The organism is Ruminococcus flavefaciens 007c (genome assembly GCF_000571935.1).
GTDB lineage: Bacteria > Bacillota > Clostridia > Oscillospirales > Ruminococcaceae > Ruminococcus > Ruminococcus flavefaciens_F.
This window is the reverse complement of sequence record NZ_ATAX01000016.1, coordinates 173014-230684: the sequence shown is the minus strand read 5'-3', so window position 1 is coordinate 230684 and position 57671 is coordinate 173014. Positions and strand designations below refer to the sequence as shown.

At 46.2% G+C, this 57671-nt stretch carries 45 protein-coding genes (2 of these 45 only partly in view); 22 read left to right on the top strand and 23 right to left on the bottom strand.

Annotation, left to right across the window (positions count from 1 at the left end; all coding sequences use genetic code 11):
• Positions 1–63, top strand: partial view of a TetR/AcrR family transcriptional regulator gene (locus tag RF007C_RS05375; protein WP_019678214.1) — the final stretch only. The gene continues 489 nt to the left of window position 1, outside the view; 63 of the gene's 552 nt are visible here — the last part of the coding sequence; the start codon falls outside the window, past its left edge; it ends in the stop codon at positions 61–63.
• Between the two features lie 53 nt (positions 64–116).
• On the opposite strand, the gene RF007C_RS05370 is transcribed toward RF007C_RS05375, so the two are convergent.
• The 8 genes from RF007C_RS05370 to RF007C_RS05335 form a co-directional block, all read right to left on the bottom strand.
• A complete protein-coding gene (locus RF007C_RS05370) occupies positions 117–2120 on the bottom strand; it encodes a hypothetical protein (protein WP_037297889.1) in 2004 nt (667 codons plus the stop codon).
• A gap of 52 nt (positions 2121–2172) precedes the next feature.
• Entirely contained in the window at positions 2173–2652 is a 480-nt protein-coding gene (locus RF007C_RS05365; RefSeq protein ID WP_019678212.1) for a GtrA family protein, read from the bottom strand.
• Positions 2652–4211: an NAD(P)/FAD-dependent oxidoreductase gene (locus RF007C_RS05360; protein ID WP_037297887.1), complete on the bottom strand. Its 1560-nt coding sequence runs from the start codon at positions 4209–4211 to the stop codon at positions 2652–2654. The genes RF007C_RS05365 and RF007C_RS05360 overlap by 1 nt, the downstream gene beginning before the upstream one ends.
• A gap of 465 nt (positions 4212–4676) precedes the next feature.
• Positions 4677–4865, bottom strand: coding sequence for a hypothetical protein (locus RF007C_RS05355; protein ID WP_037297885.1), 189 nt, complete (start codon positions 4863–4865; stop codon positions 4677–4679).
• Positions 4866–4874: 9 nt separating this feature from the next.
• Positions 4875–5123 carry a hypothetical protein gene (locus tag RF007C_RS05350; protein ID WP_037297882.1) on the bottom strand — a complete coding sequence of 83 codons (249 nt, stop codon included), beginning with the start codon at positions 5121–5123 and terminating at the stop codon, positions 4875–4877.
• A 145-nt stretch (positions 5124–5268) separates the two neighbouring features.
• The gene (gene thiC / locus RF007C_RS05345) at positions 5269–6582 is read right to left on the bottom strand and encodes a phosphomethylpyrimidine synthase ThiC (RefSeq protein ID WP_037297879.1); all 1314 of its coding nucleotides are present in this window, start codon (positions 6580–6582) and stop codon (positions 5269–5271) included.
• Positions 6583–6628: 46 nt separating this feature from the next.
• Positions 6629–7435 carry a bifunctional hydroxymethylpyrimidine kinase/phosphomethylpyrimidine kinase gene (thiD, locus tag RF007C_RS05340; protein WP_037297877.1) on the bottom strand — a complete coding sequence of 269 codons (807 nt, stop codon included), beginning with the start codon at positions 7433–7435 and terminating at the stop codon, positions 6629–6631.
• Between the two features lie 306 nt (positions 7436–7741).
• Positions 7742–8149: a DUF3592 domain-containing protein gene (locus tag RF007C_RS05335; protein ID WP_037297874.1), complete on the bottom strand. Its 408-nt coding sequence runs from the start codon at positions 8147–8149 to the stop codon at positions 7742–7744.
• Between the two features lie 332 nt (positions 8150–8481).
• Between RF007C_RS05335 and RF007C_RS05330 the strand changes: the two genes are divergently transcribed.
• The 3 genes from RF007C_RS05330 (at position 8482) to RF007C_RS05320 (ending at position 10602) form a co-directional block, all read left to right on the top strand.
• A complete protein-coding gene (locus RF007C_RS05330; protein WP_019678206.1) occupies positions 8482–8883 on the top strand; it encodes a DUF3592 domain-containing protein in 402 nt (133 codons plus the stop codon).
• A 91-nt stretch (positions 8884–8974) separates the two neighbouring features.
• Positions 8975–9751 carry a flavin reductase gene (locus tag RF007C_RS05325; protein ID WP_037297871.1) on the top strand — a complete coding sequence of 259 codons (777 nt, stop codon included), beginning with the start codon at positions 8975–8977 and terminating at the stop codon, positions 9749–9751.
• A 65-nt stretch (positions 9752–9816) separates the two neighbouring features.
• Complete coding sequence (locus RF007C_RS05320; protein WP_019678204.1) at positions 9817–10602, top strand: TraX family protein; 786 nt, start codon at positions 9817–9819, stop codon at positions 10600–10602.
• A 71-nt stretch (positions 10603–10673) separates the two neighbouring features.
• On the opposite strand, the gene RF007C_RS05315 is transcribed toward RF007C_RS05320, so the two are convergent.
• A complete protein-coding gene (locus RF007C_RS05315) occupies positions 10674–13283 on the bottom strand; it encodes a discoidin domain-containing protein (protein WP_037297869.1) in 2610 nt (869 codons plus the stop codon).
• Between the two features lie 238 nt (positions 13284–13521).
• Here RF007C_RS05315 and RF007C_RS05310 point away from each other — a divergent pair, with 238 nt between their 5' ends.
• The 3 genes from RF007C_RS05310 (at position 13522) to RF007C_RS05300 (ending at position 17616) form a co-directional block, all read left to right on the top strand.
• The gene (locus RF007C_RS05310) at positions 13522–14226 is read left to right on the top strand and encodes an ABC transporter ATP-binding protein (protein WP_037297866.1); all 705 of its coding nucleotides are present in this window, start codon (positions 13522–13524) and stop codon (positions 14224–14226) included.
• A 4-nt stretch (positions 14227–14230) separates the two neighbouring features.
• Positions 14231–16966: an ABC transporter permease gene (locus tag RF007C_RS05305; RefSeq protein ID WP_037297864.1), complete on the top strand. Its 2736-nt coding sequence runs from the start codon at positions 14231–14233 to the stop codon at positions 16964–16966.
• Between the two features lie 188 nt (positions 16967–17154).
• Positions 17155–17616: a leucine-rich repeat domain-containing protein gene (locus RF007C_RS05300; protein ID WP_037297860.1), complete on the top strand. Its 462-nt coding sequence runs from the start codon at positions 17155–17157 to the stop codon at positions 17614–17616.
• A 108-nt stretch (positions 17617–17724) separates the two neighbouring features.
• On the opposite strand, the gene nadE is transcribed toward RF007C_RS05300, so the two are convergent.
• The 4 genes from nadE to RF007C_RS05280 form a co-directional block, all read right to left on the bottom strand.
• Complete coding sequence (gene nadE, locus RF007C_RS05295) at positions 17725–18474, bottom strand: NAD(+) synthase (protein WP_019678200.1); 750 nt, start codon at positions 18472–18474, stop codon at positions 17725–17727.
• Positions 18475–18524: 50 nt separating this feature from the next.
• Positions 18525–19130 (bottom strand): bifunctional phosphoserine phosphatase/homoserine phosphotransferase ThrH, encoded by a 606-nt coding sequence (gene thrH / locus RF007C_RS05290; RefSeq protein ID WP_019678199.1) that lies wholly within the window; start codon positions 19128–19130, stop codon positions 18525–18527.
• Positions 19131–19233: 103 nt separating this feature from the next.
• The gene (locus tag RF007C_RS05285; RefSeq protein ID WP_051456526.1) at positions 19234–20709 is read right to left on the bottom strand and encodes a penicillin-binding transpeptidase domain-containing protein; all 1476 of its coding nucleotides are present in this window, start codon (positions 20707–20709) and stop codon (positions 19234–19236) included.
• A 177-nt stretch (positions 20710–20886) separates the two neighbouring features.
• The gene (locus RF007C_RS05280) at positions 20887–22338 is read right to left on the bottom strand and encodes a penicillin-binding transpeptidase domain-containing protein (protein ID WP_037297856.1); all 1452 of its coding nucleotides are present in this window, start codon (positions 22336–22338) and stop codon (positions 20887–20889) included.
• A gap of 239 nt (positions 22339–22577) precedes the next feature.
• Here RF007C_RS05280 and RF007C_RS05275 point away from each other — a divergent pair, with 239 nt between their 5' ends.
• The 5 genes from RF007C_RS05275 (at position 22578) to RF007C_RS05255 (ending at position 25228) form a co-directional block, all read left to right on the top strand.
• Positions 22578–23051 carry a COG2426 family protein gene (locus tag RF007C_RS05275; protein WP_019678196.1) on the top strand — a complete coding sequence of 158 codons (474 nt, stop codon included), beginning with the start codon at positions 22578–22580 and terminating at the stop codon, positions 23049–23051.
• Positions 23051–24037 (top strand): hypothetical protein, encoded by a 987-nt coding sequence (locus tag RF007C_RS05270; protein ID WP_037297854.1) that lies wholly within the window; start codon positions 23051–23053, stop codon positions 24035–24037. Before RF007C_RS05275 ends, RF007C_RS05270 begins: the two co-directional genes overlap by 1 nt.
• 145 nt (positions 24038–24182) lie before the next feature.
• Entirely contained in the window at positions 24183–24437 is a 255-nt protein-coding gene (locus RF007C_RS17215; RefSeq protein ID WP_242836273.1) for a spore coat associated protein CotJA, read from the top strand.
• Positions 24434–24682, top strand: a complete 249-nt coding sequence (locus tag RF007C_RS05260; protein ID WP_019678193.1) for a spore coat protein CotJB — start codon at positions 24434–24436, stop codon at positions 24680–24682. Before RF007C_RS17215 ends, RF007C_RS05260 begins: the two co-directional genes overlap by 4 nt.
• Positions 24683–24685: 3 nt before the next feature.
• Entirely contained in the window at positions 24686–25228 is a 543-nt protein-coding gene (locus RF007C_RS05255) for a manganese catalase family protein (RefSeq protein WP_037297852.1), read from the top strand.
• A 245-nt stretch (positions 25229–25473) separates the two neighbouring features.
• Here the strand turns inward: RF007C_RS05255 and RF007C_RS16350 are convergent, their stop codons facing one another.
• Together RF007C_RS16350 and RF007C_RS16345 are read right to left on the bottom strand one after the other, a co-directional pair.
• Positions 25474–26427, bottom strand: a complete 954-nt coding sequence (locus RF007C_RS16350; protein WP_019678141.1) for a peptidoglycan amidohydrolase family protein — start codon at positions 26425–26427, stop codon at positions 25474–25476.
• A 40-nt stretch (positions 26428–26467) separates the two neighbouring features.
• Entirely contained in the window at positions 26468–27448 is a 981-nt protein-coding gene (locus RF007C_RS16345; protein ID WP_051456525.1) for a glucosaminidase domain-containing protein, read from the bottom strand.
• A gap of 234 nt (positions 27449–27682) precedes the next feature.
• On the opposite strand from RF007C_RS16345, the gene RF007C_RS05235 reads away from it, so the two are divergent.
• The 4 genes from RF007C_RS05235 to RF007C_RS05220 all read left to right on the top strand — a co-directional run bounded on the left by RF007C_RS05235 (position 27683) and on the right by RF007C_RS05220 (position 30938).
• Positions 27683–28348, top strand: coding sequence for a response regulator transcription factor (locus RF007C_RS05235; protein WP_037297849.1), 666 nt, complete (start codon positions 27683–27685; stop codon positions 28346–28348).
• Between the two features lie 81 nt (positions 28349–28429).
• Positions 28430–29344 carry an ABC transporter ATP-binding protein gene (locus RF007C_RS05230; protein ID WP_037297847.1) on the top strand — a complete coding sequence of 305 codons (915 nt, stop codon included), beginning with the start codon at positions 28430–28432 and terminating at the stop codon, positions 29342–29344.
• The gene (locus tag RF007C_RS05225; protein WP_037297844.1) at positions 29337–30047 is read left to right on the top strand and encodes an ABC transporter permease; all 711 of its coding nucleotides are present in this window, start codon (positions 29337–29339) and stop codon (positions 30045–30047) included. Before RF007C_RS05230 ends, RF007C_RS05225 begins: the two co-directional genes overlap by 8 nt.
• Before the next feature lie 18 nt (positions 30048–30065).
• Entirely contained in the window at positions 30066–30938 is an 873-nt protein-coding gene (locus RF007C_RS05220; RefSeq protein WP_037297842.1) for a sensor histidine kinase, read from the top strand.
• Positions 30939–31065: 127 nt separating this feature from the next.
• Here the strand turns inward: RF007C_RS05220 and RF007C_RS05215 are convergent, their stop codons facing one another.
• From RF007C_RS05215 to RF007C_RS05190, 6 genes are all read right to left on the bottom strand, one after another.
• Complete coding sequence (locus RF007C_RS05215) at positions 31066–33939, bottom strand: transglutaminase-like domain-containing protein (protein WP_037297839.1); 2874 nt, start codon at positions 33937–33939, stop codon at positions 31066–31068.
• 39 nt (positions 33940–33978) lie between these two features.
• The gene (locus tag RF007C_RS05210) at positions 33979–36333 is read right to left on the bottom strand and encodes a dockerin type I domain-containing protein (RefSeq protein ID WP_037297837.1); all 2355 of its coding nucleotides are present in this window, start codon (positions 36331–36333) and stop codon (positions 33979–33981) included.
• 493 nt (positions 36334–36826) lie between these two features.
• Positions 36827–37273, bottom strand: a complete 447-nt coding sequence (locus tag RF007C_RS05205; RefSeq protein WP_019678133.1) for a DUF3021 family protein — start codon at positions 37271–37273, stop codon at positions 36827–36829.
• Complete coding sequence (locus RF007C_RS05200; protein ID WP_019678132.1) at positions 37273–37722, bottom strand: LytTR family DNA-binding domain-containing protein; 450 nt, start codon at positions 37720–37722, stop codon at positions 37273–37275. The genes RF007C_RS05205 and RF007C_RS05200 overlap by 1 nt, the downstream gene beginning before the upstream one ends.
• Before the next feature lie 81 nt (positions 37723–37803).
• Entirely contained in the window at positions 37804–38580 is a 777-nt protein-coding gene (locus RF007C_RS05195) for an MBL fold metallo-hydrolase (RefSeq protein ID WP_037297834.1), read from the bottom strand.
• A gap of 98 nt (positions 38581–38678) precedes the next feature.
• Positions 38679–39416, bottom strand: coding sequence for a polyphenol oxidase family protein (locus RF007C_RS05190; protein ID WP_037297831.1), 738 nt, complete (start codon positions 39414–39416; stop codon positions 38679–38681).
• A 337-nt stretch (positions 39417–39753) separates the two neighbouring features.
• On the opposite strand from RF007C_RS05190, the gene RF007C_RS05185 reads away from it, so the two are divergent.
• Positions 39754–41241, top strand: a complete 1488-nt coding sequence (locus RF007C_RS05185; protein ID WP_037297829.1) for a nucleotide sugar dehydrogenase — start codon at positions 39754–39756, stop codon at positions 41239–41241.
• Between the two features lie 186 nt (positions 41242–41427).
• Here RF007C_RS05185 and RF007C_RS05180 read toward each other — a convergent pair whose 3' ends face one another.
• Positions 41428–42624, bottom strand: coding sequence for an EAL domain-containing protein (locus RF007C_RS05180; RefSeq protein ID WP_019678129.1), 1197 nt, complete (start codon positions 42622–42624; stop codon positions 41428–41430).
• Positions 42625–42667: 43 nt separating this feature from the next.
• Positions 42668–44197, bottom strand: coding sequence for a sensor domain-containing diguanylate cyclase (locus RF007C_RS16340; RefSeq protein WP_051456524.1), 1530 nt, complete (start codon positions 44195–44197; stop codon positions 42668–42670).
• A 190-nt stretch (positions 44198–44387) separates the two neighbouring features.
• On the opposite strand from RF007C_RS16340, the gene RF007C_RS05170 reads away from it, so the two are divergent.
• The 5 genes from RF007C_RS05170 to RF007C_RS05150 all read left to right on the top strand — a co-directional run.
• Positions 44388–44582, top strand: a complete 195-nt coding sequence (locus RF007C_RS05170; protein WP_037297826.1) for a hypothetical protein — start codon at positions 44388–44390, stop codon at positions 44580–44582.
• Positions 44583–44641: 59 nt separating this feature from the next.
• Entirely contained in the window at positions 44642–46126 is a 1485-nt protein-coding gene (locus RF007C_RS05165; protein WP_037297824.1) for a recombinase family protein, read from the top strand.
• An 809-nt stretch (positions 46127–46935) separates the two neighbouring features.
• Positions 46936–47160 carry a hypothetical protein gene (locus RF007C_RS17710; protein WP_019678125.1) on the top strand — a complete coding sequence of 75 codons (225 nt, stop codon included), beginning with the start codon at positions 46936–46938 and terminating at the stop codon, positions 47158–47160.
• Entirely contained in the window at positions 47153–47731 is a 579-nt protein-coding gene (gene lepB, locus RF007C_RS05155; RefSeq protein ID WP_037297821.1) for a signal peptidase I, read from the top strand. The genes RF007C_RS17710 and lepB overlap by 8 nt, the downstream gene beginning before the upstream one ends.
• 37 nt (positions 47732–47768) lie before the next feature.
• Positions 47769–57671: the 5' portion of a Cna B-type domain-containing protein gene (locus RF007C_RS05150; RefSeq protein ID WP_037297818.1), read on the top strand. Its footprint extends 492 nt past the window's final position; the window shows 9903 of its 10395 coding nt (coding positions 1–9903); its start codon is at positions 47769–47771; its stop codon lies beyond the right edge, outside the window.

Below are 57671 nucleotides of genomic sequence, written 5' to 3'. Positions count from 1 at the left end.
AAGTTCATTAAAAAGCTGATGTTCAGTCTGTACGGCGGATTGTATTTCAAGAATTATCAGTAAAAGAAAAAGCCTGAGGCAGCTGATTCAGGCTTTTTTATACAGTTTTACCGCGGTCAGACGATATTATGATCGTATACCAGCAGCTTATAGGTGATACCGTTTATACAGGTCTCGGCGATACGGAATGGAGGGTGCTGAATGTAGCTGTCCGAGACTGAGAATTCGTCGAATTCGTAAGATGAGAGCAGCAGGAAGTATTCCTTCTGAGTGGGATCGGTGACATACCATTTATCCGAGGACTGGTATCTGCGGTGCGTAACGCCTGTTGTATTGACGATAACATCGCTGACGCGTATATCACCGTCGGACAGGAGAGTAATGGAATTTGCGTTCCAGAAGGTGGCATATCCCTTTGTGACTTCCTGTTCTCTGAGGAAATCCAGCAGCTGGTACTGAACATTTGTCTTATAGCAGTCCTTTTTGACCTTGAGAGTTTCTTTGCAGTTCAGTAAGCCTGCGGCTATTATGGGGACAGCCAGGACAACAGCAAAGCGGGAAATGCTCTCCTTTTCCGAGACAGCCCATAATATAAAGGATATGCTGAGTATGAGAGATGTACCTATCATGGGGACTGTGCGCCAGTCAGCCATAGCGAGTATACCGCAGATGTAGCCCATAAGAACGACAGCGGTGACAGCCCAGTGCATCCATACCCATATACGCATCAGTCTGCCTTTGAGGTCGTTGCCGTATTTTTTATAGCAGCAGGTAGCGATTATGGGGAGAACAGCAGTCATGACTGCAGCAAGAATGTATATCAGATTTGGAATTCCCTTTTTTTCCGTGAACATAACATCGGGGAGATCCTTTACGCCGAGAAGTTTGATCCAGGCGAAGGGCAGCTTCTGGAAATGTTCAAGCCAGCTGTCCATAGCGGAGAACTCGGAATTGGCGTCCTGATAACTTGCCCTGAGCCCGCCCAGGAGCTTTGTGTTGATGAGATTGCCTGTAACGGCCATTATCATGAACATTACTGCACAGAAAGCAGACATGAAGGTCCTGCCGCTCAGGAGTTTGTTGTCGTGATTAATGAACTGTTCCGCGAAAACGGCACCTGCAAAGGGGATAACGAAGAGAGTGAAGCCTGTGATGCCGTCCATGCCCGTAAGCAGCATGAAACCGCAGATGCATATGAATACGAATACCTTATGGATAACAGTTCCCTCTGATCTTTTATCGTCAGGGAGCTGTTTTTTGCTGTTGCTGCGCAGCAGTCTCGCATACAGGAAAGCGCCGATCACCAGGAAGAGGATACCGAGGGAATAGTAAATGGTATGTCCCCAGAATATCTCACGCATTTTCTGAGAAGACAGAGTAACGGAGAGAAACAGCGCGGTACCTGTCAGACCTGCTGGCAGGCTGTCGGTGATCTCCCGCAGCATCAGCACCATGAACAGAGCCAGAAGGATAAAGAAGCCGAGCATACCATAGGTATGAGCCTTCATACCGAAGCCGAATATCTTTATCAGCGGTATCATGATGGTATTTGTACTTATGGGCAGGAAGCAGGCATAGGAGAAGTCCTTGTCATACAGATGACCGCTTTCCACAGAAGCCTCCGCCCACATGATAGTATCCGTGCAGTCGGCGTGGAATTCGCCTTTAGAGCCTGTAGTGATATAATATACAACCGAAACAGAAACTCCTATGAAGACAACAGCGGAGAGAACCAGGAGTATCAGTTTTTTCAGGATATCAAGCCGGTACTTGTCCTTTGGAGCCTCTGAGGCTTCTTCTGTGCTGTCCTCAAATGAGGAGATCTCCTCTGAGAAGTGGTTTTCCCCATCGGAATTGACGGCAGTTTCCTCTGCGGGTTCAGCCGTGGCTGCGTCAGCTTCTGTCAGCTCCCCCTCAGGAGCCTCGGTGAAGTCGAGTATCTCCTGAATTTCCTCAGCAGGAGCCTCGGTGAAGTCAAGAATCTCCTGAGCCTCCACGGCAGGAGCTTCAGTGAAGTCAAGAATCTCCTGAGCTTCCTCAGCTGCAGTTTCGGCAATACCTGCCGACTCATCTTCATGGGGGATATTTGGGGTATCGTTTTTCATTAGTTCATTGTCCATGAGCTATCCTCCGTAAACAGGTAAGGGGCGACCTTCGCCCCCTTACGAAATATTATTTTTCCTTTTTTGTATAGAGCAGGATCTTCCTTGCGAAGAAGTTCCACAGGAACGAGACCGCAGTTGAAACGACCTTGGCGATTATCTGGAAAAGGCTTGTGGTATCGCCCAGCCATAACTCGAAGAGCTTGGTAATGCCGATTGTTATGAGAAGTCCCACAACGCCGATAGCCGCAAAACTTATAAACTCAACAAGTTTGTTTTCAACCTTTGAATTCTTGAAGATCCAGCAGGTGCTTATAATGTAGTTTACAGCAAGACCTGCAATGAAAGAGAGGGAATTGGCGATCCAGCCGAACTCCTTCTGCTCGCCGAAAACGAACCTGAACAGTATGTATGACAGTGCGAAATCGACGACAAAGGCCAGTCCGCCGACGAAAAGGTAACGGAAAAACTGGATCAGGGTATTATCGGTATCGCCAACGAAGAGTTTTTTGAACTGCTTGTCGCGGATGATCTGCTTGATCTCTTCCATTACTTCTGCTTCTCCTCGTGGTATTCCTTTTCGGTATTGACGTTCCAGATGGCAGATTTATCTGAGCTTCCGCTCTTGATTGCCTTTACGGCCTCAAAGGAGGTTACCATAGAGTGGTCGATGTTATTGTATCTGTGCTGACCGTTACGTCCCACGCAGTAGAGATTGGGGATGGTATCGAGGTAAGCGATGAGCTTGTCCATTTCCTCGTAGGTGTCGAAGTAAGCGGGATAAGCCTTCTTTACCTTTTCCATATGGGTATCGATAACCTCGTCGGCGCTGTCGATGAGACCCAGCTTTACCATTTCCTTTACGCAGAAATCGGAGAACTGCTTTTCTGTCATGTTCCAGAACTTATCGCCCTCAGATACGAAGTATTCCAGACCTACCCATACGGTATGGCCGAGATCCTTTACCATGTAGGGAGACCAGTTGTTGTATATCTGGAAGCGTCCCATTTTGACACGCCTGTCCTGAACGTATACCCAGCAGTCGGGAACTATATTGCCCACTGTTTTCATGGTGGTCTTGTTCTTCAGCTTGAGCTTGGGAACGAGGACACCGAGAGTCATATAATCACGGTAGGGAAGACCTGCTGCGATACGTGCAGCCTCCTCGGGAACATCGTTCATACCTGCAACGAGATCCTTGACAGGCATTGAGGAGATAACACAGTCACCGTCAAGAGAGATTTCCTGACCGTCCTTGACGTAGGTAACACCTGTTATAACGTTATCGGAATTCTTACGGAGCTTCTTCACAGCGGCTTCCATGATGATATTTCCGCCCAGCTTCTTTACCTCGTCGGCAGTAACCTCCCAGAGCTGGCCGGGGCCGAGCTTGGGGTACTTGAATTCCTCGATAAGGGAGGTATTGACCTTGCGGTTCTTAACCTTGAAGAGCTTGCCGAAGAAGTCTTTGATGATACCTACGATAGAGAGTCCCTTTGTACGCTGAGCTCCCCATGAAGCGTCGATCTCGCTGGGGTGTCTGCCCCAGAGGTTCTCGGTGTAGTACTCGAAGAACATGGAGTACAGCTCCTTGCCGAAGCAGTTTATATAAAAGTTCTCCAGATTTGTCTCGGGGCGCTTGTGAAGAGCGGCGCCGATGTAGCTGAAGCCTACTTTTACAGTGGTAAGGAAGCCGAAATTCTTTATAGTCTCGGGCTTCAGTGATACAGGGTAGTCATAGAATTTATCATTGAAGAGTATACGCGAAACCCTGTGCCTTTTCAGCATTACGCGGTTTTCCTTCTGAGGATCGGGGCCGCCCTCTTCAACGTTCACGTGTCTCTTGAGGTACTTGTCATCTGAGGATGGAGCGCCCTGGACAGGGAGCATTTCGTTCCACCATTTATTTACCTCTGGTATTTTGGAGAAGAAGCGGTGGCCGCCCATATCCATACGGTTTCCCTTGTAGTTGACAGTTTTGGAGATACCGCCGATAGCATTTGTCTCTTCAAGGACAGTGACCTGATACTCATCGGAGCCGTCCCTGAGAAGCTCATAGGCAGCTGTAAGACCTGCGGGGCCTGCACCGATTATTATGACTTTTTTCATGTTTATATTCCTTTCTGCACAGCGCCGGGCGCCGTGTGTTATAGATATAATGTAAAAACAAAAGTACAAGTTACTGAAAACTCTTATGTTCGGACGCAGAAAAGCTGCATTAGTCCACGCCGACCATAAAGTATATTATAACACCTTTACACATTATAATCAAGAGAAAAAGAAACATTTTTCGTGAGAAGGATTTTTTACCGTGCGTTTTATACAATAAATCCATGCCTTGATTGTGCACTATAACAATTCTGGATTTTTTTATTTTGAAATTCAATGGTTTTCCGTTGAATTTTTGTGATTTTCGGTGTATAAGTGAAAGGGGTGATAAAGGCCGCGGAGAATATCCGCAGCCATTACAGACACATTGTTTTTCAGTGTATTTGCGCCAAAAAAAAGGACGGATTATCTCCGTCCCGCTGGATATTAAAATTTAATAACTATCATTTATCAGACAGCCGCAGCTCAGCAATAGTAATTGTATAAGCTTTCAAACATATAGTAGAACAGCACAGAACCGCCTGTAAGCAGCAGGATAAGGCCGATGGTGGAGAGTATCTTTCCCTGGGGATAGAGCACTTTCCGCGGATGCCTTGAATCAATGACGATCTCAGTCGTTTTTTTACATTCAGTTTCCTTGCCGTATTTTTCCACTCTTGCCTTTTAGACCTTGTCCTTATAGGTATAGGAACAGGTAAAGAGAGCCATGATCTGCCCTGTGGGCAGGGTGATCCTCTCGGCATATAGTATCTTTGCGCTTATCTTTTTTGCGAAGCAGAGATAAGTCAGGATACGATGTATTAAATAGACCACGGCAGCGATGACGCAAAGCACCGACAGGATAAAAAAGAATCCTATCATGGCCTGCTTGCCGGGATCAAGATCGCAGAACGCTTTCCGGCTCATAAGCATATAACATTTCCCCCTAATAAATGAATACACAAATGAATATACAATTGAATACATAATTGATTATATCATATAATCAGACTTCTGTCAATAAAAAAGGCGCACATATAGTGCGCCCGAATGGCTGTTTTCAGCCATGATTCATATATTACTTCTCAGAACAGAATTCGACCTTTTCGCCGTTGAGGATCATATTCGTAGTTCTTACAGCACACATTTTGCCGCACATTGAGCAGGTGTGTCTGTCAGCAGGGGGAGTGCTCTCGAAATAAGCTCTTGCCTTTTCGCTGTCAACTGCAATATCGAACATCTTGTCCCAGTCCACCTCATGACGGGCCTCAGCCATAGCGTTGTCCCTGTCTGTAGCGTGAGGAACGCCTTTTGCGATATCGGCAGCATGAGCGGCTATGCGGCTTGCGATGATACCTTCCTTAACGTCGTTTGTATCGGGAAGACGGAGATGCTCTGCGGGAGTAACATAGCACAGGAAGTCAGCACCGCTGGCAGCAGCGATAGCACCGCCGATAGCAGAGGTGATATGATCGTAGCCCGGGAATATATCCGTTACCAGAGGTCCGAGAACGTAGAAGGGAGCATTGTGGCAGATGCGCTTCTGAAGCTTCATATTTGCAGCGATCTCGTTCATGGCCATATGTCCGGGGCCTTCTACCATTACCTGAACGTCCTTTGCCCATGCTCTTTCGGTAAGGGCACCCAGCTCAATGAGCTCGGCGATCTGGCCGGCGTCGGTGGAATCGTCTATACAGCCGGGACGGAGAGCGTCTCCCAGTGAGATGGTACAGTCAAATTCACGGAGGATATCGAGCACCTCATCGTAGTATTCATAGAAGGGATTTTCATTTCCCGTCATCATCATCCATGCAAAGAGCAGAGAACCGCCGCGTGAAACGATGTTCATCTTTCGCTTGTCTCTGCGGAAGGCCTCAACTGCACGGCGGTTGATACCTGCGTGTATAGTCATGAAGTCAACGCCCTCCTCGGCATGAGCGCGGACAACTCTGAGGAAGTCCTGGGGAGTTATCTCAAGGAGGTCCTTTTCAAGATAGCCGATAGCGTCATACATAGGGACAGTACCTATCATAGCAGGTGATTTTTCGATGAGGGCCTGACGGAAGGTATTTGTCTTACCGTAGTTCGAGAGGTCCATAATAGCCTCAGCGCCGAATTTAAGCGCCATATCTACCTTTTCCATCTCAACGTCGTAGTTCTTTGCGTCACCTGAGATACCGAGGTTAACGTTTATCTTGGTACGCATTTTTGTACCGATACCCTCGGGAGATATGGACTTGTGATTGATATTGCAGGGGATACAAACCTCGCCCTTAGCAACCAGTGCGCGGAGCTCCTCTGCGTCGATATATTCCTTTTCAGCGACTATCTTCATTTCGGGAGTTATGATGCCCTTCTTAGCCGCTTCCATCTGTGTATAATAATTCTTCATGATAATTTCCTCCGATAAATATATTTTTTCCGAGCTTTGATGCTCATTATTCAGCTGTTTTTGAAAATTCGCCGGTCAGTGCGAAGGCATGAGCCATAGGGCCGCTGCCCTTTCCGAGATCAAGCATTTCCGCCAGAGCTCCTGATATGTATTCCTTGGCACGCTCCACGGACTTCTCAAGACCGAAGCCCTTAGCCAGATTTGAAGCGATAGCACTGGAAAGTGTGCAGCCTGTGCCGTGAGTATTGGGATTGTCTATGCGCTTGCCTCTGAACCATGTTATATTTCCGTTGTTCCAGAGCAGGTCGTTGGCGTCATTGAGACTGTGGCCGCCCTTGCAGAGCACTGCACAGCCGTATTTCCTGCCTATGGTCTCAGCGGCGGTGATCATGTCCTTGTCCGAGGTTATGCTCATATCCGCAAGTATCTCGGCTTCGGGGATATTCGGCGTTACCACGGAAGCGACGAGGAGAAGCTCCAATCTCAGAGTTTCCACAGCCTCCTCGGCAATAAGCCTTGAACCGCTGGTGGCTACCATTACGGGATCCACAACTATATTTTCTGCTTTGTACTGACGAAGCTTTTCCGCGATGATACGTATCAGCTTGTCGGAGGATACCATACCTGTCTTGACTGCGTCGGGACGTATATCCGTAAACACAGCGTCAAGCTGCATGGCAAGGAATTCAGGCGTTACCTCCATTATACCTGTTACGCCGGTCGTGTTCTGCGCAGTAAGTGCCGTTACAGCGCTCATCGCATAAACACCATTCATGGTCATTGTTTTAATGTCCGCCTGAATGCCGGCGCCTCCGCAGGAATCGCTCCCTGCGATTGTTAATGCTGTTTTCATCTGCTTTTCTCCTTTTTGTAAATTCGGGCATATGCCCCAGCATTAATTTTGTATAGCGAAACAAGGTGGTGCCCCCGATGTCCCGCTGCAAAGCGAAACTTGAAAACAAAAGGTGTGCCGCAAAGAGACACACCTACATTCCATAAGTATTTCCCTCCGTTGGCATTATCCAAATCAGGTATGGTCGGAGTTTACAACTCCCTCTCAGCCTGTTCACAAGCTCCCTTTTTTATTATTATACCACTACATGAATAAAAATGCAAGCCACTTTAAAAAAAGTATTTTTGATATGGTGATATACTTCAGTCAGCTGCTGTGATATGAAAAGAAAAGATTTATAGCAATAATTAAGATACTGAATAAGATACATAGTGTTCCGAATGCGATATATGATTTGGTTCTTATTTTTTTATTCAAGACCTCATCCGGAAATTCGGGGTTTATGTATATAGTTAAAGTATCACCTTTTTGATAGTTTATACTTGGATATTCTGTCATTTCTGAGGATATATATTCGTGTCCGTCGTAATAGTACCGAAATACAGGCTTATAGTATAAGGTAGTATAACCATCTAAATCAGTGTCTTCTCCGGTCATTATATCGATTATTTCAGCCTCAACCATGACAGTACAATTCTTTATTGACTTGAATAATGAGTAAAAAGTATAAGAGCCTAAAGCGAGTGGTAAAATGGCAATAAAGTATACGAACATTATTTGTTCTCCTTTCGTTTTTCAAATTATATCACGCTACGGTTAGTTTGTCAATGCAAGAGCATGATACCGTAAAATCTTGCGGATTTTTGCTGATTAAAGAATATTAATAAAATTATACTTGAATTCGCAGATGGATTTTGATAAAATCAGAGTATGGGAATGGTTTCAGTTATATTTATGTAAAAAACTGGTGTGTCTTTTATGGACAAGAAAGCAATGTACAAAATAAGCTGCGGTCTTTTCGTTGTGACGGATAACAAAGGAACATTGTTGACATCATCTTATAATAATGCTATAATCAGGTAATATCAATAGCGGAGGTTGTATTTATGTTACTATTTTTTTCAGTTCTTCTTATTATGCTGGGAGTATATATCTCATATACGTTAAACGGCAAGAAAAAAAGATGTACGGAAATGGTCAGTGCAAGGATTGCATTTGTCAATAGGATAAATACAGGAGAAGGCAATAACTCGATGTTGCCATTTTATTCTTACAGTTATAACGGACAGGATTATGTGGAGAGAACGGGCAATTTTATTCCCGTGGTTCCGCATTCCGAAGGAGAGACAGTCTATATTTACATCAATCCTTCGGATCCCAGAGAAATATATGATGAGGGAGCGCAGAAGTACTCCAGAAGAGGGATCATAATGATGCTGGTAGTCGGTGCCCTGACCGGGATAATCGCTGTTGTTAAGCTTTTCAGCAGTATTTCTGTCGATATTTAATAAAATGTGCTTGAATCGAGGCATGGCTTGATGGTATTATAATAATACGGAAATAAGCGCGGATACTGCGCATAAAACGGAGGTGTCTTTTATGGACAAAAAAGCAATGTACAAAATAAGCTATGGTCTTTTCGTTGTGACGGCGAACAGCAGAGGCAGAGACAACGGATGTATCACCAATACCCTTGCACAGGTGACTTCAACACCTAACAAGGTAAGTCTCACGGTGGCGAAGACCAATCTCACTCATGATATGATAATGGATACCGGAAGGTTTACTGCTTCCGTTATAAGCACCGATGCGGATTTTGCTCTCTTTAAGCACTTCGGCTTCCAGTCGGGACACAATGTGGACAAGTTTGCGGACTTTACCGACTGCAAGCGCGGCGAAAACGGCTGCATGATCGTTACAAAGGGTACGAATGCGTTTATCTCATGCTCTGTATGGCACAGTATAGACCTCGGCACACATACCATGTTCATAGGTGACGTTACGGATATGGAGGTGCTCAGCGATGCTCCTTCGGCTACATATGAATATTATCAGAGCGATATAAAGCCAAAGCCCGAGGCAGTGGGAACTGCTCCCGACGGGCAGACCATCTGGAGATGCGCTATCTGCGGCTATGAGTATGTGGGAGAGGAAGTCCCCGATGATTTTGTATGTCCCATATGCAAGCACGGCAAGGCTGATTTCGAGAAGGTCGGCGGTGCAAAGGAGGAGGCTGTTCCTGTTGGAAAGACCGAGGACGGCAGGACTGTCTGGAGATGTACGGTATGCGGTTATGAATATACCGGAGACGAGCTGCCCGCTGATTATACCTGCCCTATCTGCGGCGTGGGAGCGGATATGTTCGAGAAGAACTGAGTTTTTCCGCAAGACCGCGGAAACAGATATGACTTCATGTAATTAAATGAATAGGGAGAGACATAATGGAAGAAAACACGCTCCCGAAGTATAAAGTATTCAACAGGGACATGATGAAATGCCTTGCCATATTCATTATGTTCTGGGGACATCTTGTAGGCTGGGTGATGATGTCAAGATTTAACGGAGACGTAACCAGATACTATGATCTGCCCCTGTGGGAACTGATACTTGTATATACCTCGATAATCTGTCCGCCTGTGATGTTTTTCTTCATTGCGGACGGCTATAAATATACCCGCGACAGGAAAAAATACGCGAAAAGACTGCTTATATTCGCCTGCATAACCCAGCCCTTTGACTGGCTCTGTCTGTACAAGGTCTTCGGCTGGTGGAATACCAATGTGATATTCACGCTTTTCTTCGGACTTCTTGCACTGATGGCGTGGGAGAGCAGATTCAGGCTGTGGCAGAGGATAGGTCTTGTGCTGCTGATATGCGGAGCAACTCTGCTGATACAGTCGGAGTGGATGTTGTTTGGCATCATATTCATACTTATCCTGCATTGTCTGCGCGGGAAGCCAAAGGCAAGGTTTATAGCTTATATCAGCCTTGCAATTCTGTACTGCGGTCTTAACCTGTTAAGCCTCGGAAAAGTGCCGACTGTGCCGCTGCTGGTACAGGTTGGTACAATGCTGCTGATGTTCGCGGCGGCTTATCTTTGTATGACTGTGTTCTACAATGGCAGGAAGGGAAAGCATCCCACCTTTTCAAAGTGGTTTTTCTATATCTTTTATCCGCTGCACTATCTCATAATATGGATAGTGATCCTTATAGTCAACAAGCAGTAATGAGCGGAAAGCTGCATAAAATGAGCCCCATGGTATTCCCATGGGGCTTGAATTATTTATAGGCGTTTATTTCAGATAACGTTTATCTTCGAGAGCACAAGCTTCCTGAGACTTATCATGTCGAATACATCTGTCTCGCCGTCGCCGTTTATATCGGCATTTTCCGGAGCAGGAAGAGCTTCCTTCTTCAGTAGATAGCGCTGATATGTTACAATGTCAGCAACGTCGATGCCTCCGTCATTGTTTACGTCCCCTGTGAGGGAGGCTGCCACTGCTGTGCCGTATACTGCTATCTCGGCTATATTGCATAGGTAAACGCTGTCGTTGTTAAGAGGACTTGAGGGAGCTCCCGTCGGCACCTCATAGCGTATATAACGGGCAGTGAGGTTTTCAAATTCGGGAGTAAAGTTCATTCTGAAGGCGGGCTTGCTTGGAACGGTATATATCCTTGTCCAGTTCACTCCGTCAAGGGATGCACTGAAAAATCCGTCTATCATGCGGTGTTCGTAGCCCTTACGCGGACAGTATGCTATATTGCCTATACTGCAATTGCTGCCAAGATCAAGGGTGACGCAGCCGCCCTCCAGTCCGTCGAAGAAGGTGTTCATATTGCCGTCGTAGGCCATTTCAAAGGTAGTGGTATCGTCCTCATGCCATGATAGCGTGCCTTCTGCCGAGCTTATGCCGAGCTTGTCGTACTTAGGGGCTGACGACTGGCTGTGAGGAGTGCCGAAGAGGGCTATCTCCGCTATATTTGCGCAGTAGGCGCTGTCGTTGTTGTACTCGTTTGTGGGCTTTCCGGATGGCACCTCGTATCTTATATACCTCAGTGTGGTGTCACCGGAAAGAGCGGTAACATAGTGCATACCCGAGGTGGGCTTGTCCTTTACGGTATATAGCTCTGTCCAGTTGCTTCCGTCCTGTGAGGCGAGAAATTTTCCGTCTGTCATGCGGTACTCATAGCCGCTTCTGGGAGCATATCCCAGTGCTGTTATATCATAGAGCTCTCCCAGGTCTGCCTGTACCCAGCCGTCGGAAACGCCGTCAAAGAAGGTGCCGGCACTGCCGTCAAAGGCCTTGTGGTAGGTGGTGGAGGAGTCGCTGTTCCATGAGTCGGAGCCGCTGAGGACAGCTGATGAAAGGTCTATCCTGTCGGTAAGCTCTGTGCCGCCCTTTACGCCGTCAATAATGAAGGTAGTGACTGACTGTTTGGTAAGAGTTGCCGCAAGCGCTCCGCCAGATACGGGTATGCTGCCGATATCCTTCCAGTTTTCGGAATTGCTTGTACGTACAGCAGAGGCCGAGCTTCCCATGGAGCTGAAGCCCGAGAGGTCGAATACCAGCTGCTTGTCCGATGAGCCGTCGTTGGTGGCTACGATGACCAGTCTGCCGTTCCTGCGGTCAAAGGCCGCTACGCAGTTATTGCTGCACTTGAGCATTGTCATTCCCGGACGGATATATCTTGAAAACTGTCCCATGGAGTAGTATTTCTTGGTGAGGATTATCCTGTTGCTGTCATGGTCGGCAACTGCAAGTCCCCAGTAGCCCCCCTGTGTGTTTACCATACCCTTGTCCTTGTTGCCGTTCATGCCTACGGAGGAGATATGGTTGTCTATGACCTGCCAGAGTATCCATGCTGAGGAGTTGAGCTCGTTGAGGTCAAGGGTTATGCGGTCTGCCAGCCAGAGACCTGCGCCCATTTCGCCTGCGTTGCTGCCTGCTGTTGAGCCTCCGTCAACCTCGCTCATCCAAAGGTTCCTGCCTGCCCTGATAGCTGTGTCCTTGAGCTCGCCGCGCTTGCTGCCGCCGTAGGTATGAGTGTCGATACGTCCGATGAGAGCTCTTGTTGCATCTGACATCTTGTTCCATGAAGTTATCTGGGTGTCGATAACGGATTCATCGTTGGCGCTGATGATTATATCGTTGAGGCCGCGTTTTTTCAGGGACTTTGACAGCTCCTGATATATCTTGTCCATAGAGGAGCCCTGATCGAAGTGGCAGCCCTCCTGCTTGTTGCTGTAGGCTCCCCAGTAGTCCGTATAGGGCTCGTTCATGGGGGTTATGCTCTGTACGTGTATGCCCCAGTCCTTTTCGTAGTGTGCCGTTACTTCGGCAAGGTACTCGGCGAAGTCCGTATATTTATCGTCGCGGAGATTGTTCTGTGACGAGGTCTTGGCTCCCGAGCTGCAGCCGCTGTTTGTCATATAGTAAGGGGGAGAGTTGGAGAACATTTCCACTATCATATCATCTCCCGCTGCCTTTATACATTTTTGCAGTACGTTGCGCTGATTGGAATCGGCGCTCCAGTCGTAGGTGACCGTGCCGTTGTTGTATCGGGTATATCCCGGCATATTTGAGTCGGTACGGGTTATATGGGTGTGGGAGGGATCATCGCCGCCGCCGATATTGAAGCGGGCGATATTGAGTCCCAGCCCTTCGGGACTGAAGAATGTGTCGGCTGCCTGCTGGGCAAGGGTGTCGGAATAGCCGATGCGGTTGGCCCACCAGCACAGGGAGGTTCCCCAGCCCTCAAAGGTTCCTCCGTTTATGTCGTATACATCATAGGGGGAGACCGTTACGGCAGTGGCTGCGGAAACAGAAGTTAAAGGCATAGTGCCGAGGGTCGATGCGAATACAGCCATTGACGCTGCCGCAGAGCATATACGCTTCAGCAGTTTCATGTATAAGACTCCTTTCATGTGGATTTTTCGGGTTCGTCTACATACATTATACATTATAATCGGAGGTTTGTAAACACAAATTATGAGGAATATGGTCATTTTTTGATGTAATTGTTTTTACTTTTGGCTTCGGACGGCTTTACATATAAACGCAAATATGGTATAATCTATATCAGCCTGACGGCATATGCGCAGGCTGTTACCGTAAAAAAGTCTTGCTTACCATGAAAGGAAAAGTATGAGCGCTTACGTTGAGTTTAAAAATGTGAAAAAGACATACAGGACGGGGGAAGTTGAGATCCACGCCCTGAGCGATGTCAGTTTTGAGATAAACAAAGGAGAGTTCTGCGTTATCGTCGGAGCTTCGGGTGCGGGTAAGACCACTATCCTCAATATCCTCGGCGGTATGGATACTCTCACCTCGGGCAGCGTCTTTCTGGACGGCACCGAGATCTCGGCTCTGAACAAAAAGATGCTGACAGCTTACAGACGCTATGATGTGGGCTTTGTGTTCCAGTTCTATAACCTTGTCCAGAACCTTACCGCCCTTGAAAATGTTGAGCTGGCGGCTCAGATATGCAGGGATCCCCTCGATGCGGAAAAGATACTGGGACAGGTGGGACTTTCGGAGCGTATGAGCAATTTCCCGGCTCAGCTGTCGGGCGGCGAGCAGCAGAGAGTTGCTATCGCACGAGCACTGGCGAAAAATCCAAAGCTCCTGCTGTGCGACGAGCCTACGGGCGCTCTGGATTACGAAACGGGTAAAGCCGTTCTGAAGCTGCTTCAGGATACCTGCCGCAAAAGCGGCATGACTGTGGTGGTTATAACCCATAATCAGGCACTCACTCCCATGGCCGACCGCATTATTACCGTGAAGAACGGCACAGTCTCGGCTGTGCGCATGAACGACAATATCGTTGATATTGCCGATATTGAGTGGTGATGTTATGGGATCGGCAATAAGAAAGAACACTCTCCGCGAGATAAAGAGCACCTTCGGACGCTATTTTGCTATACTTGCCATTATAGCTCTCGGTGTGGGCTTTTTCTCGGGAGTCAGGATAACTACTCCCGCAATGGTGAATACCGTAAACAGCTTCCTCGATGAAAAGCAGTTCTATGATTACAGGCTGCTGTCCACACTGGGCTGGCAGGAGGAGGATATTGCGGATTTCCGCAGCCGTCCCGGCGTCAGATATGCCGAGGGTGCCTATACTCTCGATATCCTTACAGCGGGTTCGAGAGAATATGTGCTCAGGGCTCATTCTCTGACGGATAATGTCAACGGTATCAGGCTTACCTCTGGCAGACTGCCTCAGGCTCCAGATGAGTGCCTTGTGGAGTCGGACAAGGAGAATTTCGTCATCGGCAGAGAGTTCAGACTGTCAGATGAGAACAGCGAGACAGTGAAAAAGGCACTGAAAAGCTCTGTTCTGACTGTGGTGGGCACCTGCGATTCTTCCATGTATATAAACTTTGAAAGAGGTACTTCCTCAGTGGGAAACGGTACGGTGACGGCTTTCATCTACCTTTCACGGGATGCCTTTGATTCAGATGTGTATACCGAGGCGTTTATACGCTTCGATCACGATCATGAGATATACTCCGATGAGTATGAAAGCTTCATGGACGGAAGGGACAAGCAGTGGGAGAGCATTGCCAAGTCCAGAGGCGATATGCGCCGGCAGGAGCTTTATGATGAGGCAAACGGCAAGCTGGCGGACAGCAGGGCGGAATTCGAGGAGAAGCGCAGAGATGGTCAGCAGAAGCTCGATGACGCAAAGGCTGAGCTTGACAGCGGAAAAAAACAGCTGGACGAGCAGCTCGCTCAGCTGCAGCAGATAAAGGACGTCATGTCCGAACAGTATTCCGCGGGAATGGAGCAGTATAACGCTGCACTGGCTGATTACGAAAAGGGACTTGCGGATTATGAAAGCTCTGCGGCTGACTTCAAAAAGCAGATCTCAGACGGAGAAAAAGAACTCAGCAGCGGTGAAAAGGAGCTGGAAAAGCTCAGAAAATGCGAGGTCTACGTTCTCGACCGCAATACCAATATCGGTTACGCCTGCTTTGAGAACGATTCGGAGATAGTGGCTCAGGTGGCACGTATATTCCCGATATTTTTTATTCTTGTGGCTGCTCTCGTCTGCATGACCACAATGAGCCGAATGGTGGAGGAGCAGCGTACACAGATAGGTGTTCTGAAGGCTCTTGGTTATTCAGAGGGCACTATCATGGGCAAGCTGGTGTTCTATTCGGGCTCGGCAGCCTTCATAGGCTGTATCCTCGGCTATTTCGGCGGTACGCTGCTTTTCCCGAAGGTCATATGGAAGACCTATGAGCTTATGTACCTCAGACTGCCTATGTCATACCTCTTTGATAAAAAGCTGGCTCTCATTGCTCTGGCGGTATCGCTGATATGCTCCGTAGGTACCACGTGGTTCAGCTGCCGCGTGGAGCTCTCGGAGACTGCCGCAGGTCTTATGAGACCGAAGGCTCCGAAAGCAGGAAAAAGAGTTTTCCTTGAATATATCACCCCTGTATGGAAAAGACTGAAATTCCTGCAGAAGGTCTCTATACGCAATATATTCAGGTACAAAAAGAGACTCTTTATGATGATACTTGGTATAGGCGGCTGTACGGCACTGCTCGTTACAGGCTTCGGATTAAAGGATTCCATTGCGGGCTTCGGTGATACCCAGTATGGTGAGATACAGATAGCCGACGCTTCCGTTACACTGAAAAATGTAGGCAGCACCCTCCCCGAGGAGACGGAAAAGGTCATCAGCGAGAATTCCTCAGGCTATAAGCTCCTCTATACGGGCTCCTGGGATCTGCTCTACGGAAAAAAGGTCAAGAGCGTTACCGTGAATGCTGCGGACAGCTTTGAGGATATGGACGGATATTTCGTTCTGAAAAGCATGGACGGCAGTCCGCTGTCTCCTCCAGGCAGGAACGAGGCTGTTGTAAGTCACAGCATCGCCGAAAGGTATAAAATAAAAGCAGGAGATACCATGAAGCTCCGCGACGAGAATATGCGTATGCTGAATGTAAAGGTCACGGGTATATTCGAGAACCATGTATATAACGTGCTCTTCATTGGACGAGACACTATGGCGGAGCAGCTGGGGGAGGAGGTGCCGCTGAATTATGCGTTCCTCAACTTCAATGAGGGAGCGGATACCTATAAGACCTCAGCGGCTCTTTCAAAGAGCGGCAATATCACCTCGGTGCTGGTGTTCGGTGATCTGAAGGAGAGACTGGGCAAAATGATGAGCAGTCTCGACTATATCGTGCTCATTGTTATCATATGCGCCGCAGGTCTTGCCTTCATTGTCATTTACAATCTCACGAATATAAATATTACCGAGAGAGTGCGTGAGATAGCTACCATAAAGGTGCTGGGATTTTTCCGCAGGGAGACTTCTTCCTATGTGCTGCGCGAAAACCTTGCGCTCACTGCCTTCGGTACAGCTGTGGGACTCGGGCTCGGCGTGCTGCTGCACCGCTTCGTTATGGCGCAGATCCGTGTGGATCTGGTGGATTTCAGCGTTAAGATCCTGCCTAAGAGCTTCCTGTTAAGTATACTTCTTACCTTCCTGTTTAACTTTATCGTTGACCTGTTCATGGAGCTCAAACTGGAAAGGATAAACATGGCCGAGTCACTTAAATCAATCGAATGATAACTTAAAACAACAGTGATTATTACTCCCTCTGTGAATCAGGGGGAGACTTTTTTGTGCAATACAATGAATGTTGTTAAAAAAAGCCACTTCAAGTTGACTTTTTGTCATGATTCTGCTATAATATTATAAAGAAAGCACGGATGGTTTAAAAGGGGAGATTGATCGATTATTCGATAAGGAGATAATTGAATGAACTACAAGATCAAAGAGGCGTACTTAAAAGGTACAAGGATGAGAAGGGCGTTACCGAGATCTTTATTCCCGATAATGTCGGTATCATCGATGAAGGCGCTTTCTGCGACTGCACCAATCTGGTGAGGATCCTCGTTCCCGATACCGTTCAGGTAATATCCGATACCGCTTTCAGCGGCTGCGAAAACCTGAAATGTATCGCACTTCCCGAAAGCACCATAAGAGTGGGCTGGTATGCTTTCCGCGGCTGCCGCAGCCTGAAAGACCTCACTATCCCTTCCACATTGAAGGAGATCGGCAAATATGCCTTTGCCGGCTGTGATTGCCTTTCCAAAGTCAAGGTGACACATGATGATAAGGTCTATGAATTCAATCTGCGCGGCGAGCTCGACAATGAGAGATGGCAGAAGATAAGACATTCTCTCAGCTCAATCGGCAAGGATATTGCCTCTTAAAAATGAATTCCGCATCACCCTCGTCCGTAATAATGGGCGGGGTGTTTATTTGCAGGTAAGAATAAAGGCGTAAAGAAGATCATACTTCTTTACGCCTTTCAGCTTTAATTACTTGCTGAGCTCATACTTCGGCATGAGCTGGAGCTTGTGAAGATTTGCCCTGTGGAGGCGGTCGATCTTCTCCTTTATCTGAGGTACGGAGCTGAGATCGTCCTCGCCGCGGATATACTTATCCAGCATTGCGTATGTAAAGCCCAGATTTTCTTCATCTGTCTTGCCGCAGAGTCCGTCGATGGGTACCTTGTGTACCAGTTCATCGGGAAGACCGAGGTATTCGCCTACCTGAAGGACCTCTGTTACCGTAAGGTCGGAAAGGGGAGAGAAGTCTCCTGCTGCGTCGCCGAATTTGGTGGAATATCCTACCCAGTCCTCGGAAAGATTGCAGGTATTCACAACTCTGCCGTTATTGCAGGCTGCAACGGCGTAAAGAGTTGCCATTCTGATACGCGCAGGTGTGTTGACTCTTGCCTGCTCTGAGGGCTCCATCTGCTTGCTGAGCTCGTTCATGAAGGAGCTTACGGTATTTCCTATGTTTATGGTATAGCTCTTTATACCCAGCGTATCCACCAGCAGATGACTGTATGAAATGTCAGCCTGCTCGCCCTGAGGCATGAGAACTCCGATAACTCTGTCCTTTCCCAGTGCCTTTGCACATACTGCTGCGGCTACGGAGCTGTCCTTGCCGCCTGATATGCCGATAACCGCATTGGTGGTGGGGGTAGCTGTCCTTTCGAACAGGTCGCGTACCCACTGGACTACTTCGTTTGTTACTTTCTCTGCATTGAAGCTGTAACTCATAACTATACCTCCGTATTGTTAATATATTATACAGACTGATGCCGCGGGCATCAGTCTGCCATTGCCTTCTTTATTGCGTCAAGAAGCTCATCATAGGTCTCAAATGCGGGAAGCTCCGGGTGATCCTTCTTGATCTGTTCGGTGCTTCTGAATAAGAAGCCTGCCTTGCTTGCCTCGATCATGGCAAGGTCGTTGTAGCTGTCGCCGCTGGCGATGGTATCGTAGCCGATGGACTGGAGAGCCTTGACAGTTGTGAGTTTGGACTTCTCACAGCGCATCTTAAAGCCTGTTATCTCGCCGTTGTCAGCAACTTCGAGAGAATTGCAGAATATTGTGGGCCAGCCCAGCTTCTTCATAAGGGGGGCTGCGAACTGTGTGAAGGTGTCGCTGATGATGATGACCTGTCCGAGCTCGCGGAGAGCATCAAGGAACTCTCTTGCTCCGGGCATGGGATCGATCTTTGCTATTGTATCCTGTATCTCCCTGAGGCCGAGGCCGTGCTCCTTGAGGACGCCGAGACGCCATTTCATGAGCTTATCGTAATCAGGCTCGTCACGGGTAGTCTTCTTGAGCTCGGGAATGCCGCTTGCTTCGGCAAATGCTATCCATATCTCGGGTACGAGAACGCCTTCAAGGTCAAGACAAGTTATATACATAATGAATTCCTCCGTTGAATTAAGATATTACTTTATCATTATACTACTTTTTAAGTATTTTGTAAAGCAGAAAAAAAGAGCGGCAGCAGGCCGCTCTTGATAATCAGTAAGAAAGTACGGTGTCTATAATCCCCTGATACAGTCCGCCTGTCTGGCTGGCGAAATCAAAGCCGAAGTCACCGGGATTCTGGAGCTGCATAACGATTATATATGAACCGTTGGCGCTGTAATTGCTGTAATCCGTGTATACAGGCTTTTCCGAGGAGTTGTCGTATATATTCTTCAGACAGCCGGTTATGTACAGGAAGTCTCCCGCGCCTGTCTCGGCAGTACCTGTCTTTGCGTAGAACTGATAGTTCTCGGGAACATAGATGCCCAGATTGGAGGCGACTCCCGTCATTCCGTCAAGCAGATTCTGGCGGCAGTTTTCTGGGATAGTACCGAGCATCTCATAGGGCTTGCTTCCTTCTTTTATCTGGGTATAGGGATCTGTGGTATCAACTATCTGCTGTATTACGAAGGGCTTGACCATATCACCGAAGATGGCTTCTCTGCCCAGAGCTGCAAGATATATGGGGCAGGTCCGTACATATGCCTGTCCGAAGGCGCTCCTGCGCAGATCATCAAGGCAGTATATCTCGATATTGTTCTCGATAGGTCCGAAATCGCAGTATATCGGATCGCAGAAGTGGAATATGGTATTGAGGTCTGACATTACCGTGTCTGAGCCCAGCGTGTCGAATACCTTTGCGAAGAAAATGTTGCTGGAGTTGACAAATGCGGAATAAAGTGTCCTTTCGGGAACGGGATACCAGCCTGTTTCGTGATCCCAGTTAACTATGGTAGCACCGCTGTCTACCCATGTTCCGTCATCATATAGAGTGGTTATGCCGTTCTTGTCGGCTATGACCTCGGACATTATCTTGAAGCAGGAGCCGGGAGAGGCGTTCTGGAATGCCTTGTTGGCTATGGTGCCGCCGCTTAGTCCCTGTACGTAGGAAGGATCCGAGTAGAAAAGCTCGGGATCATATGTAGGGTATGAGACTTCTGCAAGTATAGAGCCGTCTGTCCTCATTACCACGATGGCGCCTGCCATGCCCATATTTGCCATATATGAACAGAGCGCCGTCTGCACGTTGGAATCGATGGTGAGCCTTATGGACTGTCCCACGTTATTGTCGGCGTTCACAGGCGTCTTATTCTTTGTGCGCAGCAGATCGCCCAGCACATCGTCAAAGCCTGCGGAGGCCTCGCTTATGATATTTCCGAAGGAGTATCCATAGCCTTCTCCGTAGCTGCGCTGTTCTTCGCCGCCCTCCGCGACGGTGCTGTATGTTATAAGATTATAATTCGTGTCATATATATTTCCCCTGTAAACGGGTTCGGTAGTTGTGGTAGTCGTTGTCGTTTCTTCTGTTGTCACTTCAGCTGCCTGTGCGCCATGAGTATCCTTTCCTGCATCCGAGCTTTTGTTTGTCTGGAACTCAATCTGGCCGACCTCCGATGAACAGGACGGAAACGACATTGCAGCAGCTGCCGCTATCAGCAGCGAAACAAGTCTTTTTCCCCTCAATTTCATTAAAAAAACCGCCCTTGCTATCTATATCGAATGAGTCGCTTTTCAACGTTTTTCCGTATAAAAAGCCTCATACTACAATTATACATTTTTTTTCTGTGTTCGTCAATATGTTTTAAAAAATAATATTATAAAAAGTCCCTTCTGCACGTGCAAAAGGGACTTTATGCGTATCATGGCTCATCTGCCTATAACTATATTCATAATTCCTTTGTAAAGTCCTGCCGACTGAGAGGCAAATTCAAAGCCGTGTGAAGCAGGGTTCTGTATCTCCATAACGATCACGTAAGAACCGTTTGAGCCGTAATTATCATAGTTTTCCCAGGTCTGGGTGCCGTTGTCGGCGTTGTTTTTCGCACAGCCTGTAATGTAAAGGAAATCTCCCTTCCAGCCCTCGGCTGTTCCTGTCTTGGCATAGAAGCTGTAACCCTCAGGTACATATACGCCGATGTCAGAACCTACTGAGCCCATGACGCTGAGAAGGTTGTCCCTGCATTCGGCAGGTATCGAAGCAATAACGTCGTTTGCGGCAGAGCCTTCGCCGATCCTGCGTGTGCCGTCGGAGCTTACGAGCTCCTTGATAACAAAGGGCGTTACCATATCGCCGAATACGGCTTCTCTTCCGAGAGCTGCAAGGAATATGGGGCAGGTGAGCACCTTTGACTGTCCGAAGGCGCTTCTGCGGAGGTCGTCAACGTCCTCTATCTCGATATTGTTGCTGAGATCGCCGAAATCGCAGTGTATATCGTCGGAATCATCGGCGCCGAAATGGAATATGGTCTTCAGGTCGCTGAGGACATCAGCTTCTCCGACCTGTTCAAAGGTCTTGGCGAAAAAGATGTTGCTGGAGTTGATGAATGCGGAATTGAGTGTGCGGTTTGCTATGGGATAGCTGCTCTTGTTGGTCTCGTGATCCCAGTTGACTATGGGGTGGTCGTTGCCGAAGTCCCATGTGCCGTCGTCATAGAGAGAGTATATCCCATGCTTGTCAGCGATGACCTCGGACATTATCTTGAAGCAGGAGCCGGGCTCATAGTTGCTGAAGGCTTTGTTTCCCACATCTCCCCATGCCAGATCCTCATCGTATTTCTGGTCGGCAACCGAGTTGGGATCATATGACGGGTAGCTTACCTGTGCCATTATGGAGCCGTCTGTTCTGAGAACAACGACTGCTCCGACTATATTGTTCTGATCCATGTAGTTGTATATCTCGTTCTGGACGTCGCCGTTGAGAGTGAGCTTTATGGACTGTCCTGCGCCGTCTTCGGCAGGAGTCGTAAGAATCTTGTCAAATGCAGTGTCATAGCCGTCTGACATGGGCGTGATTATATTTGCAAAGGATACCGCATAGGGTTCGGCGGAGACTCTGCGCTTGCCGTCATCACCTGTGGACAGGAGAAGTCTGCCTCCTGCGTCGTAGAAGCTTCCCTTTGCTGCCGCAGCTGCAGTGACAGGCTGAGTTGTTGTCTCGGCCGAGGTGGTCACGGGAGCGGTGGTTTCGGCAGCCGATGTGGTATCGGGCTTTGATACACTGCTGATGTCTGCCTTGCCTACCGCACCTGAGGAGCAGGAGACAAGTGAAGCTGCTATTGTTATTGCTGCGGCAAGAGCCGAGGTTTTTGTTATATTCATATTATCATTTCCTTGATATGATGTAGATTATATCTGCATGAACTGCCGCTTACCGCCGCGGGAACGAAGTCCCCCGATGATAGGGCGTACATTGAGCTGAATCGTGATTAAGTAATATTATAGCGTAAATAGTCCGTTTAGTCAACAGATACAGAAAAAATTCGGAAAATACTTGACTATTTCCCTGTTTTATGAGATAATAAACTGTATGTGATTTTTTTATGAAAGCGAGTTTTGTTATGTTAAAGTATATTCTTACATTCCTTATTTCAATGGTTCCCATCGTTGAGCTGAGAGGCGGTATACCTATCGGTGTAACCATGGGCGTGAAGTGGTATTATGCAGTGCCCATATGTATGATCGGCAATATGATTCCTGTTCCGTTTATCTTCTTCTTTGCGAGAAAGATCCTGGAATGGGGCAAGGATAAGAAGTTTATCGGTAAATTCTTCACCTGGTGTCTTGAAAAAGGTCATCACGGCGGCGAAAAGCTCAAGGCAAAGGCCGGAAAAGGTATGTTTTTTGCGCTTCTCCTCTTTGTAGGAATACCGCTTCCCGGTACAGGCGCATGGACAGGCACTCTTGCAGCAAGTCTCCTCGATCTTGACTTCAAGAAGAGCATACTGGCAGTAACTCTCGGAGTTATACTTGCCGCTGTTATCATAACCGCTGCAACTCTGCTCGGCTGCAGCGCATTCAGCGCAGTAAAATAATGATCCGCCTGGAAGAAGAAAAGGACAGGCAGACAGTCGGATGGCTCATAAAGAACTTTCCCGACAATAATCACTGGACAGGGACAATGAGAGGCTCGGATAAGGTGATAAAGGAGCTCTCGCTTGTATCGGAAAGCGAAAACGGTACGGTGAACGGTTATATCTCCTGTGTGAAAGTAAAGTCGGGTGAGTATTCCACGCCGCTTATCACGGGCATTCATGCGGACAGTGATGACAAGAAGTCGGCGCTCCTTGCAGAACTTAAAATAACAGCCGAAAAGCTTGGCTATAATGCCCTTCTTGCATATCCCGACAATACGGAGCTTTTTAAAAAGGAAGGCTTCAGGGAAAGCATCGCCTGCGGTTTTATCCCGCCCGAGGATCATAAAAACATAGGCAGGATGTATTGCTTTGAGCTTACCACGAATAAGTACGGCAGGCTTGAGATAGCGTGCTTCCCCGAAGAGCTCGGGAAAAAAGGCGGACCTGTATTCAATATCTATACCGAAATGTCAGATGAGGAATATCGTTTTGCCGCCATTGATACAAGAGCTGTTTCCAGACTGAGGACCTATATTTTCTGCGGCACTGTTATAGTGGTTTTCATTTTGCTTTTTATTGCGGAAAAGCACCGGGTCTTCCTTGCACCTGCAGTGCTGGCAGCTCTGTATATGGGAAAGATACTGTCGGATCTTAAAAAATTCAAGGAAAAAATGGGAGAGAGTAAGGGAAAGCCCATGATCGAGCATGAATTGTTTTTCGAAGACAGGCTGCTGGTGTATTTCCCAGGTTCAATGAAGGCAAAATACTATGAATACGGATATTTCCATTATCTTTATCTGAAAAAAGGATATATGTTTCTTGGAACTCCAACCAGGAACGGTTTCCTTGACGGCTTCTTCATCAAGGACAGAAGTGATGAGGAGCGCAAAGCTCTGGTAAAGTTCCTTAAAAAGAAAACTGGCGGCATCGGCATAAGAAGATGACTGCTTGTATGTATATTTTGATATGAAAGCCGCGGACAAAGCTGTCCGCGGCCTTTTTGTAACCTGTTTCCGCAAGGGTGCATACTATGTGATGTGCGGAGGACCTTCGCACGCGGTTCTCCGCGCAGGAAAGGAGGACTCGGTTATGAATCTCGATCTTTTTGATGATATGGAAGGCATCATTCTTCATGAGCGTGAAGCTGCCCTCGATATATCCGATATGAATAAAAACAGCGGTAATGACAGTATACCGCGCTTTCCGGTGAATACTCCGATTGCTATGGCCTATGTGCCGTTCCAGCAGTGGGGAAAGACCTATGGAGACGATGAGGCACTGAGCAGGGGGACTCTCTTCCCCGAGCTTGATCTGCCCTTTGCGAAGGGAGGCAACGGGAAATGAACGAACACAATATTCTTCTTAGCAAGATAAAAAAATACGATTTTGCCCTCAAGGAGCTTGATCTTTACCTTGATACCCATCCGAACTGCCGCCGTGCTCTGGCTATGTTCCGCAAGTACAAGGAACTCCGCAGTCAGGCTGTAGATGAGTTTACAAAAAGGTTCGGCCCGCTTGCTCCCGAGCAGAACAATGATATGCAGCATTGGTCATGGATCGACGATCCCTGGCCCTGGGAAAGGAGATAATCTATGTGGCAGTATGAGAAAAAATTACAGTATCCGGTAAAAATAAAAACTCCAAATGCCAAGCTGGCAAAGGTGATCATATCACAGCTTGGAGGTCCCGACGGTGAATTATCTGCTTCACTGCGATATCTCAATCAGAGGTACTCCATGCCTTACGGAGAGGTCAAGGGACTTCTGACAGACATCGGTACTGAGGAGCTCGCTCATTTTGAGATGATTTCGGCCATACTCTATCAGCTCACGAAGGATCTTTCGATAGATGAGATAAAGGCAAGCGGTTTTGACACCTACTTTGTTGACCATACAACAGGCATTTATCCCATCGCAGCTTCGGGAGCTCCTCTGACTGCGGCGTATTTCCAGTCAAAGGGCGATATTCTTACGGATATAAATGAGGATATGGCTGCCGAGCAGAAAGCCCGCACCACCTATGACAATATTCTGAGACTTGCCGATGATCCCGATGTGCGTGATCCTATCCGTTTTCTCCGTGAGCGTGAGATTGTACACTACCAGCGCTTCGGTGAAGCGTTCCGTACAGGATAGTACACAAAGAAAAAGATAGTACATACCGCTTTCGGGGCTGTCTTTATATGTATTATCAGATGATTAGCTGCTATGCTGTTTTTCTGTGCGCCGGCACTGTGAGTATAAGTATCCGTAAAAAAAGGCAGAAGAAAAGCCATAGTATTTCCGGGAGATAACCGGAAACACCATGGCTTATTGCTTTTATTGGCAACTTACAGAAGGCTTTTCCTCAGCCTTAAACCTGCAAATCCGTCAGGATACGATCATGCCTTTTTGAGCTTGCCCTGCTTGAGAAGGTTGAGCATCTGTGTATTCTGAGCAGCTGTGCCTGAATAATTGGAGATGCTGTTTGCAGCAGCGATCTTCTTGCGGTTTGCGAAAGAAGAATCAACACCGATAGAATTGAGAGCGTCAACTATTGAATTGTACTGTGAACCGCACTTAGGGTAGAATTCATCTATAGTACCTGAACCGGGCTTCTTGAGCTTGCCCTGCTTGAGGAGGTTGAGCATCTGAGTATTCTGTGCAGGTGTGCCTGTATAATTGGAGATGCTGTTTGCAGCAGCGATCTTCTGACGGTTTGCGAAAGAAGAATCAACACCGATAGAATTGAGAGCGTCAACTATTGAATTGTACTGTGAGCCGCACTTAGGGTAGTAATCGCCGCCGGTAGGGTCGTTATATCTGAGAACGCCCTGCCATTTCCAGAATGAGAAGTTCTGAGTGTTTATTTCTCTGCCTGAGCTGTCGCCCTTCTTGCCGTCGTAGTCAGAGTGAGCACCGACATTTTTGCCGTTGCCTATATACATTTCCGTATGTCCGCTTGATCCGCTTCTGTAGAAGAGAACATCGCCGACTTTAAGGTCACTTGTGCCGCTGATATTGCTGATCGGTATCCATGTAAAACCATGAGCCATGAACTCTGACTTCATATTGCCTGTGTATGAAGCATTGCCCACATCAATGCCTGCCTGTCTCAGAGCTGAGATAACCAGTGATGAGCAGTCGTAATCGGGATTTCCGTTTCTGTTTGTCTGGCTGTAGCCGTGAGTATTGTCGTTTGCGATACCAACAGCCCAGTTAACAGCATACTGGAGCTTGCTTGCCGCATTTGCTGAAAGTGCTGAACCGCCGATGATGCCGCTGCCTGCTACAATGGCCGAGCAGGCGAGAACTGCTGTTGCTTTCTTGATCGATCTGAAGATTTTGTTTTCCATAATATTACTCCTTTTATTATAATCATTATTAAAATATAGCTTAGTTTGGTTTTACGAGCTGACCTGCCTTGAGGGAGTTCAGCATCTGAGTATTCTGAGCTGCTGTACCTGAATAATTGGATATATTGTTTGCAGCAGCGATCTTCTTGCGGTAGCTGTATGAAGAATCGGCACCGATAGAATTGAGGGCGTCAACTATTGAAGAATAGCTCTTGCTGCAGGGAGGGAAGTATGTCTTTGCATCAGGATTTATGAGCTTGCCCTGCTTGAGAAGGTTGAGGAGCTTAGTATTCTGAGCTGCTGTACCTGTATAATTGGTTATGCCGTTTGCTTCGGCTATCCTCTTGCGGTAAGCGAAAGAAGAATCAACACCGATAGAATTGAGAGCATCAACTATTGAATTATAGCTTGACGAGCAGGCTTTGAAATATATACCCGTAACGCTGCCGCCTCCGCCCTGAGGGTCAAATCTTGTAAGGCCATAGGTCTCGATAAGATTAATGAGCTTGGTGGTATATTTGCTGTCTGTTGCCCAGCCGTCCTCTCTGATCTTGCGGCAGGCTGCCTTATAGTCTGTCTCGCCGATGAGGTTGGAATATCTGGAATAGCCTGTGATGAACTGGTAGTAGCCTTCAATGCCCTGATTGAATGAGTGGTAAACTCTGAATGTTCCGTTTACAGTTACGATCTTGCCGTTGATCTCTTCGGTAGTCTTTAATGTTACGGTCTCACCCTTGTAGTTTGAACCTGCCTTCATGCCGAAGAAATTATAGTATTTCTTTGAGAGAGTGCTCTTTCCCCAGCTGGATTCAAGTATAGCCTGAGCTACGGTCATGCTCGGGAGTATCTTATACTTTGAATAGTTCTTCTGGGCTGCATTGCCGAGATTGTCGATGAAATCCTGCTGTGACTGTGTGATCGCATATGCGCTCACGGGCTTTACTAATGATGGCGATGATACTGCTGTAACACAGCCCATGCACATAAGCGAAGCCAGAAATGCTGCTGCTGTTTTTTTCATTTTTATACCTCCTATACTGCGGTTTTTTTTGAAACTATTGCAACGACTAGTCAATTACTTTATGCGTTTATATTACATTCGCTTCTGAAAAAATACCACAAAAATGGAGTGAAAGGGCATTTTTTCGGAGTGGACAGGCATTTCAGGCCAAAAATACATTATTGCATGGGGATGCTGCACTTGAAATTATGGGGGATCAATGATATAATAATAAAAAAACTATGAGGTGAAACGATGTCCGATATACTTATCATAGATGACGATGCACATATCAGCGAAATGCTTTCCGAAGCCCTCAAAGGAGAAGGCTATTCGGTCTCGGCAGCCTATTCGGGTACGGAAGCGCTTATGCTCCTTTCACAGACCAGGCCAGATCTTATACTGCTTGATCTTATGCTCCCGGGACTTACGGGGGAGGAGCTCCTTCCGAGGATAAAGGATATACCTGTAATAGTATTGAGCGCAAAAGCCGGTACAGCAGATAAGGTTGGACTTCTCCGCAGCGGTGCGGCGGATTACATCACAAAGCCCTTTGATATGGATGAACTGCTGGCACGTATAGCTGTTCAGCTGAGAATGAGCGTCAGCGCCGGAAAGACCGCTCTCTGCTTCCATGAGATCACTCTGGATACGGAGGCTCATACAGCCCGGGCAGGCAGCAGGGAGATAAAGCTTACAAGAACGGAATATGCCATACTAAAGCTCCTCATGCAGAATGCGGGACAGGTAGTCGCCAAGCTCAGCATACTCGAGCGCATAAGCGATGATACTCCCGATTGCACCGAGGATTCGCTGAAGATCCATGTACACAATCTTCGCAGAAAGCTAAGGGCTGCAACAGGAAAGGAATATATTTCTGCGGTATGGGGCATAGGATTTATGCTCGATGATAAATCTTAACCGTATCTTAACTGTTTTCTTAACCGTTTTCTTAACTATTTCATGTTATACTGTTTTCAGAAACAAAAAGGAGGTCATAATATGGACTATGTTCTGAAAACAAAAGATCTTTGCAAGCAATATAAAGACTTCAAAGCACTAAAAGGACTGACAATGAATGTTCCCAAAGGCGCCATTTACGGCTTCGTCGGCAGGAACGGCGCGGGAAAGACCACGCTTATACGTATTATCTGCGGCATACAGTTCTCCACATCCGGCAGCTTTGAACTGTACGGTGTAAAGGACTCTGATTCGGCTATATCCGAAACCAGGAGAAGAATGGGTGCGATAGTTGAAACGCCGTCGATCTTTCCTTATCTTACTGCAAGGGAAAATCTTGAGATGCAGTACGATATAATGGGAATGCCCGATTACAGCAGCATAGACGGACTGCTTGAACTGGTAGGACTGAAAAATACGGGTAAAAAGCTGGCCAAGAACTTTTCTCTGGGTATGCGTCAGCGCCTTGCAATTGCCGTTGCCCTGTGCGGAAATCCCGATCTGCTCATATTCGATGAGCCGATAAACGGTCTCGATCCTCAGGGAATCATAGAGATAAGAGAGCTAATACTGAAGCTCAACAAGGAGCGCAATATTACGATACTCATATCCTCTCACATACTTGACGAGCTTGCAAAACTTGCCACACATTACGGATTTATCGACAATGGCTCCATTGTCCGTGAGATGAGTGCCGAGGAGCTGGAAACTGCCTGCCGCAAGTGCGTAAGGATAAACGTGACCGACTGCACAGCTGCGGTAAAGGCTCTTGACGATATGGAGTTTGATTATAAGATATCGGACGAAAACGTCATTGATATATATGCCAAACCAAATATCACCCGCCTCGCAGCAGCTCTTTCAAAAGAAGGCTGCGAGATACTCAGCTGCACTGAGCACGATGAGAACCTTGAAGGCTTCTTTATCTCACTGGTAGGAGGTGACAGCAATGAATAAACTCCTCAGAGTTAACCTTAAGCTTATGGTGCGCAGGAAGGATACACGGCTGTGTGCCGGGCTGTCAGTAGTCCTTGCAGTTCTGGGCGCTCTTGTCAGCAAACTGAACGGCAATATGACATGGTATGATATGTTTGAATTTCCTCTTATTCTGGTGATGATCTTTTCTGCTGTGGGAGGACTTTTCATAAGCAGGGACTATACCCAGAATACCATACGCAACAAGCTCACAGTAGGACATAAGCGCACCGGCATTTATCTCGCCAATCAGATAACGGAAACTATCTTTTTCTGCGTACCGGTCATATTTTACTTTATTACCTCGGCCATAGCCAATTTTATACTTATAGGTGCAAAGGGTGCGGTATTCTCGGAGGTCATGGGGAATATTGCAGTATGTCTCATTGCTGTGAACGCATTATCAGCGCTCACCACCTTCCTTGCCATGACAGTCAAGAGCTCGGCAGGCGGAGTTCTGCCGATAATACTCATGTATCCGATGCTGATGCTTTCTGTACTGGCAGAGGCATTGGAAGACGTGAAGTGGCTTAAATATGTATGCGATTTTATTCCGGTAAGTCATATAGCGTCACTTATGCAGCCTGACAAGGATCCTGCGATGCATATATGCTATTCACTGATATTCTTTGCACTGTTCACTGCAGGTGGAATTGCTGCATTCCGGAAAGCTGACCTTAAATAATTACAACAGGAGGAAAAAATGGTTTACTGTCTGTTATGCGCCGCAGTTATAATAGTACTGCTCTGCGTCAAGATATATCTGCTGAAAAAGTCAGCGCGTGAGATATCCGCGCAGTTTGCTGATAGACTGAAAAACGATACCAATAACCAGTTATTTATATCCTCGGGTGACAAGGATATGCGCGAGCTGGCGGACAATATCAGCAGGCTGCTGGGGGAGGTGCGGAAAGAGAAGCTGCGTTACGATCAGGGCAATACAGAGCTGAAAAATGCCATAACCAATATCTCACATGATCTGCGTACTCCTCTTACGGCTATATACGGCTATCTGGATATGGTACGGAAAACCGACGATCCTGAAAATCAGGCGCGTTATCTGGGGATAATGAAGGAACGCGCCGATATGATGAAGCAGCTTACAGAGGAGTTGTTCCGCTATTCAGTTATTGTTTCCGATGACGAAAATACGGAGACGGAAAATGTTTATGTAAATCAGGTGCTCGCCGACAGTATCAGCAGCTTTTATCCTGCGCTTAACGGCAGGGGTATAGAGCCTGTCATAAAACTGACAGACAAGCGTATTGAACGTCGGATGAACAAGGCTGAGCTGTCAAGAGTTTTTTCAAATCTGCTCAATAATGCTGTTAAGTACAGTGACGGTGATCTTGAGATCGTTATGTCGGATACGGGAGTCATATCCTTTTCAAATACGGCTAAGGAGTTGTCCACAGTTGAAGTCGAACAGCTCTTTGACCGTTTCTATACGGTTGAAACTGCACATTACTCTACGGGACTGGGGCTTTCCATCGCAAGAACTCTTGTGGAGCGTATGGGCGGAAGCATCACAGCCGGATACAGCAGCGGCAGACTTACATTAAAAATAATGATATAGTGTTGATTACAGCCCGAAATATAGTTTTCGGGCTGTTTGAGTCAGCATAAGAAAAGCCTTCAGCGGAGCAGTTACTGCCGCTGAAGGCTTTTTCGGTCTCTGTATGACCGTTATGGTTGTTTTTGGATTATATACCTATTAATAATTTGGCCAGGTTCTCAAGGTGGAGGAAGGTGTCAACAAGCTTGCCCATATCCATCTCGCTGTTGTCATCGCTGCCTGCGAGACCTACCATAGTGGTCATGATATTACCGATCTCGCCGCCGATGTTGCTGCCGCTTGTGTTTACGTTCACAAGTGCAAGGATATTTGCAGCAGTAGCTGCAAGGTTCTTGGCAGCTTCTTTTCCGAGCCTTTTTCTGAGCTCCTGTTCTGTCATGCCCTCTTCGGCGTATTCAAGCACCAGATCGCACATATTGAGTTCCATCTGTACTGCGTTAGCGTATGCACAGGTGGATGCGAACATTCCGATGAGGTTTTCAACTACAGATTTGATGTCGCCTTCTTCTGCTTTGATAAGTCCTGCGCAGCCCTTGACTACACCTGCAAGGGCAAGGGCTCTGTTAATGTATGAAAGCTTGATATTCAGGTTGAACAGTTTGTCATTAATGTCGGGCTCAACTTCAAGGTCATAATCCTGTGAAGCACCGCCTGCTGTTCCGTCGGAGATCATATAAAGCGCTGCTCCTGTTACGGGATCCATAGCGATATAGGCAGTTCCGACCCAGTCGCCCATGGAGAGTATCTCAGGTACAAGGATTATGAGATTGCCGCTGTTTGCAAAGCCCTTTATATCGGTCTTTATATAGCTGTCGATATTGCATTCATCAAGTACAGCGTCTGCATTTGCAGCGGTTAGGTATACAGGCTCGATGCCCTTTTCTGCTGCGGCTGTCATGACGTGTACCGTTGAGATGCGGGGCTGGTCGGAGCCGGTAAGCTCTGCCCAAATATCGCCTTCGAATCTTGATTCGATAAGACCTGTTTCAAAGTTGTACTTTCTTTCGATACTTGTGTCACCGTCAAGATTGATAGCAGTGGATTTGTTATATGAGGCGTCTATGTAGAAATTACCCGGATCAAGTGAGCGGACAGTTCCGAAGGCGGTAGATATCTGGAACTGATAGCCGGTTATTGCAGCGCCTAAATGGCGTGAATAAAGGATATTGTTTGTTCCTGCGTATAACTGATCCTGGAAATCGCAGAGTGAGAAGTAGTACCTTCCGGCGTATCCGATTACCTCGCCGAGAACGTCGGCAGTGAAAAGCTTTTCTGTTCCGCGCTTTTCGGCAGCTGCCTTCATCTGATATTCGGCGAGTTCGCCTTCGATGGTGGAAATCACGTTGAAATCAAGGTTTATAGCATATACCGAACCTGCCAGTACCTGATCGTAGAGTACAGTCGTTCCTGTGTCGTCCTTTATCCTCGTGGACATCTGCTGTACAGTACCGAGAGTACAGCTCTCTTCTGCGGCATATCTCTTTGTTCCCACTGTTACAACGGGTACGACTCTTACCAGATATGCAGGGACAGAAGTAAACTTTTCGTAGCGGTCCATTACTTCCTTGTCGCTTTCGCTTGCGGGTTCGTAGGCAATTGAGATATATTGTCCGTAGAGCTCTGCAACAGGTGAGCTGAATATGGTCTCGTCGTTAAAGCCTATGGAGATCGTCTGCTTGTCAGCTGATTTTATGGCTGTATAGCGCTCGGAGACAGTATCAACAGTGTAGGGGAGAGACGAAGGGAGATAAATCTCATTTCTGTTGCTGATAACAGGATATCTGAGATTTATTTTATCGGGAAGAACGATATCGTCCTTGTACGTATCGGGGCTTTCCTTTATCATTTCCTGCATACCGCTGAACTGGTCAATCTGTTCCTGATTGTATTTTGCGTCCAGAGTTTCTTCCTTCATAACGATCTTCTTGAAACTGGGATCCAGAGGGATCCAGACGCTTTCGCCGGACTTGCTGCCTGCGCCGCGGTAATCGGTATAGGGGATATATGCTTCCGCCCATGTATGCTCGAATCTGAAGCCCTTGATGCCTTCATTGCCCATTATCTTCTGGGAATTCTTGTAGCATACAGCAATGATACGCGAAGCTGTTTCTGCGTCGGAAGCACCTGTAAGATCAAGTGCCTGCTGAGTTGTTATACGCACAGTGCCTCTTACAAATCTGGCGGGTATATTCTTTGATCTGAGAAGATATACCAGCAGTGAAGCCTGATCTATATCATTGCCGCCCAGCTGATAGAAGGTGAGAAGCGGTCCCTTCTTTGAGCCTGTGTACATCTCGTTCTTGATATTGTTCTTGATGAAGCGGTATATTTCGTCGAAGTCGCCTAACTCGTCTGCGATCTGTCTGAAGGCGTCCGCGTCGAAAATATCGTTTGTCATGTCAAGATCTTTCTCAGTGGGATCGTATGAAGGCGCGCTTGAAGCCTGAACTCTGATGGCTGCCTCGTCAATGGTCTCGATAACTGATGTATCCGCAACGGTGCGGGGAGCAGCGTAAGCGCAGCTGATCTCATTATCGGATGAAAGATTGTCGGAGATGATATCGATATTTGCATCGGTATCTATGCCGTTCTTTACATTGTTCAGCGCCTGTATGGTCTGTGTATACTTTTCGTTTATGGTTTTCTCATACTGCTTCTGGCGCTCAAGAATCTCGCCGTCGGCCCACTGAGCTATTTCAGCGGATTCGGCGTCTATGCTTTTCTTTGTCTCGTTCAGCTCGTCGATAAGATTGTTGCATATCAGTGTGAGCTTTGTATCGTCATTGCCCTTGCTGGCATATGTCAGCTGTTCCTTTACGGACCAGCGCTCCTCCTCGGGAACGATCTCCGCAGCTATCGGCTGAACGTTTTCTTTATTATTACTGTTATTATTATCAGAAATGTCCTTTTTGATGTTCCATGCAGTAACGCTGCTTGAAGTGCATACAAATGCTGCTGCAAGAACAAAAGCTGCCGCTTTCAAAAAATGCTTATTCTTCATTGCATTTCCTCCTGTTCTTTTTTAATGCTGTAAGCTGCGTCAGTCTTCTTTTTTCGGAGCCTCTGCCGTAAGCTCCAGCCAATCGCGCATATCGCTCAGTTTTCCGCCTGTTGACGTATATGAGTAATATGCAAGCACCTTGGATGCGTCTACCGAGTCTATGACGTTGGTTTCGTCAACATCGCCTGCTGTGAACTGCTTTTCGTTAAAGGTAGTATTCTGATTTGTGGATATCTTTGCATACTCGGCAAGGATAAGGCTTGCGTCTACGGAATCTACCTTGTTGTCGAAGTTGACGTCGCCCAGCTTAGTTTTTTCCTGAACAGGCTGTGTGGTAGTAGTTGTTGTTGTTGTTGTTACAGGAGCGGAAGAAGTTGTCTTTGCGGTGGAAGTAGTTGTCTTGCTTGTGGTTTTTGTTGCAGTCGATGTGGTCTTGCTTGTGGTGGAAGTGGTCGATGTAGTTTTTGTGGTCGTGGCTGATGAAGTCGTTGTGGTCTTTCCCGATGCGGATACAGTGAATTCTGTTTCGGCAGAAGCAGCCTCCTCACCGTTCCTTGACCATGTTATGACAGCCTTCATTTTGCCGCTGACATTGTCGGGCAGCTTGATCTCAACGGTATCTTTATGTCCCTTGTCTGCGGTAATTACCGTGTCCTTATCGAAATTGTGCTCCGAGACCTTATTGCCCTTTTCGTCGATCACGGTAACCTTTGCGTCTGCCTTTGAGTCAAAGGGAGCAGATTCCGAAACGACGCTGAGAGATACGGTATCTCCTGCGGAATATGTCGTTTTATCGGCAGTGATCTTTGCTGTAATGGTGCTTTCGGGGATAGGTGCGATGATCTCGCTGCTGATATTGCCGGCATTATCGGCTGCAAATATATGGATATACTGAGGACTGAAAGGATCGTTGGGAACAACCGTGATATCAGCCTTTCCGTCCTTATCTGCCTTGATAAGATCCTTTATGGTCTTTTTATCGCTTTCGTATTCGATAAGCGCCGGTGAGCTCTTGTCACTATCGGTTACCTTGGCAACAAATCCCGCAATACCGCTGAGAGCTTCATGCTTGGTGGTATTTGAGACAACGATGACGTTTTCCTCGGATTCGGCGCTTACATAGTATTCGTATACAGTGGCGGTGTCCTTGGACTGTACGGAAAGGATTATCTTTCCGCTGTCGATTACGGCGTCAAGGAACTGTGGTGTCTTTGGAGCGTTTGCGTCCTTGAAGGTAGCGTCTGCGGCAATCGTGGAGTTTACATTGTTTGACTCCCATTCTCCGCCGTTTCCGCGTCTGTAAAGCTTGTATCTGAAGGTATTGTTATTATCGCTGATGTCGTTCCACCTGAGTTCCACAGTACCGTCTTTGATGCTGCTGTTAAGTTTTAATTCTGATACAGGTGTCGGAGGTATTGATGTTGTAGTGGTCATAGAGGTGGTAACTGCTGATGAAGTGGTAGTAGTACCTGTCTGTGTAGTGGCAGTTGACGTACTTGTGACGGGATCCTCAATTCCGCTTTTTTCGCCGGCTTCAAGGAGCTTTATGGCCCAGTAGGTAGTGGTAATATCTCCGGCAAAGCTTCCGTCAGACTTCTGTGCAGCTTCAAGCTTCTTTATAACGTCGTCCAGCTGGGGATTCTGGCCAGAAGTGGACAGTGCAAGATATTTGCATATGGTCTTCTGAATATCACCATCCTCATAGCTGTCCTCGATATTATCCGAGATATAGCTTATGGAAGTGCTGAACTGAGACATATCCAGTCTGTTTTTCTCGCAGAATCTTCCTATATCGTATACGGCGATGGCAGTGAGCAGCGGATCGCTCTTGTTTGACTCGGCATAAGCGAAGCCTCCGTCCTTATTCTTGGCATTTATAAGGTAAGAGCATACCGACGCGCCGGAAATATCTGTTCCGCTGTATCCTGTTTCGTTTATAGCATTCAGAACCAGCAGCGAATCAAGAACATCGCTTGAATAATCGGGATAAAGTCCGAAACCGCCGTCCTTGTTCTGCTTTGTTTCCATCTGTCCGAGATACTCCGAGTTGCCGGAGGAAGAAGCCAGTCTTGCGGTAATATCGGTATTCTGACTGTCAGCCTTGTCGGAGAGCCAGCCGAAGCTGTCCTCATAACCCTTCGCGCCTGATGCTCTCAGAGCGGAAAGGGCATAGGAAGTATCGTTGATTATCCTGTTATCGCCGATACTCTTGTCAGGGTTCACCTTTGTTCCGAGATATGTAGCTGCTTTCGATACGGCGGGGGAGGAAGCGGTGCTTGCCTCGGCGCTGTCAGAACCTGATGCGATGAAACTTATTACCGAACAAGTATTTACAGCAAGTATCATGCTCAGGCAGGCTGATACTTTTTTCTTTGTTCGTTTTGAAAATTTCAAATCATACACCTCCATATATTTTTTGAATATACATATAATATAAATTATATCGCAAAATGACTTCAATGTCAATGTTATAAATCAAAAGCGCATTATTTGACAGCTTTTATGCAGTTGACAGCAACATTTGGGGAAATACAGGCGTACTGATAAAAGATCATATTAGTGCATAAAAACCGTCAGACAGATACTCAATGTATCTGTCTGACGGTCACAATGTTTTCTATTCTTTTTTTTAACTTTCCCCATGAAATATGGCTTGTTCACGGAACGGGAAGTTATCTTCCTAAATAGCTCCGCTGTTAATGAGATAAACAGGTGTTTTGCCTATGTATAAATGATACCACACGGAAGGCTCTGTTGTCAATGCAACTTACCCGTCAAAAAACGCAGCTTACCGCCTAAAAAATACAGCTTACGCGAAATGAGCTTTCCGTGTATGGAATGACAGAAAAAATACAGCCGCAAATACGGCTGCAGCTTATGTAAATACTTATTTTTCTGTTTGAGCAGCGGAATTCTTTTTTTCGTAGCGTTTTTTCAGCTGCTGATTCATAACGGCAGTGTGCTTTCTGTCAACAAGATAATGAACAAAGCAGGTGAAGAAGTAAATGAAGATAACTGCGATGAATGTGAGGAATACAGATAGGGGAGTTATCCTGCACCAGCCGAACATCTTCAGCAGTACGACGGTTATCAGAAATATCAGCAGGAAGTGTGTGCCCCAGAGCATAAGTGAATGTTTGGGACTCTGAGGATCAATGCACAGGCATATAGCTGTCGGCAGTGCGGTTATGAAGCCGCTCAGAAGGATCTGCCAGAGTATGGTGCTGTCGATCTGCTGTCCCGAGAATGTGAGATATACCGCTGCTGCAATAAGGACAGCAGTTGTGATATCAACAAAGTAATGTAATAACGAGATAAAAAATTCCTTTACCATCAGTCTACCTCCTGGATGCCGAGTTTTACCTTAAGATTATGTACGTATTGACGTGATATTATTATCTTCTCACCGTTTTTCAGGTGAGCTTCAAGCTTCCCGCTGAACAGCGGGGACAGAAAATCTATCTTTTCCATGTTGACTATCAGCGACTTTGAACAGCGTACAAAATCCAGCGGCCCGAAAAGATCCTCCAGCTCGTACAGCTTGTACTTTATTTCGTATACGTCCGAACTGCAATATGCGAAGACTCTGTTTTCGTTTGATTCAAAATAGCATACGTCATGGTAATCAAGACGTACTATCCTGTCTTCAAGATAGCCTGTAAGATCGGTCTTTACTGTCTGGAAAGAGAGCAGCATGGATATAAGACGCTGATCCGGCGAAGCACTTCTTATGATAACGACATCCTCGTCGTTAGTCTGTGGTGATTCAATAATTATTCTCATGCTCGACCTCCGATGTGGTAATGTGAGTTATTAAGTAAAAATCATTGAGAGGGGGTGGGGTTATGCGAAAAAAGTATAATGTCAGAGATAGAACGACTCACCGTGTTCAAGTTTGTACACCTTTGTGTGCTTTTTCAGGAAGCTTTCGATCTCTGATGTGTCGATGTCGGTGCTGAACGGGGGGAAGGTGTTGTCAAAATGCGTCAGCATAACGGCCTTGGGACGTAGCTTGCGGTAAATATTCCTTGCTGTCTCTTCCAGCTTTGGGGAGCCCTGATAGGGGAAAACTGCCAGATCAACTTCCGACGGATAGGAAACTCCTTTTGCGAGAGACAGGCTGCCGAGTATAAGTATCCTTTTCCCGCAGGCTTCTGCCAGATAGCAGAGAGTCTCTCCTTTTTCGCGGCATGAAGCAAATTTCTTTATCATATCCGCCAGAATACGGCGGTTTGCACGCAGGCATCTGCCGAATACAATTCCCATTATCCACAGTAATCCGCCTCTTATGTGACGTCCCTTATAGGCTGTGATGCGGAAATCACCTATCTTAATAACAGAGCCTGTCTTGATAAGGCGGAGATTACTGCTGTTCACACCTTTCCTGCAAAGGCTGTGGTAAGGAGCTTTTGTACAGTAAACCGTCGTATCTTTTCTAACAATATCGCTGATACTGCCGATATGGTCGTAATGACCGTGAGTTATAAGTATATTCCCGCAATTATCAAAAGAGCCTTTTTCTACGCTGACGCTGCTTCCCGAAAGGGGAAAAAAGGGATCGATAAGGAACTGTGAGTTCTTTGTGGAAATACGAACAGAAGCAGTCCCGTACCATGTGATCTTGATTTTGTTTTCTTGCATAAACTATCAGCTCTTTCGGTATATGTTCATTTCATTATATCACAATAAGGCCTGTGAATCAACCTGTATCTGCCGTAAAGATGAGAAGAGGCTTTTTCCTAACGCTTCATCATGATAAATGCAAGGTTCTGTCTGCCGCTGCTGCCGCGTCTGTACGAGTGGTACGAGCTGTCATGGCAGGTGCACACCTGGGTATTGGAAATATTTTCACTGGAGATACCCTCGGCGGCAGCCTTTGCTCTTATGGCCTGAGAAAGATCGAGAAACAGTCCGTTACCGCGGAGGGTAAAGATCCTGCTCAGCAGGTCTGCGGTAAAGGCTTCTGCATATTCGTCTCTGACTTCCTTGCCGACCTCATAGCAGTTGGGGCATATATGAGGGCCTATCGTCAGCCGTATCCTGTCAGGTGAGGCTCCGAGCTCCTTCATGCGCTGTACGGCGCTGCTTATCAGGGAGCCCGCTGCCGATATCCGGCCGCAGTGCAGCATACCAATGACCTCTGCTTCAGTGTCCGTGAGGTATACGGGAACGCAGTCTGCTGCGATAATACTTAGAACGAGCCCCTTTTCGGCTGTTATCAGGCCGTCTACCTTTTTGAGGTCGTTATCGGCGATAACTCCTGCACCGCCGTGTTCGCTGCCCACAATTTCAACTTTGCAGCCATTTGCCTGATAAGGGCGTACAATACGCGATAAAGGCACTCCGAGCCTGCTGCTCAGGTCTGAATAATCCTCTGTGGGAGGATCGTTTGCTTCGTTTCTTGTCCATATCCCGTGAGTCCCGGAGGTGAAGCCTGCATATGCAAAATTGTCGTTGATGACGGTGAGCTCTTTCATTTTTATCCTTTCAGCTGTTGATACTGCTTTTGCAGCCTGTATTTTTTGTGTTTTGCTTCCTATATTATATCATGTCATTCTGCATCCGTCAATGCGAAAAATCAGTAAGTATAAGCATTGATGCAAAAGAGTTTCAGGACAGGGAGCGGGAGCTGCTGCACTGTTGTGTCATTGACAATGACATATTGTGCGATCTGGCGACGGAGTGATATATTTTTATGTAATTATCTGTAACATAAGCTATTGACATTTATGAGAGAGTTTGCTATAATGATTTTATCAGATATTACACGAACCATGTCACTGATAATGACAATTATTTTACAGGGGGTAGGATATGAAGCATTTGTCACTGGAAAAACTGGCTGAAACTGTCAGCAGCAGAAGGAAGGCCATCGGTATGTCACAGGCTGCACTTGCTGAAAAGACAGGAATAAGCCGTACTATGTTCACAAGACTTGAAGCAAAGGATTACAGCCCGTCGGTAGATCAGCTGCTGGCTCTTTCCGAGGTTCTTGGCTTTGATTACAGGGAGCTGTTTGCTGATGATGAAGCTGAAAAGGAGAGTACGGACAGAAAAAGGATAGCAGTTGCCGGTACAGGTTACGTGGGTCTTTCGCTGGCAGTTCTCCTCTCGCAGCATAATGATGTAACGGCAGTGGATATAATCCCGGAGAAGGTCGAAAAGATAAATAAATGGCAGTCGCCCATTCAGGACGATTATATAGAGAAGTATCTCGCGGAGCATGAGGAGCGCAGGCTCTCACTCAGAGCTACAACCGACGGCGAGTCAGCTTACAGGGACGCTGATTTCATTATCGTGGCAGCACCTACAAACTACGATCCGAAAACGAATTTCTTTGACTGCTCTGCGGTTGAGTCTGTACTTGCGCTTATAAAAAAAGTTACGGTGAAAAAGAAAAATAAGCCCATAGTTGTTATAAAGTCCACCATACCCGTGGGATATACAGTCCAGGTCCGTGAAAAGATGGGAATGGACAATATCATATTCAGTCCAGAGTTTCTCCGTGAATCAAAGGCACTTTATGATAACCTTTATCCCTCACGTATAATAGTCGGCTCTGACGAGGAAAACAAGGGCGCAGCCGAGACCTTTGCGGCTCTTCTGAAGCAGGGCGCCGTAAAGACCGATATACCCGTGCTTTTCATGGCAACTACCGAGGCAGAGGCCACAAAGCTTTTCGTCAACACCTATCTTGCTCTGCGTGTATCCTATTTCAATGAGCTTGACACCTACGCAGAGGTCAAGGAGCTTAATACAGCAAATATCATACGCGGAGTGTGCCTTGATCCGAGAGTAGGCGATTACTACAATAATCCCTCCTTTGGTTACGGCGGCTACTGCCTGCCCAAGGATACAAAGCAGCTGCTGGCAAATTATCATGATGTCCCTCAGAATATGATGACAGCCATAGTTGAGTCGAACCGTACCCGCAAGGACTTTGTGGCTGACAGGATACTTAGCATCGCAGGAGCTTACAGCTATTCCGAGGGCACATACGATCAGGACAAGGAGAAGGAGGTCGTGATCGGAGTATACCGGCTCACTATGAAGTCAAACAGCGATAATTTCCGTCAGTCCTCAATACAGGGCGTTATGAAGCGGATCAAGGCTAAGGGTGCAACTGTTATCATATATGAACCGACTCTTGAGAACGGCAGCACCTTCTTTGGCTCACTGGTGGTCAATGACCTGAAGAAGTTCAAGAAAAAGAGCGGCTGCATCGTTGCTAACCGCTATGATCCCATACTCGATGATGTTGCTGACAAGGTATATACAAGGGATTTGTTCAGAAGAGACTGAGGATGATTCCGTCAATCTGAAAATACCGATAAACATGGCAGTTTTCTTTGCAGAGAGACGGCAGATGTGATGGAAACTGATTATTATTAAGTGTACACAGCTTTTATGATTAACAAAAAGAAACAGGCAGATACTCCATTGGAGTATCTGCCTGTTTTGCTTTGATTCAGCTGCGATCCCGCAGTCTTATTGTTCATCTTCGGGAAGTGGCTGACAGAGTGTTATTGCAATAACGTCATCGGAGTGGTTGCTCTTGACAAAATATTCAAAGGTCTCCGTTAGCCTGTATTTCCCGTCGTCTCCGAGCTGTCGGGTGATAAGGCGTATCTCCTTGACACCTGCCTTGAACGCTCTTAAAAGATTGAGCCTGTTGAAGGTTATGGAGAATTTGTCCCTGTCATCAGGGTGCATACTATTTGTGCCGTGTACGACCAGTTCATCGAAGATACCGGCTGAAGGACAGGGTGTAGAGGTGAAGTTCTGAAATGCCATTACATAATAGGTATTTCTGGTGAGATTTGCGAAGATGACCAGCGGATAACGGCGGAATACTACCTCTATCAGCAGATTCGTAGCACTTGCGGGGCTTTGTATCTGAAGAATGTCTTTCGGCTCTTCGGCAGCCTTATGTGCCAGACAAAGTGCAAGGTATTCATCTTCGGGCATGGGATGTGCAAAGATGAAGCCCTGTATCTTATTGCAGTCCAAGGAGCGCAGGAAAGCCAGCTGCTCCTTGGTCTCAACGCCCTCGGCGACGGTTTTCATATGCAGTCTGTGAGCAAATGTGAATATGCTCTCAAGAACAATACGTTCCTTTTCATCCTCACAGTTGTGGCTGAGAAGGGACTTGTCTATTTTCAGAACATCAGCGGGAACGTCCTTGACGAACTGCAATGAAGACAGACCGCTGCCGAAATCATCGATAGCTACCGTGAAGCCTGCGTTCCTTATGGAAGTTATCCAGTCGAAAAGCCTGTTTTCTTCAACCACCATTGCCGATTCCGTGATCTCTATCTCTATGAGCGGATGAGGAAGCTCGTATTTGTCCACAAGCTCGGTGAGCTTCCGGGCAAAGTTTTCTTCACGGATATGCTTGCGCGAGAAGTTTACCGAAATAGGATACTGCGGCATCATGTTCTGTTTTTCCAGTGTCCTGCATACTGCCTCTGTTACGTACCAGTCTATCTCCATGATGAGATCGGATTCTTCGGCGACAGGTATAAAATCTGCGGGCAGTATTAAAGTGCCGTCAGGTTTTTTCCAGCGGATAAGCGCTTCCGCACTTTTCAGCTGACTTGTCATTGTAACATAAAGAGGCTGATAATAAACGCATAGCTCATTATTGTAGAGTGCGTTTCTGATCTCTTCTGCTGTGTAATTCATATGATCCCGCCCTTTCGTTTTTATATCTGCAAGCTTTTCCTCTTCAGCGGATGCTTCCGTGTTCTTGCTTGAATTGTTTCTTTTCGTCGTACATTGCCTTGTCGGCGCGTTTGAAAACCAGCTCGTATGTATTGTCATCGGAAGCGTATTCCGCTATTCCCACCGCAGCGGAGTACCTCAGCCACGGATCCTTGTCTTTCTGTTCAAAAGTCCTTTTATATGCAGCACGAAGGCTGTTTGTTATCTGGGCTCTGTTTTTATAGTCCTGTCCGTGGAGGATGACAACGAATTCATCGCCGCCGATACGGAAAACAGGGGAATGTTTGAAGGCTTCGCATATAAGATGACAGCAGCCTTTGATATACAGGTCTCCTGCTTTGTGACCGTAGTCGTCGTTGATGCTTTTCAGATTGTTCATATCGACCATGACAACGGCGAATTCTGCGGGACCTTCGGCGATCTCGCTGTTAAGCTCGTTTATTCTACGTGTATAAGCCGCCTTGCTGCCCACACCCGTAAGAGAGTCTCTGTAAGCCTCCTGACTTATCTGGCCTATCTGTTCATCGCGTGCCTTAAGCTTCTGCTCCTCCTCTGTAACGTCCTGTATACGTAGAAAAGAGCCGTCCAGCTGACCTTTATTGTTTTTTACATAGTTTTCCTCCAGCACATAGAACCGCGCATTTTCGCTGCTGCCCACCATGCGTTTGGTCATATGTTCATACTGCTGTCCGGTATCTCCGAATATCTTTATCAGTTTTGCGGAGACGGCGTCATAATTGTCGTCATTGATCCCGGCGAGCCTGCATCCCTGGGCATTTGCCCATATGCAGTTTCCGTTGGGATCGAATACATAGAATGCGTCCGAGAGGCCCGAGACGATATTGGACAGTATGCGGTCCAGCAGTCTGAGAGGACGGTAACGTATGGCGAAAAAGAAGATGACCACTCCGAATACGCCGTAGCCCAGCATTGAACGGTCGATGGCGTACTGGAAGAAAATATTGTACGTTTGCAGGAGCCCTACGGCCACCATTGTGGCGAGTATGACTGCGTACCGTTCACGGTTGATCCTCGGAGCCTTGACAGTAGCCCAGACGAATATCAGCACGACGCTGAAAAAGACAGCATAATCAACTATACGGTGTATAGTCTGTCCGAGGAAAGGCATCAGCTTATAGTAGGGAGCGTCTTCGACATCTACTTCCGCAATATCAAAAGCATGGCCGAAAACGGGGTTCAGAAGCATCTGTACCGCATCTGCCGCAAGTATGGCATATATGAACTTAGGTGTGTATTTTTTGCTGTCACTGCCGTGGCAGTATACATTTGTGAAGTTTACCAGTGAATACATCACCAGATCCATGCCGAGATAATAGAAGTAGCAGCCGATGAGGGCTGTGATCCTGATGCTGGTCCCGACTATGAGCAGATTACCGAGTACGGGAGGTATCAGAGCCGATTCGAGAAAAGCGACAGCGTTTTTTGTGGCTTTGTCAGAACGGCGTGCCAGTACGGTGCAGACTAATAAAGCAAAAATCAGAATGAGATATAAAATAGAGAAGGTTACTCTCATCAGTCACACCCTTTCTGAAAAAAGAGTAAATATGCTTTTATAAATGATAGTTTTCATGTATTGTGTTAATTATAGCATATTATTTCAAGCTTTTCAATTAAATTTGTGTGAATTTATCAATTCCGATGTGAAAAATGTCTGCTTTCAGGCAATTAGACAGGCTGTATCTCAATAGAATGTAGCGGAGGCGATGTTTATTGCAGATATAAAAAGCAGCGGCTGGCGCTCAGAGGTCAGGGATGTTTTGACGGAAAAGGGGATAATGCGCATTGAAGCACTTATCCCCGATAAAACCGATGAAAAAGCAATGAAAAGGGCTGAAAAGGAGCTTTGCAAGATATTCTCAAAATACCGCGAAGTCACTGACAGATGCAAAAATCAATGAAATAGCTGTCTGCGGCGTGGGATAATCCGTACCGCAGCGGCATATAAGGAGCTGATGATATGACAGCGATATACGCAAGGCAGTCCGTTGACCGGGCTGACAGTATCTCCGTGGAGCAGCAGATAGAGATATGCCGGTATGAAACAAGAGGTGAAGCCTTCACGCAGTATTCCGACAGGGGTTACAGCGGAAAGGACACCAACCGTCCGGGGCTTACGCAGATGATGAACGATATAAGCGGGGGACAGATAGATACGGTGATAGTTTACAGGCTGGACCGCATAAGCCGTTCCATACTTGATTTTTCAAATATGATGGAGTTTTTCGGCAGATATGGCGTAAAATTCATATCTGCCACGGAAAAATTCGACACCTCGTCTCCCATGGGCAATGCCATGCTGAATATCTGTATCGTCTTTGCCCAGCTTGAACGTGAGACCATACAGAAGCGCGTGGCGGACGCCTATTATTCGCGGTGCAGGAAAAGCCTGTATATGGGCGGCCCGCTGCCCTACGGCTTCCGAAAGGTGCCGGCGGTGATAGACGGCATACATACCTCGATGTACGAGGCTGCGGATGAAGAAGCTGAAACTGTAAAACTCATATATGAGATGTATTCTCAGCCTGATACCTCCTACGGAGATGTTATAAAAAAGCTCAATGACCTCGGCATCAGAAAACGGGGCTCTGACTGGGCACGGCCGAGGATAAGGGATATACTTGTGAATCCGATATATGTGAAAGCCGATCTTGACGTATATGATTTTTTTGTCCGTAACGGCGCTGATATAGCTGATCCTCCTTCTGCCTTCACAGGTGAGAACGGCTGCTACAGCTATAAGAACAGATCCGAAAAGAAGAAAAAATCGTCAGGACTTTGCGGGATACAGATAGTGGCCGCTCCGCATAAAGGGATTATTGATTCTGAAATATGGCTTAGGTGCCGTGAAAAATGTATGAGCAGAAATCAGGTGATACCTTCTCAGAAGGCGAAGAATTCATGGCTGTGCGGTAAGGTAAAATGCGGTAACTGCGGCCATGCGCTGACTGTAAAGCGCTTCAGTACGCGGAACTCACGGTACCTGATATGCTCTGAAAGGATGAATTCGGGAACGTGCTGCGGAGCAGGTACGCTTTATGCCGATGAGATCGAGGAGATAGTCAGCGCTGAAATAAACAGGAAGCTGGTGAAACTCCGTATTCTGCCGCGGGCTGAAAGTGATGTCACGGACATAGAGCGGAGCGGGCTGGGGACAGAGCTTGCGAAGACAGATGACGAGATAAAAGTACTTCTTGAAAGAGTTGGGAAGGCTGATAATGCACTGTTCAGGTACATAAATGAGCGGATAAATGCTCTTGACAGGCGCAGGAACGAGTTGAATGAGCGCATAAAAGCGGCGGAGCAAAAAAAATACGCGGACGGGGAAGAGAAAATTGATATGTGGAGTGCGCTCAGCTTTGAAGATAAGCGTCAGACGGCGGATATACTCATAAAAGTTATCTGTGCGGCAGACAGAAAGCTTACGATACAGTGGCGCATATGAGCTGTTCCATGATGAACGGCGGGGTGAAGCTCTGCGCATAGCACAGGATAAGCTGAACTCAAGGAACTTTTATGCCTGCAATCCTTCTTTTGATAAGAACTGCGGAAAAAAATAATGAAAAAGCGGCTGCCTGCGGGCAGCCGCTGAGCTTGAACGGGAAGCAATAGTGATCAGTCGTATTATACATATAGTATTTTATTTGCTTTAGGATACAGAACAAAAATTTGCAATTTTTGAATATATATAATTTTTTTATGAGTATATATTCGAGACGCTTTTTCTGATAACTATGCTTGATCACGGGAAAAAACTGACGTCAGGCTCTGAAAATATGAGCTTTGCGGCTTGCTTTGTTGATATTACCAAAACATCAGGAGAAATATTGTGATATTTGCCTGATTTGTATGCTTTTGTGTGCGTCCGTGACGTAAAAAGAAATAATGATTTGATTTCTGATTTAGCAATCATTTTTATATTTTTAGTGGAAGTTTGTGGAACAACCTCTCGTTCATTTGCGTTGTGCACAGTGATAAACAGTGGGAGTTGTCCAAACTAACGAATTATTGACATAATTGTTAAAAATTGCTAAATCAAATTGACAGAACGGTTAACAGATGGTATAATATTAATTGTAAAAAGGATATACCGCTAAAAAAATCAGATCGGATGATCATAGAAAAAGAGGTTCGGCAGCAGGGGGCTGTCGGACACGATGTTTTTTAAACAGATTTGAAAGCTGTCATATGCCATATGCGGCAGAAGGCAGCATACACTGATATATTGCGTATTTACAGGTAAGGATCATAGTTATGAAGGACAAAGAACTGAAAAAACTCAAAAGAGCTGATCTTATAGAAATGCTCTACTATTTAAGTAAGGAAAATGACGAGCTGAGGGAAGAAAACGGTAAACTCAGGACAAGGCTTGATGAACTGGTGGACAGGGTAACAGCCCGCAGCACCGCTGCCGAGCCGCTTCCTTCATCTGATAATGATACATATAAAACGAATGATGAGCAGAAAGACAATGAGTGAAAAAAGAAGAGATCTGCCGACTACCGCACAGCTTGAAGCTGAAATGAAGCGGCTCAGGTATAAAGAAAGGTTTGCAAAGTCAGTCAGGAGCACTATCGCGTCTCTCATCGTAGTTACGGCGTTAGCGATAATTATTTCCACAATGCTCCTTCCCGTGCTCAGAGTTACGGGAACGAGCATGACACCGACCTTGCAGAATGATGAAGTCCTTTTATGCAGTAAGCTTTCTGCATACGAACAGGGCGACATCGTAGCCTTCTATTATAATAACAAGGTGCTTCTGAAGCGTATCATCGCTAAAGGCGGTTCAGTCGTCGATATAAAGGAAGACGGACAAGTCTACGTCGACGATCAGAAAATTGATGAACCCTATATCAGCGAGTCGGCATTGGGGGAATGCGACATAGAGCTTCCCTATAAAGTGCCAGAGAATCGGATATTCGTAATGGGCGATCACCGGGCGGTAAGTATTGACAGCCGCTCCACAAGTGTGGGCTGCATAGCGGAGGAAAATGTCATCGGAAAGGTATTTCTGGTGGTATGGCCGCTGAAGAACATCCGGTTCCTGTAACATGGGCAAAGAGTCTTGAACGAAAGGAGTGTTGCGCATGAATCTGAAAAGAATAGCAGATCATATGATCAGAAGCAGGCCGTTTGCCAGGAAATGCGTGGCATTCATCCTGAGTTTGAGTATTCTGATCGGCTATGCTTTGCCGCTTGACTGCATAATGACTGCGTTTGCAGCCAGTGAAAATGTGGTCCCCAGCGGATCATATGAGATAAACAATGATATTACGGGAGTAGACATCGGTTTAGGAGATGGCCAGGGTACATATGATTCCGGTACTAATACGATAACCGCGGGTGAAGGTCTTGATCAGGTCGATTTTGATATGACGGTCAATTTTTTAATCAACGATCATCAGCACGACAAGGTCGATACCAATAAGCCGTATATTTATCTTAAAGTACCGAAAGACCAGCTGAATATATTTGGAATGAGCGGTTCCGGTTCGGGAAAATCGGACGATAAATCCAGTGGCTGGTCAACATATAAGCAGGCGAATAATCTTGAAGCTACGCTGGAAAGCGGAACCTTTACAGTATACGATACAGGTAATGATGATTACGGATATGTTGTTCTTGAGTTCAATAACGACTATATCAATTATCTGAAACAGAGCGGAGGTATAATAAAGGGTGCGCTCAGCTTTCAGGGCGAGGTAGTAAGATCACATCTCCAGAACGGCGACAAGGTCGTTAATCTTGGAAATGTATGTATCAATGTGGATTTTGATGACAGGATACCGGATGTTCAGAAGACCGGAAGGATCGATCATACTGACGAACTCGGTTATCCGATAATAAGATGGGAATTAACGATCACCGATCTGTATGAGACAGATAACTATCACATCTCCGATGCGATGTTCGGAAGCATGATACCCGGAAGCTTCAGCTGTAATCCTAACGGTGTATGCTTCATGCAGAACGGCGACATAGTTTTCAATAACAGTATAAACGAACATAAGCAGTTTACAATATCGTATGAGACGAGAGTCACTCCTGAGGAGCTGAACTCTCATAACGAAACTTTCAATGTGACAAATACAGCAAGCATAGGCAATAATTCCGATACGGCATCTGTCCCGGTAACGCCCGATTCACAGCCTCATGTAGAAAAATCCGGAACAGCGGATTATAACTATCAGGGAGATCGTTCGGGTGAAGAAACAGGAAAGTATTACATTTACTGGACGGTGGAGGCAAGAAAGAATTACGGCCTCGGACTTGGAGGAGTCACACTGACGGATGTTCCGGGCATCGGACTGGGAAATATTGAATTGATAAGTGCTTCCGACGGAAGCAATCCGCTGAATGTCAATAATCTGCTGACAATAAGCGGCAATGATATTACTTTCAATTCAGGTGTGAATAACAGCTACGTTAAGCTTGTCTACCGCACAGAGGTAGCTCCCGCTTCGAGCGAGAGCAATTTCACCAATACTGTAAGCACAGACAATGAGACAAAAACTCAGACAGTCAATTACAACAAATCTTCCAAGCATACTTCAGGCAAGAGCGGTTCGTACCGCATCGAAGACAACAACGGCGTCATATCAGAGTTTATCGACTGGACGATAACCCTCGAGACCAACGACTGGCACGAGAAGATAAACGGATATGAGGTCGAGGACAGTGCCTTCGCTTCGGGAGCTGTATGGAAGAATGCAAGAGCTGTTACCAAATCCGATCAGTACATAGATATCAGTGCAAGTGATATCTCCCAGTGGATAAGCGTTTCTGGAGAGAAGCTCACAGTCAGCAGCAGTCAGCCCGATATAAAGAGGATAGAGCTTACATACAGCGTTCCTGTGGGAGCGATCGAAGGCCGTGATGCAACTCATGGAGGTACGGCGTCCAATACATATAAGGTCGAGGACGATAAGCCGCAGACAGCAACAGTGAGCGTTCCCGATCTTGCGGGAAGTTCACAGGTAGTTGTCAATAAGCACTGGGATAATAATGAAGATCCGAACAGAGGATCTACCAAAGCACAGTTTAAGCTGTATTATAAGATAGGTCAGAACGGTTCATGGGGCGAGTTCCATAATTATCAGAACGGATACGATGACGTTATTGAAGTACCCGCAACATATGACCAGCAGGTGATTTTCAATGATCTGCCAGCTTATCAGTATAATACATCTGATAATACAAGGACTCCGATATACTATAAAATAGAAGAGACCATAGTCGAAGACGGCGGTGCTGATACAAGTCTTTACAAAAAGGAGTTCATCTCAGGCAGTGCGGAAGGCATTAAGGCTTCCGATAATCCGTATTTCGGCCTGAGCAATACATGGGAAGGTACAAATGTTACAGGTACCAAGACATGGAGAGATGACGAAGGACTTGAAGCAAATCGTCCTGACGCGATATTGAAGCTTCAGAAGCTGGTAAACGGCCAATGGGTAGATGTATCATCAATGAATGCAGGCAAGGAGAATTATTCATCGGTAACATGGAATTCATTGCCAAAATATGACGAGAACCACAAAGAGATACAGTACCGCGTTGTCGAGGAGTCGGTTCCGCAGGGTTATACATCAGTCCAGAACGGAAATACCATAACCAACGTATACAATAATATGACAGTTTCGGCAGAGAAGTTCTGGGATCGTGTGGATTCGGATGACGACAAGCCTCCTTGTGTCAAGTTCAAGCTTATGAGGACTATCGATCCGAATGACGATTCGTCATGGACCGATGTTGCCGGCACTGAAAAGATTCTCAACAAGGCGGATTACGGCAACAGTGCAAATATACTGAAATGGCCTGATCTTCCCAAGGATGACGGGCAGGGACACAGCTATTATTATAAAGTAGTTGAAGTGCAGGAAACACCAGAGCAGCTGGATTTCGATGTTACTGATAACAATAACGTGATAGCTGCATCTACATGGTCACATACGGCCATCATAACGAATGTCTGGAAGAAGACAAATATCTCTTTCAGCAAACAGTGGATGGATGATAACGGAAATGAAAGATTCCGTCCGAATCTGGTCTTTGCACTTGAAAAGAGTACCGACAACGGTAATACATGGACTCAGATCAAAACTGTTAAAATGGTCAACGACGGCACAGGCCTTTACAAGCCTGAAGGTTCAACGGACGCAGGCAGCAGCGATATCAGCTATACCTGGCATGATCTTGAAGCAGGCGACAACATAAAATACCGTGTCGTTGAAACTGATATGCTCGCGCTTAAGAGAAACCTGGCAGAACCGGGTGTAGAAAGCGGAGATACAGATACGGGATATGACGTTTATTATAATTCTCCCGATGACAATAATCCTCCCACTCTTTCGAGTACCGGACTTACAGAGGCGCGAAACGTTAATGTCATAAACAAGTCCAATATGATAACGATCCGTGTCAACAAGAACTGGAATGGTGTCTATGGAGATTCCCGTCCGGATCGTGTAGGATACAGACTGTACAAATGGACGGAGGAACAGTACAATACCCTTACCGAAGCGGAAAAGTACACAGATACTTATAAATTCTCAAATAAGTATGCAATGAAGAATTCCGCAGGTGAATCCGATGTCATATACTGGACATGGATGCTCAGTGAGGACGAAAACGGAGATTCTTACCATTACGGACTGAGAGAGTTCTACATAGGCAAAAAGATTACTGATGACGGTAATGGAAACATCACGTACAGTGATGAATCAGAGTACTACAATGACTATGAAATAGACATCAGTGACGAGTGGCAGGGAGATAAGCTTCAGGTATTCAATGTAACGAATACATGGAAAAAGCTGAATGTCTCCATAGACAAGAGATGGGACGACGGCACGAACGTATCCTCATACAAGAGCATCACCATGAAGCTGATGCGGAGGATAGGAGAAAACGGTTCCTGGGAGGAGGTCCCCGGTAAAGAGCAGAAATCGGTAACGGCAGCAGAAAACTGGCGGTTAGATGATGCGTGGACAGATCTTCCGAGAACTACCGAACAAGGTCAGAACATCTACTATCGTGCAGAAGAGGTCAAAGCAGTAAAGACTGACGATACAGAGGTCAATATTGCAGATAATCCCGATTTCTACACAAGGCCCGATGCAGTGGGCATAAACAGCAGCGGCGATTCCGTTGTTACAAATACTCCGAAGAAGATCACGGTAAATGCGGTGAAGCATTGGGTATCTCCGAGAGGTACCGCAAAGCCATCCGAAATAACCCTGACGCTTATGGCTTCATATAACGGCGGTGCAAACTGGGTAACAGCTGATCAGATAAACAGCAGCATTGAATCGGTTAAGACGCTTTTGCTGGATCAAAATGATCAGAATGCAGATCTTACAACATCATGGCAGGATCTTCCTACAAAGTATGTTTACGATTCCATTGAGAGAGATGTAATATACAAGATCGTTGAAGGTGATGTTTCAGGTTATACCGCAAGTTACAGCGCGGAAGAGGTAATGACGAATTCAACCGTTACCATAACCAATACGGAGAATGCACCGTACACCAAGAAGGCGGCTAATTATTCGAAGAATGAGATGCAGCCTGCACCAGATATTTACAATAGACCTACACTTATTTCAACCAATGATGATCCGCTCGTTGAAAACACGCTCCCATCAGAAGAGCTCAAGAGTGTTTCTACAAAAATGGTAAACATCAATGGTGAAGAGGTCGAGTGTTATATATTCAAATGGCGTGTTGATCTGTTGACTAATCAGAACAGAGATAATGAAAATGAGCATCAGGATTATCAGTTTACTGATACTCTGACAGATGGATCGGTATTCTATAATGATTATAACGAATATGCTATAACGTATTATGATACCGGACAGGAAAAAAATAATGCATATGTGTTCTCTCAGCAGATACTTGATAAGATTTCTGACGGAACAATGACTGAATCAGATTGGAGCACTGCATTAGGTCCGTATAATAATCTGATCTCAGCAGAGTATAATGATTCCATGACATCGGCAACTTTTAATGCCGGAAAGAGTGTTTCAAGATTTGCATATTATACAGCTACTCCAAAATCAGTAGTTGACAGTGCAGTTGAGCAAAACGGTGAATTTGTGATCTCCAACTATATCAGAGAGCAGAATGAGCCGACTTCCAATAAAGTGGATATGAAAATAAATGGCGGAAGCGATACCGGAGTTATTGACAAGATCAATAAAACGGCATCGGGTACTACTTCCGGCGGCAAGGCGACTATCCAGAACGGTGTAGCTCATTATACTCTTGATGTAAACAAGGACAGCAAGTATCTGTCCTCGGGAGATACCGTAAGTGTAACGGATATTTTCCGTATACTCAAGTATAAGCCGAACGGTGGAGATGAGCAGGTCGGCCGAGATGTTCAGGTTGAACCTACTCTTGAAAACCTCAATGTTTATTACTATGATGTTGACGGAAGACGTTCAAGGGTTGATCCTGATGAATATTCATATTCGGTGACTAAGGATACTAACGGAGTTTTTGAAAAGGCCGAGGATTATTCAACTAAATTCGATAATTCCTGTATAAAGAATTATCAGCCGAATATATGTGTTGAGCCTTCAGTTGATGCTCCTAAGGGACTTGAAGTAATTGTCAGGTTTGTCGGAAACAAGCCTAATTCACCGGTTTATATTGATCGGAATTCAAGCACATTAATGAATAGCAGTGATGTATCTGTAGAATTGCTAAGCAATACATTTGATAGTTCAGGTGCTGTACTGATAAAGCTTGCATTCTTAAATGATGTGGCAAAAAAATCAAATCTTGGTCAATTAGGTTTCTTTATTGATGATGAACACGGCAGTGTAAAATCTGAATTACAAAGCTATGAAGTTGTAAGCGCAGTACTTTATTCCAGAACAGAGACCACAGATTACATTACAAAGTTCACACTTCCTGACGGCGGACACTATGAGATAATGTATGATTACGTTATCAAGAACCCTGACGGCTCGGATCTTGCCAGAGATTCAAGCATATGGCTTCAGAACGAGGCTACAGTGCATACCTCGGGCGGGGATAAAACGGATTACTCTCAGGAAACAGAGTACATAGTGTACAAATCAGGCGCACAGACACAGGTAGGCGAGAATTTCAGGATAGTTAAGGTCGATCTCGGAAACAAATCCATCACAGACCTGAACGCGGAGTTCAAGCTTGCAAGATATGATACGAATTCGGGAAACTGGATATATGCAGATGATTATTCGTATATGCAGTATACTCTGCAAAACGGATATTCTTACTTCGATGAATCTCTGCATGTGGCATCATTTGAACAGGAACTGACAGAAACAGGCGGTAATATCCCCGATGACTCTGCGAATATGGTTCTTTCGGGAAGCTTCGAGGTCGATGTACTGAAAGATACCCTGTACAAGATAGTCGAAGTCAAAGCTCCTGATAATCACGAAGGATATGATTATCCTGAGGTACCGTATCAGCAGGGAGATCATACAGTAAGCGGCAACAGCGGAAATACCTATTACTTTGTGTATGATACGTCTACCGAAATAAAAAATGCACTTGCTGAGCAGGCAAATGTCGGAGCAGGTGCCGTACAGTCGATAAAAACCGTAAATTCGGATCTTATAGTTCCGAATGTAAGACTTATAGACATCGGTGCTCAGAAGATATGGGAGCAGGATCCCGATTCTGCTGTAAATGATGTTGAAGTTGCGGTATTGCTTCTCAGGTCGCATACAAATGATATATCAGATGCTGTAATTGTAGAAAATCAGGAAGATTACATTCTTGATAGAAGCAACTGGGAAAACTATGATGCGGACAATGAGGCATACATACTGAAAAAGGAAGATGCCTGGACACAAAACAGTATATGGACAGATCTTCCCAACAGCGACATGACAACTCAGCAGCCGTATTATTACTTCTTGAAAGAAGTGGCCTACAAGATAGGAAACACATGGTACTATACGGACGATCCCGCAACGGAATACAAACCGTCATATGTAAATGATACCATAAGCAGCAGCGGTGTTATAGGCATATCAAATTCACGAAAACTGCTTGTAAAGAAGCAATGGGAGGATAAGAACGGCGATCCGCTTGTAGATCCTCCGGTATCAGCTGTTGATTTTAACCTTTACGGTATCAAGAGCGACGGTACAGAGGTAAAGATAATCCTTCCCGATGGCAGTCAGAGGCTTACAGCGCCGAACTGGTCGCTGGAGGTGCCGAGGTATCTGATAGATGATGCGGATTATGTAAGGTTCCGTATCGAGGAAACAACGTCTCTTGACGGCTATATCGTCAGTGATGTATATTCACTTAACGGAATTGTCGGAGTTATAAATCTTATAAACAAGAACACAGATCCGACAAGCGTAAGCGTAAATCTTACTAAGACATGGGCGGACGGAAATGATGCTCACGGCACAGAGGATGCAGTAACATTTACACTGTATCAGTTCACGGGAAAACAGACTGTTGACCAGACGTTCATCGAAAACTTTATTCTCAGCGGACAGTACAATGGTGTAAGTATGGTAAATACCGTACAGAATCCCGTAACTGTCGACGGCAGTACAGAAAGTGATGCGTGGAGCTGGCAGTGGGATGGACTCCCGTTCAGAGATGCTTCGGGACAGAACAAGCTTCAGTATTTCGTGACAGAAGAGCAGTCTTCTACCACATCGGGAAGATACAGTGCAATATATACACTTGACGGAAACAGCGTATATACGGCTGTCCGTGATCTCGATGTTACAAATAAACAACCGGGCGTACTTGTTATCAAGAAGCAATGGCGTGATAAGACACTGGTAAACGAGCCATTGATAGCAAATCCGAATTACAGCGATGTTAAGCTGAAGCTTTACCGTAAAGCGGCAGGTTCGGCTCAGCAGGGTGATCCGGAATCGGAGGATTTCTTTGAGAAATACGGACTGGATGAAACCAACGATCTTGTAACAGGCGCTGACGGCATGGACGAAAACGGTATAATAACCGTAGGAAGAGACGACCACTGGACGGTTTCGCTCAGCGGTCTTGATGAAGGATATCTGTATTACGTACAGGAGGTCGACGGACCGGGCTATCTGGTTGAAGATTATGCTCCTGTATACAGCAATGAGGGGCAGCTTCTCGGAAGCGATGAGATCATAACGGTCGATAACTTCGTGGAAGGCGAGCGCATAAAGGTAAAAGCAGTAAAGAACTGGGACGACAGGGATACCTCCGTTGATATACCCGATTCGGTAACGCTTATACTTGAACAGCTCAACAGCAGCGGCGGAGCTCCTGTGACCATCGGTTCAAAGTCAGTTTCCGCAAGCGATGAATGGACTGCCGAATGGGACAATCTCCCTGCAAGCAAGACATATCAGATAAGGGAGGAAGTTCCCGAAGGCTGGCTGGTATCCTACGGAGATGTTTCCGTAACGACAGACGATCAGGATAACGAAGTAAGAAATTACAGCGTTACCAATGTGATAGACACAGGACAGCTGAAGGTCAATAAGAGATGGCTCAACAACGATGCGAGCGGAACATCTTCCGTAACGGTCGGGCTGTACAGACAGGCGTATGACGCTAACGGCGATCCTGTAGCCGAAACGGAAGCGGATTCTCAGAATGTAAGCGGCAGATTCAGTTCAGGCAGGAATATGCTGTCGCTTAGAAAAGTACGAAAAGCTCTGGCGGAGAGTACACCTTCTCCTGCACCTTCTCCTAAGCGTGCACCGAGTGTGTCGGGCGCAAATCTGTTATCCAGAAATAGCAGAGATGCGGAAAAGCAGTATGTTAAACTTGATGTTAATGCTGCTACGATACCTGAAAATACAAATAATATAGAAGCTCTCTGTAATGGTTATACAATTGATGAGATAGAAGTAATATATGATGATTCTAAGGGAAAGAATGGAATATATAATTCAAAAATCCATCTTAAAAATGATGATGCAACGTTTGAATTAAACGGAACAGTTACAGATTACTCATCAAAATTTGAATTATCCGGTTTAAGTAATGTTTGGATAAATGGAGTACAATACCTTACTGTAGAAAATCCTCTTAGAGCTATATGGATAACAGAGAATGACAATAATTCTCAAAATTCAATTGATTATGGCAGAATTCTTATTAAAGAAATCCGCTTCTATTACACTCCAACCGGTCCGCAGGTGACTATCACAAATAAACCGGCAAACGCAAATGTGGTCGCAGGAGATACAGCTTCATTAGAGGCGACAACGACCGAAGGCACGATAACATGGTCAAGCAGTAATGCTGCTGCAACGGTTGATCCTGATACTGGTGCCATAACCTTCAATCAGGTAAGTGAAGCAACAAATGTTACTATCACGGCAAGCGCAACAGGCAGCGGAGTAACAGATACAGATTCTGTTACATATACTGTTTCACCATTCACGATCAATAATAAATCCACCATTAATACATCCCAGTCAGAGGGAAATGAATTGCAGTTATCAGCCAATGCTTCTGCAACATGGAGCAGCGATAATACAAGCGTAGCGACTGTGGACAACAGTGGAAACGTAACATTTGTCGGAAACGGCACGGTTACTATTACTGCTACACACGGAGGCGCAACAGATACAATAACATTCGACGTATCAAGTCAATCGTTCACAGCTGAGATAACACCGGATACTATCCACAATGGAATGACAGCAACACTATCGACTGATCCGTCGCTCACGAATGTTGTATGGAGCCTGAAGAACTCAGGTGACAGCGAAAAAGTTACTATAAGCGGCAATACAGTCACAGCAAATGTTGAAAATGCAGATGTTGTTCTCGTAGCAGAAAGAGGCGATGCGTCAACTGAAGTTACGCTGCATATCAGACCTATGATGGTATCTTACAACGGCGGAGATATTATTCCGACTTCGCTGACAATGAATGTAAACAGCAGCATTCCTGTACTGAATGTGGTTGGGGCTTCATCAGGTACTTCCGGTGATACGGATATTGCC

Bases quoted from the DNA above. Each gene is read 5' to 3' on its own strand.
- RF007C_RS05370 (WP_037297889.1), bottom strand. From the start codon at position 2,120: ATGGACAATGAACTAATGAAAAACGATACCCCAAATATCCCCCATGAA.
- RF007C_RS05365 (WP_019678212.1), bottom strand. From the start codon at position 2,652: ATGGAAGAGATCAAGCAGATCATCCGCGACAAGCAGTTCAAAAAACTC.
- RF007C_RS05360 (WP_037297887.1), bottom strand. From the start codon at position 4,211: ATGAAAAAAGTCATAATAATCGGTGCAGGCCCCGCAGGTCTTACAGCT.
- RF007C_RS05350 (WP_037297882.1), bottom strand. From the start codon at position 5,123: ATGCTTATGAGCCGGAAAGCGTTCTGCGATCTTGATCCCGGCAAGCAG.
- thiC (WP_037297879.1), bottom strand. From the start codon at position 6,582: ATGAAGAATTATTATACACAGATGGAAGCGGCTAAGAAGGGCATCATA.
- thiD (WP_037297877.1), bottom strand. From the start codon at position 7,435: ATGAAAACAGCATTAACAATCGCAGGGAGCGATTCCTGCGGAGGCGCC.
- RF007C_RS05335 (WP_037297874.1), bottom strand. From the start codon at position 8,149: ATGTTCGTATACTTTATTGCCATTTTACCACTCGCTTTAGGCTCTTAT.
- RF007C_RS05330 (WP_019678206.1), top strand. From the start codon at position 8,482: ATGTTACTATTTTTTTCAGTTCTTCTTATTATGCTGGGAGTATATATC.
- RF007C_RS05325 (WP_037297871.1), top strand. From the start codon at position 8,975: ATGGACAAAAAAGCAATGTACAAAATAAGCTATGGTCTTTTCGTTGTG.
- RF007C_RS05320 (WP_019678204.1), top strand. From the start codon at position 9,817: ATGGAAGAAAACACGCTCCCGAAGTATAAAGTATTCAACAGGGACATG.
- RF007C_RS05315 (WP_037297869.1), bottom strand. From the start codon at position 13,283: ATGAAACTGCTGAAGCGTATATGCTCTGCGGCAGCGTCAATGGCTGTA.
- RF007C_RS05310 (WP_037297866.1), top strand. From the start codon at position 13,522: ATGAGCGCTTACGTTGAGTTTAAAAATGTGAAAAAGACATACAGGACG.
- RF007C_RS05305 (WP_037297864.1), top strand. From the start codon at position 14,231: ATGGGATCGGCAATAAGAAAGAACACTCTCCGCGAGATAAAGAGCACC.
- nadE (WP_019678200.1), bottom strand. From the start codon at position 18,474: ATGAGTTACAGCTTCAATGCAGAGAAAGTAACAAACGAAGTAGTCCAG.
- thrH (WP_019678199.1), bottom strand. From the start codon at position 19,130: ATGTATATAACTTGTCTTGACCTTGAAGGCGTTCTCGTACCCGAGATA.
- RF007C_RS05285 (WP_051456526.1), bottom strand. From the start codon at position 20,709: ATGAAATTGAGGGGAAAAAGACTTGTTTCGCTGCTGATAGCGGCAGCT.
- RF007C_RS05280 (WP_037297856.1), bottom strand. From the start codon at position 22,338: ATGAATATAACAAAAACCTCGGCTCTTGCCGCAGCAATAACAATAGCA.
- RF007C_RS05275 (WP_019678196.1), top strand. From the start codon at position 22,578: ATGTTAAAGTATATTCTTACATTCCTTATTTCAATGGTTCCCATCGTT.
- RF007C_RS05270 (WP_037297854.1), top strand. From the start codon at position 23,051: ATGATCCGCCTGGAAGAAGAAAAGGACAGGCAGACAGTCGGATGGCTC.
- RF007C_RS17215 (WP_242836273.1), top strand. From the start codon at position 24,183: ATGAATCTCGATCTTTTTGATGATATGGAAGGCATCATTCTTCATGAG.
- RF007C_RS05260 (WP_019678193.1), top strand. From the start codon at position 24,434: ATGAACGAACACAATATTCTTCTTAGCAAGATAAAAAAATACGATTTT.
- RF007C_RS05255 (WP_037297852.1), top strand. From the start codon at position 24,686: ATGTGGCAGTATGAGAAAAAATTACAGTATCCGGTAAAAATAAAAACT.
- RF007C_RS16350 (WP_019678141.1), bottom strand. From the start codon at position 26,427: ATGGAAAACAAAATCTTCAGATCGATCAAGAAAGCAACAGCAGTTCTC.
- RF007C_RS16345 (WP_051456525.1), bottom strand. From the start codon at position 27,448: ATGAAAAAAACAGCAGCAGCATTTCTGGCTTCGCTTATGTGCATGGGC.
- RF007C_RS05235 (WP_037297849.1), top strand. From the start codon at position 27,683: ATGTCCGATATACTTATCATAGATGACGATGCACATATCAGCGAAATG.
- RF007C_RS05230 (WP_037297847.1), top strand. From the start codon at position 28,430: ATGGACTATGTTCTGAAAACAAAAGATCTTTGCAAGCAATATAAAGAC.
- RF007C_RS05225 (WP_037297844.1), top strand. From the start codon at position 29,337: ATGAATAAACTCCTCAGAGTTAACCTTAAGCTTATGGTGCGCAGGAAG.
- RF007C_RS05220 (WP_037297842.1), top strand. From the start codon at position 30,066: ATGGTTTACTGTCTGTTATGCGCCGCAGTTATAATAGTACTGCTCTGC.
- RF007C_RS05215 (WP_037297839.1), bottom strand. From the start codon at position 33,939: ATGAAGAATAAGCATTTTTTGAAAGCGGCAGCTTTTGTTCTTGCAGCA.
- RF007C_RS05205 (WP_019678133.1), bottom strand. From the start codon at position 37,273: ATGGTAAAGGAATTTTTTATCTCGTTATTACATTACTTTGTTGATATC.
- RF007C_RS05200 (WP_019678132.1), bottom strand. From the start codon at position 37,722: ATGAGAATAATTATTGAATCACCACAGACTAACGACGAGGATGTCGTT.
- RF007C_RS05195 (WP_037297834.1), bottom strand. From the start codon at position 38,580: ATGCAAGAAAACAAAATCAAGATCACATGGTACGGGACTGCTTCTGTT.
- RF007C_RS05190 (WP_037297831.1), bottom strand. From the start codon at position 39,416: ATGAAAGAGCTCACCGTCATCAACGACAATTTTGCATATGCAGGCTTC.
- RF007C_RS05185 (WP_037297829.1), top strand. From the start codon at position 39,754: ATGAAGCATTTGTCACTGGAAAAACTGGCTGAAACTGTCAGCAGCAGA.
- RF007C_RS05180 (WP_019678129.1), bottom strand. From the start codon at position 42,624: ATGAATTACACAGCAGAAGAGATCAGAAACGCACTCTACAATAATGAG.
- RF007C_RS16340 (WP_051456524.1), bottom strand. From the start codon at position 44,197: ATGAGAGTAACCTTCTCTATTTTATATCTCATTCTGATTTTTGCTTTA.
- RF007C_RS05170 (WP_037297826.1), top strand. From the start codon at position 44,388: ATGTTTATTGCAGATATAAAAAGCAGCGGCTGGCGCTCAGAGGTCAGG.
- RF007C_RS05165 (WP_037297824.1), top strand. From the start codon at position 44,642: ATGACAGCGATATACGCAAGGCAGTCCGTTGACCGGGCTGACAGTATC.
- RF007C_RS17710 (WP_019678125.1), top strand. From the start codon at position 46,936: ATGAAGGACAAAGAACTGAAAAAACTCAAAAGAGCTGATCTTATAGAA.
- lepB (WP_037297821.1), top strand. From the start codon at position 47,153: ATGAGTGAAAAAAGAAGAGATCTGCCGACTACCGCACAGCTTGAAGCT.